At 71.8% G+C, this 49,914-nt stretch carries 46 protein-coding genes and 1 pseudogene (1 of these 47 running past the window's edge); 30 read left to right on the top strand and 17 right to left on the bottom strand.

Features of this window, described 5'->3' with window-relative positions; translation table 11 throughout:
• The 3 genes from sucB to ACFP1Z_RS28450 form a co-directional block, all read left to right on the top strand.
• The coding region (gene sucB / locus ACFP1Z_RS28460) for a 2-oxoglutarate dehydrogenase, E2 component, dihydrolipoamide succinyltransferase (protein ID WP_390320537.1) at positions 1 to 1,086 on the top strand (1,086 nt) is incomplete at its 5' end.
• A 194-nt stretch (positions 1,087 to 1,280) separates the two neighbouring features.
• Entirely contained in the window at positions 1,281 to 1,904 is a 624-nt protein-coding gene (locus ACFP1Z_RS28455) for a GntR family transcriptional regulator (protein WP_390320536.1), read from the top strand.
• 282 nt (positions 1,905 to 2,186) lie between these two features.
• Positions 2,187 to 3,182 (top strand): helix-turn-helix transcriptional regulator, encoded by a 996-nt coding sequence (locus ACFP1Z_RS28450; RefSeq protein ID WP_390320535.1) that lies wholly within the window; start codon positions 2,187 to 2,189, stop codon positions 3,180 to 3,182.
• A gap of 70 nt (positions 3,183 to 3,252) precedes the next feature.
• On the opposite strand, the gene ACFP1Z_RS28445 is transcribed toward ACFP1Z_RS28450, so the two are convergent.
• Positions 3,253 to 4,188 (bottom strand): SDR family oxidoreductase, encoded by a 936-nt coding sequence (locus ACFP1Z_RS28445; RefSeq protein ID WP_390320534.1) that lies wholly within the window; start codon positions 4,186 to 4,188, stop codon positions 3,253 to 3,255.
• 206 nt (positions 4,189 to 4,394) lie between these two features.
• On the opposite strand from ACFP1Z_RS28445, the gene ACFP1Z_RS28440 reads away from it, so the two are divergent.
• The 3 genes from ACFP1Z_RS28440 to ACFP1Z_RS28430 all read left to right on the top strand — a co-directional run bounded on the left by ACFP1Z_RS28440 (position 4,395) and on the right by ACFP1Z_RS28430 (position 7,357).
• Positions 4,395 to 4,913, top strand: a complete 519-nt coding sequence (locus ACFP1Z_RS28440; RefSeq protein WP_390320533.1) for a DUF4240 domain-containing protein — start codon at positions 4,395 to 4,397, stop codon at positions 4,911 to 4,913.
• 43 nt (positions 4,914 to 4,956) lie between these two features.
• A complete protein-coding gene (locus tag ACFP1Z_RS28435; protein WP_390320532.1) occupies positions 4,957 to 5,856 on the top strand; it encodes a TIGR01777 family oxidoreductase in 900 nt (299 codons plus the stop codon).
• A gap of 175 nt (positions 5,857 to 6,031) precedes the next feature.
• A complete protein-coding gene (locus tag ACFP1Z_RS28430; protein WP_390320531.1) occupies positions 6,032 to 7,357 on the top strand; it encodes an NAD(P)/FAD-dependent oxidoreductase in 1,326 nt (441 codons plus the stop codon).
• A 112-nt stretch (positions 7,358 to 7,469) separates the two neighbouring features.
• Here the strand turns inward: ACFP1Z_RS28430 and ACFP1Z_RS28425 are convergent, their stop codons facing one another.
• Positions 7,470 to 8,912 carry a regulator gene (locus ACFP1Z_RS28425; protein WP_390320530.1) on the bottom strand — a complete coding sequence of 481 codons (1,443 nt, stop codon included), beginning with the start codon at positions 8,910 to 8,912 and terminating at the stop codon, positions 7,470 to 7,472.
• Positions 8,913 to 9,348: 436 nt separating this feature from the next.
• Between ACFP1Z_RS28425 and lipB the strand changes: the two genes are divergently transcribed.
• From lipB to ACFP1Z_RS28405, 4 genes are all read left to right on the top strand, one after another.
• Positions 9,349 to 10,131, top strand: a complete 783-nt coding sequence (gene lipB, locus ACFP1Z_RS28420) for a lipoyl(octanoyl) transferase LipB (protein WP_390320529.1) — start codon at positions 9,349 to 9,351, stop codon at positions 10,129 to 10,131.
• 124 nt (positions 10,132 to 10,255) lie between these two features.
• Entirely contained in the window at positions 10,256 to 11,224 is a 969-nt protein-coding gene (gene lipA / locus ACFP1Z_RS28415; protein WP_390320528.1) for a lipoyl synthase, read from the top strand.
• A gap of 276 nt (positions 11,225 to 11,500) precedes the next feature.
• Positions 11,501 to 11,761: a hypothetical protein gene (locus tag ACFP1Z_RS28410; RefSeq protein WP_390320527.1), complete on the top strand. Its 261-nt coding sequence runs from the start codon at positions 11,501 to 11,503 to the stop codon at positions 11,759 to 11,761.
• Positions 11,762 to 11,771: 10 nt separating this feature from the next.
• Positions 11,772 to 12,458, top strand: coding sequence for a DUF4191 domain-containing protein (locus tag ACFP1Z_RS28405; protein WP_390320526.1), 687 nt, complete (start codon positions 11,772 to 11,774; stop codon positions 12,456 to 12,458).
• 118 nt (positions 12,459 to 12,576) lie between these two features.
• Here ACFP1Z_RS28405 and ACFP1Z_RS28400 read toward each other — a convergent pair whose 3' ends face one another.
• A complete protein-coding gene (locus ACFP1Z_RS28400) occupies positions 12,577 to 13,047 on the bottom strand; it encodes an RDD family protein (protein WP_390320525.1) in 471 nt (156 codons plus the stop codon).
• Between the two features lie 248 nt (positions 13,048 to 13,295).
• On the opposite strand from ACFP1Z_RS28400, the gene glnA (ACFP1Z_RS28395) reads away from it, so the two are divergent.
• Positions 13,296 to 14,705 carry a type I glutamate--ammonia ligase gene (glnA, locus tag ACFP1Z_RS28395; protein ID WP_390320524.1) on the top strand — a complete coding sequence of 470 codons (1,410 nt, stop codon included), beginning with the start codon at positions 13,296 to 13,298 and terminating at the stop codon, positions 14,703 to 14,705.
• A gap of 70 nt (positions 14,706 to 14,775) precedes the next feature.
• On the opposite strand, the gene ACFP1Z_RS28390 is transcribed toward glnA (ACFP1Z_RS28395), so the two are convergent.
• The 3 genes from ACFP1Z_RS28390 to ACFP1Z_RS28380 are packed head-to-tail and all read right to left on the bottom strand — an operon-like array spanning position 14,776 to position 18,317.
• Positions 14,776 to 15,627 (bottom strand): geranyl diphosphate 2-C-methyltransferase, encoded by an 852-nt coding sequence (locus ACFP1Z_RS28390; protein WP_390320523.1) that lies wholly within the window; start codon positions 15,625 to 15,627, stop codon positions 14,776 to 14,778.
• Between the two features lie 40 nt (positions 15,628 to 15,667).
• On the bottom strand, positions 15,668 to 16,855 hold the full coding sequence (locus ACFP1Z_RS28385; protein ID WP_390320522.1) for a family 2 encapsulin nanocompartment cargo protein terpene cyclase: 1,188 nt from the start codon (positions 16,853 to 16,855) through the stop codon (positions 15,668 to 15,670).
• A gap of 37 nt (positions 16,856 to 16,892) precedes the next feature.
• Positions 16,893 to 18,317, bottom strand: a complete 1,425-nt coding sequence (locus ACFP1Z_RS28380) for a family 2B encapsulin nanocompartment shell protein (RefSeq protein WP_390320520.1) — start codon at positions 18,315 to 18,317, stop codon at positions 16,893 to 16,895.
• 212 nt (positions 18,318 to 18,529) lie between these two features.
• Here ACFP1Z_RS28380 and ACFP1Z_RS28375 point away from each other — a divergent pair, with 212 nt between their 5' ends.
• On the top strand, positions 18,530 to 19,084 hold the full coding sequence (locus tag ACFP1Z_RS28375; RefSeq protein ID WP_390320519.1) for a Uma2 family endonuclease: 555 nt from the start codon (positions 18,530 to 18,532) through the stop codon (positions 19,082 to 19,084).
• 13 nt (positions 19,085 to 19,097) lie between these two features.
• Here ACFP1Z_RS28375 and ACFP1Z_RS28370 read toward each other — a convergent pair whose 3' ends face one another.
• Positions 19,098 to 19,853: an SDR family oxidoreductase gene (locus ACFP1Z_RS28370; protein ID WP_390320518.1), complete on the bottom strand. Its 756-nt coding sequence runs from the start codon at positions 19,851 to 19,853 to the stop codon at positions 19,098 to 19,100.
• Positions 19,854 to 20,017: 164 nt separating this feature from the next.
• Complete coding sequence (locus ACFP1Z_RS28365) at positions 20,018 to 20,314, bottom strand: hypothetical protein (RefSeq protein WP_390320517.1); 297 nt, start codon at positions 20,312 to 20,314, stop codon at positions 20,018 to 20,020.
• A gap of 171 nt (positions 20,315 to 20,485) precedes the next feature.
• On the opposite strand from ACFP1Z_RS28365, the gene ACFP1Z_RS28360 reads away from it, so the two are divergent.
• From ACFP1Z_RS28360 to ACFP1Z_RS28330, 7 genes are all read left to right on the top strand, one after another.
• Positions 20,486 to 20,860 carry an ArsC/Spx/MgsR family protein gene (locus ACFP1Z_RS28360; protein WP_390320516.1) on the top strand — a complete coding sequence of 125 codons (375 nt, stop codon included), beginning with the start codon at positions 20,486 to 20,488 and terminating at the stop codon, positions 20,858 to 20,860.
• Positions 20,861 to 21,429: 569 nt separating this feature from the next.
• Positions 21,430 to 21,990: a winged helix-turn-helix domain-containing protein gene (locus ACFP1Z_RS28355; RefSeq protein WP_390320515.1), complete on the top strand. Its 561-nt coding sequence runs from the start codon at positions 21,430 to 21,432 to the stop codon at positions 21,988 to 21,990.
• A 158-nt stretch (positions 21,991 to 22,148) separates the two neighbouring features.
• The gene (locus ACFP1Z_RS28350; RefSeq protein ID WP_390320514.1) at positions 22,149 to 23,426 is read left to right on the top strand and encodes a sensor histidine kinase; all 1,278 of its coding nucleotides are present in this window, start codon (positions 22,149 to 22,151) and stop codon (positions 23,424 to 23,426) included.
• An 89-nt stretch (positions 23,427 to 23,515) separates the two neighbouring features.
• Positions 23,516 to 24,163 carry a response regulator transcription factor gene (locus ACFP1Z_RS28345; RefSeq protein WP_390320513.1) on the top strand — a complete coding sequence of 216 codons (648 nt, stop codon included), beginning with the start codon at positions 23,516 to 23,518 and terminating at the stop codon, positions 24,161 to 24,163.
• A 120-nt stretch (positions 24,164 to 24,283) separates the two neighbouring features.
• Positions 24,284 to 25,081 carry a tyrosine-protein phosphatase gene (locus ACFP1Z_RS28340; RefSeq protein ID WP_390320512.1) on the top strand — a complete coding sequence of 266 codons (798 nt, stop codon included), beginning with the start codon at positions 24,284 to 24,286 and terminating at the stop codon, positions 25,079 to 25,081.
• A gap of 135 nt (positions 25,082 to 25,216) precedes the next feature.
• Positions 25,217 to 27,151: a hypothetical protein gene (locus tag ACFP1Z_RS28335; protein WP_390320511.1), complete on the top strand. Its 1,935-nt coding sequence runs from the start codon at positions 25,217 to 25,219 to the stop codon at positions 27,149 to 27,151.
• A gap of 90 nt (positions 27,152 to 27,241) precedes the next feature.
• Positions 27,242 to 27,940: a TetR/AcrR family transcriptional regulator gene (locus ACFP1Z_RS28330; protein WP_417801289.1), complete on the top strand. Its 699-nt coding sequence runs from the start codon at positions 27,242 to 27,244 to the stop codon at positions 27,938 to 27,940.
• 16 nt (positions 27,941 to 27,956) lie between these two features.
• Here ACFP1Z_RS28330 and ACFP1Z_RS28325 read toward each other — a convergent pair.
• Positions 27,957 to 29,345, bottom strand: a pseudogene (locus ACFP1Z_RS28325) (alpha-amylase); the annotation flags it as partial.
• Between the two features lie 182 nt (positions 29,346 to 29,527).
• On the opposite strand from ACFP1Z_RS28325, the gene ACFP1Z_RS28320 reads away from it, so the two are divergent.
• The 6 genes from ACFP1Z_RS28320 (at position 29,528) to ACFP1Z_RS28295 (ending at position 36,388) form a co-directional block, all read left to right on the top strand.
• Positions 29,528 to 30,832, top strand: a complete 1,305-nt coding sequence (locus ACFP1Z_RS28320) for an extracellular solute-binding protein (protein ID WP_390320509.1) — start codon at positions 29,528 to 29,530, stop codon at positions 30,830 to 30,832.
• A 6-nt stretch (positions 30,833 to 30,838) separates the two neighbouring features.
• A complete protein-coding gene (locus ACFP1Z_RS28315; protein ID WP_390320508.1) occupies positions 30,839 to 31,789 on the top strand; it encodes a carbohydrate ABC transporter permease in 951 nt (316 codons plus the stop codon).
• Complete coding sequence (locus tag ACFP1Z_RS28310; RefSeq protein WP_390320507.1) at positions 31,786 to 32,637, top strand: sugar ABC transporter permease; 852 nt, start codon at positions 31,786 to 31,788, stop codon at positions 32,635 to 32,637. Before ACFP1Z_RS28315 ends, ACFP1Z_RS28310 begins: the two co-directional genes overlap by 4 nt.
• A gap of 146 nt (positions 32,638 to 32,783) precedes the next feature.
• A complete protein-coding gene (locus ACFP1Z_RS28305; protein WP_390320506.1) occupies positions 32,784 to 34,427 on the top strand; it encodes a glycoside hydrolase family 13 protein in 1,644 nt (547 codons plus the stop codon).
• A 23-nt stretch (positions 34,428 to 34,450) separates the two neighbouring features.
• The gene (locus tag ACFP1Z_RS28300) at positions 34,451 to 35,506 is read left to right on the top strand and encodes a LacI family DNA-binding transcriptional regulator (protein WP_390320505.1); all 1,056 of its coding nucleotides are present in this window, start codon (positions 34,451 to 34,453) and stop codon (positions 35,504 to 35,506) included.
• Between the two features lie 36 nt (positions 35,507 to 35,542).
• Positions 35,543 to 36,388 carry a phosphatase PAP2 family protein gene (locus tag ACFP1Z_RS28295; RefSeq protein ID WP_390320504.1) on the top strand — a complete coding sequence of 282 codons (846 nt, stop codon included), beginning with the start codon at positions 35,543 to 35,545 and terminating at the stop codon, positions 36,386 to 36,388.
• Positions 36,389 to 36,415: 27 nt separating this feature from the next.
• Here the strand turns inward: ACFP1Z_RS28295 and ACFP1Z_RS28290 are convergent, their stop codons facing one another.
• Positions 36,416 to 39,565 carry a bifunctional [glutamine synthetase] adenylyltransferase/[glutamine synthetase]-adenylyl-L-tyrosine phosphorylase gene (locus ACFP1Z_RS28290; protein WP_390320503.1) on the bottom strand — a complete coding sequence of 1,050 codons (3,150 nt, stop codon included), beginning with the start codon at positions 39,563 to 39,565 and terminating at the stop codon, positions 36,416 to 36,418.
• Positions 39,566 to 39,918: 353 nt separating this feature from the next.
• On the opposite strand from ACFP1Z_RS28290, the gene ACFP1Z_RS28285 reads away from it, so the two are divergent.
• A complete protein-coding gene (locus ACFP1Z_RS28285) occupies positions 39,919 to 40,215 on the top strand; it encodes a hypothetical protein (RefSeq protein WP_390320502.1) in 297 nt (98 codons plus the stop codon).
• On the top strand, positions 40,212 to 40,580 hold the full coding sequence (locus ACFP1Z_RS28280; protein ID WP_390320501.1) for a fic family toxin-antitoxin system, toxin component: 369 nt from the start codon (positions 40,212 to 40,214) through the stop codon (positions 40,578 to 40,580). The genes ACFP1Z_RS28285 and ACFP1Z_RS28280 overlap by 4 nt, the downstream gene beginning before the upstream one ends.
• Before the next feature lie 45 nt (positions 40,581 to 40,625).
• Here ACFP1Z_RS28280 and ACFP1Z_RS28275 read toward each other — a convergent pair whose 3' ends face one another.
• The 6 genes from ACFP1Z_RS28275 to ACFP1Z_RS28250 all read right to left on the bottom strand — a co-directional run bounded on the left by ACFP1Z_RS28275 (position 40,626) and on the right by ACFP1Z_RS28250 (position 46,699).
• Positions 40,626 to 41,153: a pentapeptide repeat-containing protein gene (locus tag ACFP1Z_RS28275; RefSeq protein ID WP_390320500.1), complete on the bottom strand. Its 528-nt coding sequence runs from the start codon at positions 41,151 to 41,153 to the stop codon at positions 40,626 to 40,628.
• 119 nt (positions 41,154 to 41,272) lie between these two features.
• On the bottom strand, positions 41,273 to 42,652 hold the full coding sequence (locus ACFP1Z_RS28270; RefSeq protein ID WP_390320499.1) for a DUF6177 family protein: 1,380 nt from the start codon (positions 42,650 to 42,652) through the stop codon (positions 41,273 to 41,275).
• Positions 42,653 to 42,740: 88 nt separating this feature from the next.
• Complete coding sequence (locus ACFP1Z_RS28265; protein WP_390320498.1) at positions 42,741 to 43,607, bottom strand: immunity 49 family protein; 867 nt, start codon at positions 43,605 to 43,607, stop codon at positions 42,741 to 42,743.
• Positions 43,608 to 43,657: 50 nt separating this feature from the next.
• Positions 43,658 to 44,245 carry a pentapeptide repeat-containing protein gene (locus tag ACFP1Z_RS28260; RefSeq protein WP_390320496.1) on the bottom strand — a complete coding sequence of 196 codons (588 nt, stop codon included), beginning with the start codon at positions 44,243 to 44,245 and terminating at the stop codon, positions 43,658 to 43,660.
• A gap of 25 nt (positions 44,246 to 44,270) precedes the next feature.
• Positions 44,271 to 46,310, bottom strand: coding sequence for a hypothetical protein (locus ACFP1Z_RS28255; RefSeq protein ID WP_390320495.1), 2,040 nt, complete (start codon positions 46,308 to 46,310; stop codon positions 44,271 to 44,273).
• Positions 46,307 to 46,699 carry a DUF6507 family protein gene (locus ACFP1Z_RS28250; protein WP_390320494.1) on the bottom strand — a complete coding sequence of 131 codons (393 nt, stop codon included), beginning with the start codon at positions 46,697 to 46,699 and terminating at the stop codon, positions 46,307 to 46,309. The genes ACFP1Z_RS28255 and ACFP1Z_RS28250 overlap by 4 nt, the downstream gene beginning before the upstream one ends.
• 304 nt (positions 46,700 to 47,003) lie before the next feature.
• On the opposite strand from ACFP1Z_RS28250, the gene ACFP1Z_RS28245 reads away from it, so the two are divergent.
• The 3 genes from ACFP1Z_RS28245 (at position 47,004) to ACFP1Z_RS28235 (ending at position 49,679) form a co-directional block, all read left to right on the top strand.
• Entirely contained in the window at positions 47,004 to 47,873 is an 870-nt protein-coding gene (locus ACFP1Z_RS28245; RefSeq protein ID WP_390320493.1) for a helix-turn-helix domain-containing protein, read from the top strand.
• Complete coding sequence (locus ACFP1Z_RS28240) at positions 47,870 to 48,082, top strand: DUF397 domain-containing protein (protein WP_390320492.1); 213 nt, start codon at positions 47,870 to 47,872, stop codon at positions 48,080 to 48,082. The genes ACFP1Z_RS28245 and ACFP1Z_RS28240 overlap by 4 nt, the downstream gene beginning before the upstream one ends.
• 124 nt (positions 48,083 to 48,206) lie before the next feature.
• The gene (locus ACFP1Z_RS28235) at positions 48,207 to 49,679 is read left to right on the top strand and encodes a cation:proton antiporter (protein WP_390320491.1); all 1,473 of its coding nucleotides are present in this window, start codon (positions 48,207 to 48,209) and stop codon (positions 49,677 to 49,679) included.
• On the opposite strand, the gene glnA (ACFP1Z_RS28230) is transcribed toward ACFP1Z_RS28235, so the two are convergent.
• Positions 49,639 to 49,914: the end of a type I glutamate--ammonia ligase gene (gene glnA / locus ACFP1Z_RS28230; protein ID WP_390320490.1), read on the bottom strand. The gene runs 1,086 nt beyond the window's last position; 276 of the gene's 1,362 nt are visible here — the last part of the coding sequence; its start codon lies beyond the right edge, outside the window; the stop codon is at positions 49,639 to 49,641. The two genes, ACFP1Z_RS28235 and glnA (ACFP1Z_RS28230), sit on opposite strands and share 41 nt — an antisense overlap.

Below are 49,914 nucleotides of genomic sequence, written 5' to 3'. Positions count from 1 at the left end.
CCGGCTGCGGCCGCCGCTCCGGCGCCCGCCCCGGCTCCGGCTCCGGCGCCTGCCCCGGCGCCCGCCCCGGCTCCGGCTCCGGCGCCCGCCCCGGCCCCCGCTCCGGTGGCCCCGGCCGCTCCGGCCGCGCCCGTCTCCCCGGCGGCGCCCGCCACCGACGGCGCGTACGTCACGCCGCTGGTGCGCAAGCTCGCCTCCGAGCAGGGCGTGAACCTGGCGACCGTCCAGGGCACCGGCGTCGGCGGCCGTATCCGCAAGCAGGACGTCCTGGCCGCCGCCGAGGCCGCCAAGGCCGCCGCGCCGGCTCCGGCCGCCGCCCCGGCCGCCGCTGCCGCGAAGGCCCCGGCCGTCGAGGCGTCCCCGCTGCGCGGCCAGACGGTCAAGATGCCGCGCATGCGCAAGGTCATCGCCGACAACATGATGAAGGCGCTGCACGGCCAGGCGCAGCTCAGCTCCGTGGTCGAGGTGGACATCACCAAGATCATGCGGATGCGCGGCAAGGCCAAGGACGGCTTCGCCGCCCGCGAGGGCGTCAAGCTCTCCCCGATGCCGTTCTTCGTCAAGGCCGCCGTCCAGGCGCTGAAGGCCCACCCGGTCATCAACGCCCGGATCAACGAGGACGAGGGCACCATCAGCTACTTCGACTCCGAGAACGTCGGCATCGCCGTCGACTCGGAGAAGGGTCTGATGACCCCGGTCATCAAGGGCGCGGGCGACCTCAACATCGCCGGTATCGCCAAGAAGACCGCGGAGCTGGCCGGCAAGGTCCGCAGCGGCAAGATCAGCCCGGACGAGATGTCCGGCGCGACCTTCACGATCAGCAACACCGGCTCGCGCGGTGCGCTGTTCGACACGGTCATCGTGCCGCCGAACCAGGTCGCCATCCTCGGCATCGGCGCCACCGTCAAGCGCCCGGTGGTCATCAACCACCCGGAGCTCGGCGAGACCATCGCGGTGCGCGACATGACCTACCTGACGCTGTCCTACGACCACCGTCTGGTGGACGGCGCCGACGCCGCCCGCTACCTGACCACGGTCAAGCAGCTGCTGGAGGCCGCCGAGTTCGAGGCCGAGATCGGTCTGTGAGCCCGGCCCTGCCGTGAGCGGGGGCGCGGCCCCGGTTTTCGTGAAACGCCTGCGAAAGGCGCGTACGGGAACCGGGGCCGCGCCCTTTTCCGTTCCCCGCCCCGGGAAGGGGAAGAAATACTGTGTCACTCCGGGAACCTCCCCCGGACATCCGTGCCCGGCCGCCCGCCGGCCGAGGCCCACAAGGAGCACCCATGGCCACACCCGTCGTGCACTCGCTGCGCGAGCAGATCCGCGAGCACATCCTCGAAGGGATCATCGGCGGGCGCTGGCAGCCGGGCGAGCGCATCGTCGAGCGGCGCATCGCCGCCGAACTCGCGGTCAGCCAGACGCCGGTCCGCGAGGCGCTGCGCGAGCTGGAGTCGCTGCGGCTGATCGAGTCCTCGCCCAACAAGGGCGTGCGGGTCCGGGCGCTGACCGCCACGGACCTCAAGGAGAGCTATCCCGTACGGGCCGGCCTGGAGCAGGTGGCGGCCGAACTCGCCGCGCCCGTACTGGCCGAGGACACCTCGGCGCTGGAGCCGGAGCTGACCGCGCTGTACGCGGCGGACCGGGCCGGCGACGGGGAGGCCCAGGTGCGGCACACGGTCGCCTTCCACCGCGAGATCGTCAAGGCGGCGGGCAACTCGGTGCTGCTGCACACCTGGGAGTCGCTGGGTATCGAGGTGTGGACGACGCTCTCGATCCGCTGGCTGAGCCCGAAGCCCCGGGCGCACGCGGAGGACCACGCGGAGATCGTCGCGGCGTTCCGGCGGCGCGACCCGCGCATCGGGGAGCTGCTGCGGACGCACGTGCTGAGCTGCGCGCCGCAGATCTGAGCCGGCCCGGCGCGGGGTTCCCGGAATTTTCCCCCGGGGATTTCCCGGAACGGATTGATCGATCATCGATCAGGGGCGTATCGTCTCCGCAGGGGGCGAAAGCGCCCCACCCTTTCCGGTTCTGCCGGTGAGCGGCCCGCCGTGCCGCCCTGTCCTGTGTCACGGCGAGCCGCAGGCCGAGGTCAGGACCCTGTGCGTCCGCCATTGCCCTGACCGGTCGCACGGGGTCCTGCTCGTGCTGCCCGGACCGCGTTGTCACTCCCCTTCTGCATCATGGAGGGCATGCGCGCGGCCCGGCTGATCACTTTGGTGCTGCTGCTCCAGTCCCGCCCGTCGATGACGGGTGCCGAGCTGGCGCGGCGGCTGGAGGTCTCGGAGCGCACCGTCGCCCGGGACGTCCTCGCCCTGTCCGAGGCGGGCATCCCCGTCGTCGCCGACCGGGGCCGCTCCGGCGGCTACCGGCTGCTCGGCGGCTACCGCACCCGGCTGACCGGGCTGGGGCGCACGGAGGCCGAGGCGCTGTTCCTGTCCGGGGTGCCGTCCGCGCTGCGGGAGATGGGGCTGGCCGACGCGGCCTCCGCGGCCCGGCTGAAGATCTCCGCGGCGCTCCTGCCCGAGCTGAGCGACGCCCCCACGAGCGCGGCCCAGCGCTTCCACCTGGACGCGCCCGGCTGGTGGCAGGAGGCGCAGCCGCCCCCGCTGCTGCCCTCCGTCGCGGAGGCGGTGTGGGACGACCGCAGGCTGACCGTCCGCTACCGGCGGCGCGGCAGCGACGAGGTCGAGCGGCGGCTGGAGCCGTACGGGCTCGTCCTCAAGGGCGGCATCTGGTATCTGGCGGCGCGCGCCGAGGGGGACTTCCGGGTCTACCGGGTGGACCGGTTCACTGCGGTCGCGCTCGACGGGGAGCGCTTCGAGCGGGACGCCGGCTTCGACCTGCCGTCGTTCTGGGAGGAACGGGCCGCGCAGTTCGCGCGCTCCCTCCTGCGCGAGCGCGTCGAACTGCGGCTGACGGCCGAGGGGGTGGCGTGGCTGCCGCGGGTGACGGACCGTACGGCCGCCGCCGAGGCCCTCGCGGCGGCCTCGCCTCCCGACGCGGCCGGCCGCGTCACCCTGACCCTGGCCGTCGAGTCCCAGGAGGTCGCGTACGCGCAGCTGCTGGGGCTGGGACCGGAGGCGGAGGTGCTGGGCCCGCCGGAACTGCGCGAGCGCTTCGCGGAGACGGCGGCGCGGTGGGGGGAGCTGTACGGGACTGCTGCCCCTCCCGGCCCCCTCCCGTAACCGGGGCTCCGCCCCGGACCCCGTATCGCGGCTGCGCCGCTCGTCCTCAATCGCCGGACAGGCTTGATTTCTACCGGTACTCCTCCGCCGTACCGTCCTTCCCCCCGAACACCACCTCCTCGAAGTACGCGTCGCAGTCCGGCCGTGACCCGTCCACATCCGTGAAGCCGTACACCTTCGCGAGCTCACCGCTGCTGAGCGAACGGCCCGTGAACCGCCCCCGCTCCGGGTCGGCCGCCAGATGTGCCACCCCCCGCCCGAGGAACGCCGGCGACTCCGCGATCGCGAAGTGCGGCTCCTTGGCCACCGCGTCCCGCCAGTTGGCCTCCGTGACCCCGAAGTGGTCGAGCATCTCCTCCGAGCGCAGGAAACCGGGTGTCAGGGCCACGGCCGTGCCCCCGTACTCCTTGAGCTCCTCGGAGAGCCCGAACGCCATCCGGATGGGAGCGTTCTTCGCGAGGTCGAAGAAGAGGTTCTCGCGGTAGCGGCGGTTGGAGGCGGCCGTCCCGTCGGTCACCTCGACGACCAGTCCCCCGGGCCGCCGGATCAGCAGCGGCAGCAGGCAGTGGCTCGTGACGGCGTGCGACTCGATGCCGAGCCGCAGCATGCGCAGCCCCTTGGCCAGATCCGTCTGCCACGTCTTCTTGCCGAACTCGATGAGACGGTCGCCGCCCCAGCAGCTGTTGACGAGCACGTCGAGCCGTCCCCGCTCCCTCTCGACGCGCTCGGCCAGCGCGCGCACCTGCTCGGGCACGAGATGGTCGGTGGGCACCGCGATCCCGGTGCCGCCGGCCGCGGTCACCAGTTCCGCGGTCTCCTCGACGGTCTCGGCGCGGCCCACTTCGCTGCGGTGCCCCCGCGTCGTACGGCCGGTGACGTAGACGACGGCCCCGGCCTCGCCGAGCGCCACGGCGATGGCGCGGCTCGCGCCCCGGGTCGCCCCCGCGACGAGGGCCACCCTGTCCTTGAGCGCCCCGGCGGTTCCGTCCGTCGGCCGAATCCCCATGACTGCCACACCCTTTCCCGCGGTCCGTGCCGGTGGTCGCCGGCACGGCTGTCGTCCCTGCGGAGCGCGACTCTGCCACCCAATCCAGACATCTTCCGTCCTGTATCGCGGGTCACCTCCCGACGCGCGCGGCGCCGCGATAACGAGACGGCCGCATCCGCTCCGCTCCACGTGCGTGGCGGGGGCGGCTGCCCGATGCTGGTGGCGTGGACGAGACGGAGTTCTGGGAACTGATCGACACCACGCGCGAGTCGGCCGACGGCGACGCCGAGGAGCAGGCCGACCTTCTGGTCGAGAGGCTCACGCAGCTCGACCCCGAGCGCGTGGTGGACTTCGCCCGGCACTTCGAGGCGCGCTACAACCGGGCGTATCTGTGGGATCTGTGGGGGGCGGCCGCCGTGCTGCTCGACGGGGCCAGCGACGACGTCTTCGACTGTTTCCGCTGCTGGCTGATCGGCCAGGGCCGGCACGTCTTCGAGGGCGCGGTGCACGAGGCGGACCGGCTCGCCGAGCTGCTGGAGGACTTCGACGACGAGGTGGACGGCGACGGCGAGGACCTGGGGTACGCGGCCGACGAGGCGTACGAGCGGCTGACGGGCGCCGAGCTGCCGGACCTCGGGCTGCCGAGCCCGCCGCCCGAGCCGGTGGGCACCCCGTTCGACCTGGAGGACGAGGGCGTTCTGGCGGAACGGTTCCCCGCCCTGTGGGACCGGTTCCGGCAGTGAGACCGCGGCACCGGGCGGCAGCGGCGAGGCGAGGAACGGTCCCATGCGCGTAGCGATCACCGGCTCGACCGGGCTCATCGGCACGGCGCTCACCGCGTCCCTGACGGCGGACGGGCACGAGGTGGTGCGCCTGGTACGCCGCGCGCCCCGGGCACGCGACGAGATCCGCTGGGATCCCGGGGCGGGCCGGGTGGACGCCGGAGGGCTCGCCGGCTGCGGGGCCGTGGTGCACCTGGCCGGGGCGCCGATCGGAGCGCGGCGCTGGACGGCGGCGTACAAGAAGGAGCTGCGCGACAGCCGGGTGCTGGGCACGGGGGCGCTCGCGCGCACTGTGGCTGCCCTGGACCCGCCGCCGCGCGTGCTGGTCAGCGGCAGCGGGGTGGGCTACTACGGCGACACCGGGGACCGGCCGGCCGACGAGGGCTCGCCCGCCGGGCAGGGCTTCCTGCCCGGCCTGTGCCAGGAGTGGGAGGCCGCCGCGGAGCCCGCCGCGCGGGCGGGCGTACGGACCGTACTGGCGCGCACGGGGCTCGTGGTGGCGCACCACGGGGGCGCGTTCGGCAGACTGCTCACGCTGTTCTCGCTGGGCCTGGGCGGGCGGCTCGGGGACGGCGGCCAGTACTGGAGCTTCATCGGGCTGCGGGACATGGTGGCCGCGCTGCGCTGGGCCGTCGACGCCGAGCGGCTGTCGGGGCCGGTGAACTTCACCGCCCCGCACCCGCTGACCAACCGTGAGGCCACGAAGGTGCTGGGGCAGGTGCTGAAACGGCCGACACCGCTGCCCGTGCCCGCGCCCGTACTGCGGCTGGTGCTGGGCGAGATGGCCACCAGCGTGCTCACCAGTCAGCGGGTGCTGCCCCGGCAACTCCTCGACTCGGGGTTCGAGTTCACGTGCCCGTACTTCGACAGCGCCGTACGCGCGGCGCTGTCGGACACACGCTGACCACGGACCGAGCTTCAACTGCCCGTCCCGTGCGACCGTCGTGCGACCGTGCTCTGTCCGTGCGCGACTGTTATTGACCGAAATTCTCTCTACGGTCGAGGCAAATCGCGCTTTGCCGAAGCCGGTTGAGGGCATCAGGCCCCCGAGCGAGCGGACCGACCCCCAGGGAGGGCACGTGCTCAGCAGCGCACGCCACAGCGCACACGAGGCCGACGTCGTCATCGTGGGAGCCGGCCTCGCCGGGCTCTCGGCGGCGCACCGGCTCACTGCCGCCGGGGTGCGGGTCGCCGTCCTGGAGACCGCGCCCCGGCCCGGCGGCCGGATGGCGACCGACCGGATCGACGGCTTCCGGCTCGACCGCACGGCCCAGCTGCTCAACACCGCCTTCCCCGAGCTGCTGCGCACCCCCGGCCTGGACACCCTCGCGCTGCGCCCGTTCACCCCCGGCGTCCTCGTCCACGCGGAGGGGCGCACCCAGCGCACCGGCGAACCCCGGGGCGGCAAGCGGGCGTTCACCACCGCCCGGGCCCTGGCCACGGCCGCCCGCGCGCCACGCACCGGCGGCCTCGACCAGGCCCGGCTCACCGGCGCCCTGACCCGGCTGGCGGCGCTGCCCGCGCACCGGGTGCTCTCCCGGCCCGACCGGCCCACCGCCGCCACCCTCATGGGGCGCGGCCTGCCGGCCCGTACGGTCGAGGGGTTCCTGCGCCCGCTGCTCCAGTCGCTGCTGTGCGACCCGGAGCTGACCACCTCCAGCCGCTGCGCCGACCTGGTGCTGCGGGGCTACGCGCGCGGCCGGCTGTGCCTGCCGGCCGGGGGCGCGGACACGGTTCCGGCGCTGCTCGCCGGGGCGCTGCCGCCCGGCACGGTCCGTACGGGGGTGCGCGTCCACGCGGCCTGCACCACGTCCGTGAGCACCGTCGAGCACGGCGAGATCCGCTGCCGCTCGGTCGTCGTGGCCACCGGCGCCCGCGCCGCCGCCGAGCTGATCCCCGGGCTGCGGCTGCCGGACTTCCACCCCGTGACCGTGCTGCACCACACCGCCCCCGAGGCGCCCTTGCGCGAGGCCTCCCTCATCCTCGCCGCCGGCCGCCGCGGGCCCGTCGCGCACACCACCGTCGCCAGCGAGGTCGACCCGTCCCGGGCCCCCGAGGGCCGCCCCCTGATCACCTCCACGGTCCTCGGCGCCGCGGCCGGCCTGCCGACCGCCGAGCTCGACCGGGCCGCCCGGGCCCAACTCGCCCGGATCTACGGCACGTCCACGGCCGGCTGGGAGCTGCTGTCCGCCCACCACGACCCGGACGCGGTGCCCGCCATGCCGGCCCCGCACGACGTACGCCGCCCGGTGCGGCTGCTGTCGGGGCTGTATGTGTGCGGCGACCACCGCGACACGAGCACGGTGGAGGGCGCCCTCTTCTCCGGCCGGCGCGCGGCACTGGCGGTCCTGCGCGACCTGGGCATCCGCGCCCCGGAGACGGCGGAGACCCTGCGGGCGGCGTAACGGGCGTACGGACGCGACCCGTTGGCGGACACGGCTGAACGGCCCCTCGGCGAAGGGCCGTCAGGACAACCCCGGTGGGGGGAAGCGGAACGCCGCCACCCCCCATCGGGGTTCACAGCATCGCGGTCTTCTCCCGGTATCCGCGCACGGCGGCCGCGTCCCGGTAGGGCTCCAGCCGGCGCTCGAAGTCCCGGACGTACTCCAGGGCCCGCACCGAGCGCATCTCGGCGGCCGCCTGCGCCGCCTCCGCGCCCAGCGCGCACGCCTGCTCCAGCTCGCCGAGCCCCAGCCGCGCCGTGGCCAGCACGACCCGGCAGAACAGCCGGCTGCGCGCGTACGCCGGGCTGCGCAGCTGGAGCGAGCGCTCCGCGTGCTGCGCGGCCGCCCGGTACTGCTGGAGATCGCGGTGGCAGTGCCCGAACTCGTCGGCCAGCTGCGCCTCGTCGAAGAACCGCGCCCAGTACGGCACATCGTCCCCCGACCGCGCGCTCTCCAGCGCCCGCTCCGCCCGCGCCAGCGAGGCCGAGCAGGCCCGCACCTCGCCGAGCACCCCGTGCCCGCGCGCCTCGACCGCGTGCAGCAGCGACTGCACCACGGGCGGGGCGCCCGAGCCGACGCCCTGCTGGGCCACCCGGGCCAGCTGCACCGCCTCCCGGCCGTGCCCGAGATACACCGCCTGTCGGCTCATGGTCACCAGCACATAGCTGCCGTAGGAGCGGTCACCGGCGGCCTGGGCCAGCCGCAGCGCCTGCACGAAGTAGCGCTGGGCGAGCCCGTGGGCGGCGATGTCGTACGACGTCCACCCGGCGAGCCGGGTCAGGTCCGCGACGGCCGCGAACAGCCGCCGCCCCGTCGCCTCCCCGTAGGTGCCGCGCAGCATCGGCTCGGCCTCGTGCTCCAGATAGCGCACCAGGGCCTGCCGGGCGTGCCCGCCGCCGTACGCGTGGTCCAGCGTGCGGAACAGCTCGCCCACCGAGCGCAGCGCCGCGATGTCGCCCATCGAGACCCGGCCGCCCGGGCCCCGCTCGACGCCGCGCTGCCGGGGCGCGCCGCCGCGCCCCTGGGCGGGCACCCGGGTGCCGCCCTCGCCCGCGGGAGCGCCGCGCGCCACCCGCTCGTCCGCCCGCCCGATCAGCCAGTCGCGGCTCGGCACCACGAGCCCGGCCGGGGTGAAGGCGATCTTGCGGAGTTCGGTGTGGCTGCCGGAGTCCTTGCGCCACAGCCCGCTGACGATGTCAATGGCCTCCTCGGGGGACGCGGCGAATTCCAGCCCGGCGTAGACCGGGGCGCACGCGTCCAGACCGAGGTCCTGCGCGGACAGCCGCCGCCCGAGCCGCCGGGTGAAGACCTCGGCGATCAGCGCGGGCGTGGTGCCCCGCGGCTGCTGGCCGCGCAGCCAGCGGGTGACGGAGGTCTTGTCGTAGCGCAGGTCGAGGCCGTGCTCCAGCCCTAACTGATCGACTCGCCGCGCCAGCCCTGCGTTGGAGAAGCCCGCCTCGGCAATCAGCGCGGCGAGCTGACGGTTGGGAATGCGCTGCGGGGGTCGTTCCGTCATCTGGCTGCCGGTCTCCCTGATCGCGTTCTCGAAACGGCGTGAATGTAGCGGCCGCAGACGCCCCGATCGCTCCCTTCGCCCCGCATTCATCCGATCGTGTGAGGACAGATCAAATAGGCCCGGAGCGCCGCCGGAACTGCCTCCGGCCGGGGCGAGCGCCCTGGTGAGCGGGCGGCGGACCGCGCGGCCGGCTCCGGCCGGCCGCCGCGGAAGCTCTCCGTCCGCCGGGATCGCGCCCGGAACGTCCCCGAAAGCAGCGCTTCGCACCGCCCCGGAACGCTCTCATCCGGCCATCGGCGGCCCGCCCGGCGGCCGCCTGCCGGGCGTCGGGCGCACGGCCGTACAGTGGCAAGGGCGTGTGAAGACGCGCGGAGCGTTCTCCGGAGCGCGCGAGAAGCACCCACACAAGCAAGCAAAGTTCGAAAAAGGGGCTGCCGTGAGTGAGCTGCGCTTCGTCCGCCTGGGCCTCGGGCCGGACGCCGTCGACTACCAGGAGGCCTGGCAGGAGCAGCGCCGGGTGCACGCGGCCCGTTTCGCGGACGAGATCCCGGACACCTGCCTGCTGCTGGAGCACCCGCCCGTCTACACCGCCGGACGGCGCACCGCGGACAGCGAGCGCCCCCTGGACGGCACCCCCGTCGTCGACGTGGACCGCGGCGGCAAGATCACCTGGCATGGTCCGGGCCAGCTCGTCGGCTACCCGATCCTGAAGCTGCCGCGCCCGGTGGACGTCATCGCGCACGTCCGCCGCCTGGAGGAGGCCCTGATCCGGGCGTGCGCCGAGTTCGGCGTGGAGACCACCCGCGTCGAGGGGCGCAGCGGGGTGTGGGTCCTCGGGGACCCCGTCGAGCAGCGGCCGGCGCTCGGCGGCCTGGACCTGGACTTCGACCCCCGGCTCACCGACGAGGAGTTCGACCCGCGCCTGAACGGCCCGGAGTACGCGCCCTCCAACGCCGGCCAGCGCCGCGAGGACCGCAAGCTCGCCGCGATCGGCATCCGTATCGCCAAGGGCGTCACGATGCACGGCTTCGCCCTCAACTGTGACCCGGACAACACCTGGTTCGACCGCATCGTGCCCTGCGGCATCCGCGACGCCGGGGTGACCTCGCTCTCCAACGAGCTGGGCCGGCGGGTGGGCGTGGCCGAGGTCCTGCCCGTGGTGGAGAAGCACCTGCGGGAGGTCCTGGAGTCCGCGGTGCCGCTGCCGCGCGCGGTGTGAAGCGGCGCGGTCGCCGTACGGGGAATGCGCCCAGGACCTCCTGGGGTTCTACGGGCGGAAGAACACACGAACGAACGGGCGTACCCTGGTGTGCGCCGAAGAATCGAAGCCTAGGGAGCCGGACGTGTCCGCTGTAGCACCCGACGGACGCAAGTTGCTGCGCTTGGAGGTCCGGAACGCCCAGACCCCCATCGAGCGCAAGCCCGAGTGGATCAAGACCCGGGCGAAGATGGGTCCCGAGTACACCGAGCTGCAGGGCCTGGTGAAGCGGGAGGGACTGCACACCGTCTGCCAGGAGGCGGGCTGTCCCAACATCTACGAGTGCTGGGAGGACCGCGAGGCGACGTTCCTCATCGGCGGCGACCAGTGCACCCGGCGCTGCGACTTCTGCCAGATCGACACCGGCAAGCCCCAGGCGCTGGACCGTGACGAGCCGCGCCGCGTGGGCGAGTCCGTGGTCACCATGGACCTGAACTACGCGACCATCACCGGCGTCGCCCGCGACGACCTGCCCGACGGCGGCGCCTGGCTGTACGCGGAGACCGTGCGCCAGATCCACGAGCAGACCGCCGGCCGCGAGGGCGGCCGTACCAAGGTCGAGCTGCTGGCCCCCGACTTCAACGCGGTGCCCGAGCAGCTCGCCGAGGTCTTCGCCTCCCGCCCCGAGGTCTTCGCGCACAACGTCGAGACCGTGCCGCGGATCTTCCGCCGCATCCGCCCCGGCTTCCGCTACGAGCGCTCGCTGGAGGTCATCACCAAGGCCCGCGAGTTCGGCCTGGTGACGAAGTCCAACCTGATCCTGGGCATGGGCGAGACCCGCGAGGAGATCAGCGAGGCGCTGGCGCAGCTGCACGCGGCGGGCTGCGAGCTGGTCACCATCACCCAGTACCTGCGCCCGTCCGTCCGGCACCACCCGGTGGAGCGCTGGGTCAAGCCGCAGGAGTTCGTGGAGCTCAAGCAGGAGGCCGAGGAGATCGGCTTCGCCGGGGTCATGTCCGGTCCGCTGGTGCGCTCCTCGTACCGGGCCGGCCGCCTCTACCAGCAGGCGATCGAGAAGCGCGGCGAGGCGGTCGTCTCGCGCCAGGCGGTCTGACGCACCCGCGTGCGGTACCGCGACGACGCGGCCCGCATCGCCCCAACGACTCGGGACTGAGCCCGAGTTGCCCTTGGGGACGATGCGGGCCGCGTCAACGTTTCATAGGTGTTTGACCGCCTGGTCATCCATTGGTAACACCGTTGAGTGACCATAGGAGCACGCACAGCAGTACGACGTTCGGTTGTACGAAGCCTACGGATACGAACCCTACGGAACCGTCCGACCAACCCCCCGCCGCCCCGTCACACACTCCGCTCCCGAGGGGAAACCGACATGCAGGCCGCGTCCGCCTCCGCAGCAACGGCGCCCGCCATCCGTGCCGCCTCCGCACTGCCCGCGACCCTCTCCGTACGGCCGCCGTCCCTGCGGGACGCCCTGCGCGCCCTGGAGATGGTGCTGCTGCGCACCGGCCATCGCACCGCCCGGCGCAACGCCTGGATCGCCGTCCTGGAGGACCGGCGCCGGGCCAAGGACCGCCGCGAGGCCCAGCACCTGCTGGAGGCCGTGGCCGCCCCGGGTCCGCAGGCCACGTAAACTTCGCCATATGGCGAGGAAGGAAACATCCGAGAACAACCCCGGGCGGCTGAAGCAGATCGCCCTGACCTACAAGATGACCAAGAAGGTCGATCCGAAGGTCGGTCTCGTCGTCGCGGCTGTGGGGATCGTCACCTTCGGCGTCCTCCTCGCGATCGGCTTCTGGATCGACCACCCGGTCTACCTGGGCATCCTGGGCTTCCTGCTGGCCTTCCTCGCGATGGCGATCGTCTTCGGCCGCCGCGCCGAGCACGCCGCCTTCGGGCAGCTGGAGGGTCAGCCGGGCGCCGCCGCCGCGGTGCTGGAGAACGTCGGCCGCGGCTGGACCACGACCCCCGCGGTCGCGATGAACCGCAGCCAGGACGTCGTGCACCGGGCCGTCGGCAAGGCCGGCATCGTGCTCGTCGCGGAGGGCAACCCCAACCGCGTCAAGAGCCTGCTGGCCGCCGAGAAGAAGCGCATGGCCCGCATCGTCGCGGACGTCCCCGTGCACGACATCGTCGTCGGCGACGGCGAGGGCCAGGTGCCGATCAAGAAGCTGCGCACCACGCTGCTCAAGCTGCCCCGGGTGCTGCCGGGCGCGCAGGTCACGACGGTCAACGACCGGCTGCGCGCGCTGGGCGACCTCATGAGCAACATGCCCGTCCCGAAGGGGCCGCTGCCCGGCAAGGGCATGCGGATGCCGAAGGGGCGCTGAGCGGGCGGATCACCACCGCACAACGGGCGAGGGCGGGGCGGAACCACTTCGGTTCCGCCCCGCCCTCGCCCGTTCCCGGACCTTCGGACCTCTCGGTCCCCCGGACTCCTCGGAGCTCTCAGATCCGCACCTGCACGGCCCCGGAGAGCCGGTCGTGCAGGCCCCGGCCGTCGCGGTCCCAGACGACCGCCGGGATGACGACCGCGAGCAGCACGCTGCGCAGCACCACGCGCGGCAGCGAGAGCCGGCCGCCGCCGTCCACGGCGACGACCCGCAGCCCGAGCAGCCGCTTGCCGGGCGTGAAGCCGACGGTGCCGACCGTGAGCACACTGAGCACGACAAAGATCAACAGGGCCCAGTTGCCCGCCCGTTGAGGTTCACCCCGCGCCAGGAAGGCGTAGGCGATGAGCATGCACAGCGCCCAGTCGACGAAGACCGCCACGATCCGGCGGCCGACCGGTGCCACCGAACCGGGGCCGCTCCCGGGCAGCCCGAGGCGCTGTCCCCGGTACCCGAAGTCGATGCCCATCTCCTCGGCGGCCGCGCGCGGGCCGGAGAGCCACGATCCGATTGCTTGCCTGTTGTCCACCCGTCAACGGTACTGCGACGGGAGACGATCACCACGGGCCGGGTGGCGGCGCGTACGGGCCGTACGCACGCGTTTCTCCCCCGGCACGCTGTCGTCGCGGGCGCCACCCGGTTAACCTCGGCGAAACGAATGGGTCATGCTGGAGAAACCCCTTCTCTCTAGGGTCGGCGACAGCGCGCCGCCCCGCTCCATGGATCGCGCCACCGAAACAACCCCGACCGCGCGGCGTTCGGGCTAGGAGGAGTTGGATGTTCCAGAACGGCGACGACGCCAAGAAGTTCATCGCGGACGAGGACGTCAAGTTCGTCGACGTCCGCTTCTGCGACCTGCCTGGCGTGATGCAGCACTTCACGATCCCGGCGGCGGCGTTCGACCCGGGCGAGGAGCTCGCCTTCGACGGTTCGTCGATCCGTGGCTTCCAGGCCATCCACGAGTCCGACATGGCGCTGCGCGCGGACCTGTCGACGGCCCGCCTCGACCCGTTCCGCCGCGACAAGACGCTGAACATCAACTTCTTCATCCACGACCCGATCACGGGCGAGCAGTACAGCCGCGACCCGCGCAACATCGCCAAGAAGGCCGAGGCGTACCTCGCCTCCACCGGCATCGCCGACACCGCCTTCTTCGGCCCCGAGGCCGAGTTCTACGTCTTCGACAACGTGCGCTTCGAGACCACCGCCAACCGCTCGGTCTACGAGATCGACTCCGAGGCCGGCGCGTGGAACACCGGCGCCGTCGAGGACAACCGCGGTTACAAGGTCCGTTACAAGGGCGGCTACTTCCCGGCCCCGCCGGTCGACCACTTCGCCGACCTGCGCGCGGAGATCTCCCTGGAGCTGGAGAAGTCCGGCCTGGAGGTCGAGCGCCAGCACCACGAGGTCGGCACCGCCGGCCAGGCCGAGATCAACTACAAGTTCAACACCCTGCTCGCCGCCGCCGACGACCTGATGCTCTTCAAGTACATCGTGAAGAACGTCGCCTGGCGCAACGGCAAGACCGCCACGTTCATGCCGAAGCCGATCTTCGGTGACAACGGCTCCGGCATGCACGTCCACCAGTCGCTGTGGAACGGGGGCGAGCCCCTCTTCTACGACGAGCAGGGCTACGCGGGCCTGTCCGACACCGCCCGCTACTACATCGGCGGCATCCTCAAGCACGCCCCGTCGCTGCTGGCCTTCACCAACCCGACGGTGAACTCCTACCACCGCCTGGTCCCCGGCTTCGAGGCCCCGGTCAACCTGGTCTACTCGCAGCGCAACCGCTCCGCCGCCATGCGCATCCCGATCACCGGTGCCAACCCCAAGGCCAAGCGCGTGGAGTTCCGCGCCCCGGACCCGTCCTCCAACCCCTACCTGGCCTTCTCGGCCCTCCTCCTGGCCGGCCTCGACGGCATCAAGAACAAGATCGAGCCCGCCGAGCCGATCGACAAGGACCTCTACGAACTCGCCCCCGACGAGCACGCGAACGTCCCCCAGGTCCCCACGTCCCTCCCGGCCGTCCTCGACGCCCTTGAGGCCGACAACGAGTACCTCCAGGCGGGCGGCGTCTTCACCGCCGACCTGATCGAGACCTGGATCGACTACAAGCGCACGAACGAGATCGCGCCGATGCAGCTGCGGCCGCACCCGCACGAGTTCGAGCTGTACTTCGACATCTAGAACCGGTGGTCCGGTGAGTGCTGAGCCCCCGCCGCTGTCCGTTGGACAGCGGCGGGGGCTCAGCGCGCGTTCAGATGCGGTCGGCGGCGATGAGGAGGTAGTGGAAGCTGCCTTCCTTGTAGGCGGTGAGGAAGGGGTCCTCGACGCCGGTGGCGAGGGAGGACTGTGCGCGCAGTTCCCAGTAGGGGATGGCGGCGGGGGTGAGGTCGACGACGTTCATGGGGACGAGGCCGTTGGCGGCCATGGCCTTGAAGTAGTGGCTGCGGGGGTGGATGTTGCAGGTGTAGTGCTCGTCGATGCGGCTGACGGCCTTGGAGCGGCCGCCGGTGACGTCGTTGGAGCAGCCGGTGATGACGGTGTAGCGGCCGCCGAAGGCGAGCTGGCGGGCGTGTTCGGCGAACAGCTCGTGGAGGTCGACGTACATGGTGGACTCGTTGTTCCAGACCGCCTGGAAGGCTGCGGTGGGCAGGCCGGTGTCGAGCATGTTGCGGAAGTGGTAGCGGACCCGGTCGTCGACGCCGCGTTTGCGGGCCTGGCCGTTGGCGAAGTCGACCTGGGCGCGGGAGATGGAGACGCCGTCCACCTGGCAGCCGAAGCGGGCGTTGGCCATGATGCTGGTGCCGCCGCGGCCGCAGCCGGCGTCGAGGAGCCGGTGCTCGGGGCTGACGGGGCCGAGGTGGTCGAGGAGGACGTCGGCCTGGGCGGACTCCAGGCGGTGGAGTTCGGCGATGACGCGGGCGTCGCGGGTGGCGGCGGGGCCTTCGAGGACGGCGGGGTCGTAGTCGCCGAGTCCGTAGTGGTGGTGGTAGAGGCCGTCGACGTCGCCCAGCCGCAGGTTGACCGGGTCCTTCTCGTTGTTCCAGTACTCCGCGACCGACTTCTGGTACGCGGTACGCAGGACGGGGGCAGGGGCGGTCGTCATGGGGGGAGCTCCTTGCAACTTACAGGGGGAAAGGGAAGGTTCAGCCGTTGTAGCGGGGGCTGCCCGCGTGCCACGCGCGGTTGCCGCCGAGCCAGGCCCACACCCCCGCGAGGAAGCGGCGCAGCTGCGGCGAACCGGTGAGGGAGAGGGCCGCCGCCTCCGTCTCGAAGGCGCGCACCAGCTCGTCGTGGATCTCCACGCTCCGCTCGACGGCCTCGCGCGGCGAGCAGCGTTCCTCCGCGGCGACCACACCGGGCAGGTTGAACTCCACGCCGGAGGAGTGGTGTTCCTTGGCCATCGAGTACAGGTCGTTGACGAGCGTGGCGGCCGTGGAGGCCATCGTCACGGCACGGCGCACCCGCGGATCGCCGTACTCGGCGGCGGGCAGCGCGTAGCCGCCCACGACGTCGGTCATCGCGACGCACGGGAGGAAGCTGTTGATCTGGCGGTGCGCCAGGTACTCCCAGACCTCGGGGGTACGGCCCTGGGAGCGCCAGGAGCCCTCCTGGCCGTAGCCCACGAACAGGACGGCCACCTCGTGGTGCAGCCGGGCCAGTTGATCCGGTTCCGCGTAGCGGGCCAGGTGCGTGAAGCCGGAGCGCAGCGCCACCCGTACCGGGTCCTCGCGCATCGCCCGCTCCACCGCTCGGGCGTGGCGGAGCGGGGGATGCGTGGGGTCGACGGCCGCGTAGGCGAGGCCGAGGTGCGCGCCGAGCAGGGCGGGCGCGGATCCCATCGTCTCGTCGTCGCAGTAGTAGTCGTCCGTGGCCCACTCCGCGAGCGCGCACTTGCCCGCCGCGAGCAGCCGGTCGGGGTCGTCGGTGTCGGGGTGGGCCAGCATCATCAGGCGCCCGAAATCGGCCGCGCGGACGCGGTCGAGCCGCCCCGCGTACAGGCCGATGCCCTCGGCCCACGCCACCAGGCGGGCGTTGACCTCCTCGCCGAGGGCGCGGTCGTCGCGGAGGGCGGGCGGGCAGTACAGCTCCGGGACACCGGCGGCGCCTCCGCCCGCGACGGCCGTCCCCCGCCTGCCGATACGGGCGGCGGAGGTGCCCAGCCCCGTCGGGCCCGCCGGAAGGGCCGGGCCTTTGGAGCGGGCGGCGGTCGTGGGCAGTTCCGCCGGCGCGGCGGTGCGGACGGCGCCCTGGTGCGGGGAGAGCAGCGTGGCCACGAGCCGCGCCACGTCGTGCCGGGCGGCGGGCGCGGTCATCCGGGACAGCAACGACACCGGTTCTTCTCCTTGTGTTCTCGGGGTGCCGTGCCCGTCAGGACGGCGTGCCGAAGACCTCGACGTTCTCCAGGACACCGAGCGCGTCCGGCACGAGGACGGCCGCCGAGTGGTAGGTGCTCACCAGATAGGAGATGACGGCCTGCTCGTTGATGCCCATGAACCGTACGTTCAGGCCCGGTTCGTACTCGTCCGGGATCCCTGTCTGCCGCAGGCCGACCACCCCCTGCGCGTCCTCGCCCAGCCGCATCGCGAGGATCGAGGACGTGCCCTGCTCCGAGACGGGGATCTTGCCGCAGGGGAGGATGGGCACACCACGCCAGGCGGGCACGGCGTGGCCGTCGACGTCGGCGCTGTCGAGGGCCAGCCCCCGCTTGTTGCACTCGCGGCCGAGGGCGGCGACCGCCTTGGGGTGCGCGAAGAACGCCTTCGTCCCGCGCCGCATGCTCAGCAGCTCGTCCAGGTCGTCCGGGGTGGGCGGGCCGGAGTGCGTGGAGATGCGCTGGCTGTAGTCGGCGTTGTGCAGCAGCCCGAACTCGGGGTTGTTGACCAGCTCGTGCTCCTGGCGCTCGCGCAGCGCCTCGACGGTCAGCCGCAGCTGCTGCTCGACCTGGTCCATCGGGTCGTTGTAGAGGTCGGCGACCCGGCTGTGCACCCGCAGGATCGTCTGCGCCACGCTCAACTCGTACTCGCGCGGTGCGAGTTCGTAGTCGACGAAGGTGCCGGGCAGTACGGGCTCGCCGGTGTGGCCGGCGGCGAGCGCGATGTCGGCCTCGCCCTTCTTGTTGCGCGGCCGGGCCAGGTCGGCCTGCCGCCGGCGTATGTGGGCCCGCAGCTCCCCGTGCCGCGCGGCCACGTGCTCGTACGCGGCGCGGGGCAGCGTCAGTACGGTGCAGGCGGTCAGGGCGCGGGCCGTGAACTCCCACGTGCCCGGCTCCTCGGCGAGCGCCTGCCCGCCGAGGAAGGCGCCGTCGGTCAGCATGCCGCGCCGGTCCGACCCGCCGTACGCGCCGTCCCGGAGCTTCTCCACCTTGCCGTGCGCGAGCAGGACGACACGGTCCACGGGCTGCCCGGCCTGCGCGATGACCTCGCCCGGCCCGTACTCCTGCTGCTCGCAGCGCCCGGCCAGCGCCCGCAGCGCGTCGACGCCGTCGAAGCCGCGCAGCAGCGGCAGTTCGCCCAGCTCCGCCGGGACGACCCGGACCCCGGCACCCTCCTGCACGAAGGTCACCCGGCCGTCCCCGACCTCGTACACCAGCCGCCGGTTGACCCGGTACGTACCGCCCTTGACCTCCACCCACGGCAGCGTCCGCAGCAGCCACCGCGAGCTGATGCCCTGCATCTGCGGCACGCTCTTGGTGGTCGTCGCCAGGTTCCGCGCGGCGGCGATCCCCAGGCTGAGCTGCGCCCGGCCCGCGCTGTACTGGGGCCGCTCCGGCTGCTGGGGCACTGCGGTCGACATCCGGGTCCTCTCGTCCAGTGATCGTCCAGTGACGTGCGTCATGGGGGAGCCCGGCAGGGGCCTGATCGACCCGGCCGGGAGCTCCGCCGCGCAAGTGAAGCAGCGTCAGATGATCTTGGTCAAAACGACGGACCCCACCACCTGCGGAAGCGGTGACGGGGTCCGGTGCCGACGAGTGGATACGCTGGCCGGGCCATCCCTTGGAGGACACCGTGCCCCTTGACCCCCAGCGCCTCGCGCTGCTCACAGAGGCTCAGCGGATCGCGCCCAAGGGCGTGAAGGTCGAGTACACCGACGGCGTCATCATCATGCAGACAGCGCCGGCAGGGATCCACCAACGCAATCTGTTCCACGTTCGTCGGCAGTTCGACGCGCACCGCCCGGACGGCTGCATGCCGACCGAGAACACGGACCTGAAATCCCCCGACGCGGCCAAGCTCCGCAATCCGGACCTCACTTATCTGCCCGAAGAGGTCATGGAGAGCGAGGGCAACACGGCACCGGCCGACCTCGCCCTCATCGCCGTGGAGATCGTCTCGCCCTCCAACCCGGAGAACGACTGGGTGGGCAAGCTCCGGGACTACGCCGTGATGCGCATCCCGCTCTACCTCGTCGTGGATGCCCGCGATTCCACGGTGACGCTGTTCTCCGAGCCGAACCACGACCGCTACCACACCCGCACCGACCGGAAGTTCGGGGAGAGCATCCACATCCCCGAGCCCTTCGGGTTCGGCCTGGACCTCTCCCGGCTGCACCCGTACACCTGAACGCTGCCGCCGTTCAGCGGGTGGTGTAACCGCCGTTGATGAACAACGTCTGCCCGTTGAGCCACCAGCCGTCCGTGAGCAGGAACTTCACATACGGCACGATGTCCTCGATCTTCGTCAACTCCCCGTTCATCGAGGAGGACTTGTGGTACGCGACGGAGTCGTCGGTCTCGGCCGGGTAGAAGAAGGAGGTGTCCATCGGGCCGGGGGCGATGTTGTTGACCGAGATGTCGCGGCCGAACAGTTCCTTGGACAGGGCGCGGGTGAAGTGCTCGACGGGTGCCTTGCTGCCGGCGTAGACGGAGTACAGGCCGGTGTAGGCGGCGAGCAGTGAGGTCACGATCGTGATGATCTTGCCGCCGTCCTCCAGGCGCTTGGCGGCCTCGCGCATCATGAAGTACGCCGCCTTCGTATTGACGGCGAACATCTTGTCGAACTCTTCCTCGGTCGTCTCGGTCATCGGCTTCTTGATGACCATGCCGGCGGTGTTGACCATGCAGTCGACCTTGCCGAACGCCGCGACGGCGGCGTCGAAGAGGGCCTCCACCTCGGCGACCTTGCTGAGGTCGCCCTGGTGCGTGATGGCGTCGCCGCCGAGCTTCTTCACCTCGGCGGCGGTCCGCTCGGCCTTGTCGCGTGAGGAGTCGCTGTTGTAGTGCACGACGACCTTGGCGCCGTCCTCGGCGCACTGCTTGGCGATGAGGCTGCCGAGGTTCTTCGAGGCGCCCCCGATCACGACGACCTTGTCCTTGAGCGTGCGAGTGGGCATGTCCCTCTCCTCAGGCATGCGGCAGTGCGACGTACCGATTGCGTCATTGCTCACGGTATGAGGAGAGACGGCGCTCCGCATGTGGAGGGCGGTGCTCCACGCGCACGGACGGGACGGGACCGGGGTGCCGCCCCCCGTACGGGCGGGACGGCACCCGGCGGCCGTCAGCCCTCGGCGTCGCGGATGAGGACACGCACCATGCGGCAGGTGGCGTCGGAGGGCGGGCGCACGCCGATCTGCTCGGCCACGGCCCGGATCCGGCGGTTGGTCGCCTGCCGGGGGCGGTACGCGCCGGAGTGCAGGAGCGCGATCGCCAGGCGCATGGCCTTCAGCCGGCGGTTGTGCGCCTCGTACCACGCGCGGGGGCGCCCGGCGGGCAGGCGCCGCTTGGGCAGGGTGAGGAAACTGGGGAGGCCGGGAAAAGCGGATATATCCGGTACGGGTGTCGCGGCCACTGCCATCGGCGTCCTCCTGGGAATACGGGTCTGCGGCATGCGGGTCTGCCCGGGTCGCGCACCCGGGCCGCAAGGGGGCTGCGAACCCCTTGCCGATACCTTCGATTTTACCGCCGGGCACTGACAATCGCCCCTGGTCATCCGGCACTTGGCGGCGCTCCGGTACGGTGGTCGGCCATGGAGATCTGGATCAATCCCGCCTGTTCGAAGTGCCGCAGCGCCCTGACCCTGCTCGACGCCGCGGAGGCCGACTACACCGTCCGCCGCTACCTGGAGGACGTGCCCACGCAGGAGGAGATCCGCGCCGTGCTCGGCCGGCTCGGGCTGGAGCCGTGGGAGATCACGCGCACCCAGGAGGCGGCCGCCGCGGAGCTCGGCCTGAAGGACTGGCCGCGCGAGGAGGGCGCGCGCGACCGCTGGATCACCGCGCTCGCGCAGCACCCGAAGCTCATCCAGCGGCCGATCATCACGGCCGACGACGGCACGGCACTGGTGGCCCGCACGGAGGACGCGGTACGGGAGGCGCTGTCGCGCCCGGTGCGGGGTGCCTGAGACGGCAGGCGGTTTCCGGCGCCGGGGCCGACCGGCGAAGCCGGATGCCTGAGCGCGGCGGGCAGTTGCGCCAGGGGCGCCGAAAGCCGGGCCGGGCCGGGGCCACGCTCGGCGGTCACCGGGCGGCCGTCCCGCCGCCGTCATGGCCGACCGGGACGTCCTCGGCGGTCCGGCGTCGGGCGCCCCGTCGGCGCCCGGCTCGTGAACCCCGCTGCCCGGCACCGGAATTCCGGCGGGCCGGGCCGTAACGTCGCAGGCCGGGTGCGGATGTCGGGGTTCCGGATGAGGCATGCGGCCGGGCCTGCCGGCCCGTGGCAGGCCATGCTTCAATAGGGGCATGGCGAGCTTCCAGAACACCGCGACGGGTCACAGCGACCTTGAGCCTTTCTGGCCCTCCCGCCAGCACCACGACTTCGACCGGGTGTGTTGTCGCGCGCACTGACGCGCAGGCCCCCTCTCCCTGCTGATCCTCACGTCGAAGTCAGCCGCCGGACCAGGCTCCGGCCAACGGGCCGCGCACGAGTACGTCCTTTTCGACGGCCCCTCGCGCGAAAGAGCCGATCTCTGCCATGACGAACCTCCACACCCTCACCGCGCCCACGTCCGCGCCCGCATCCGCGTCCCCCACCCGCCCGGCGCCCCGCCACCGGCTGCGGGCCGTCTCCCCCGACGAGGTCCCGCCCGTCGCCGAGCTGCTGCACTCGGGCGTGGCGACCTGGCTGCCCGCACCGCAGCACTCGGTGCCCTCGCTGCCGGGCCGGCCGCCGATGGTCGGCTATCTCGTGCTGGTCCCGGCCGGGGAGCAGGCGCCGGAGCCGGCCCCGGCGGGGCGCGGGGACGCGCTCGTACGGATCGACCCCGAGCAGCGCACCGCGGCCGTCGCGGGCCGCCAACTGGACCTGACCTACCTGGAGTTCGAGCTGCTGGCGCACCTCGTCGCGCACCCGCACCGGGTGCACACGCGCGACGCGCTGGTGACCACGGTCTGGGGTTACGGGCACGTCGGCGACGGCCGCACCGTCGATGTCCACATCGCCCGGCTCCGCCGCAAGATGGGCGCCGAGCACCGCGGCTCGATCGTGACCGTGCGCCGCGTCGGCTACAAGTACACGCCGCCGGCCACGGCCTGAACCGCCCGGCACCACCCCCGCGCCCGACCGGCCGGGAGGGGGTGGTGCCAGGTACACCCCCGGCCGGGGCCCACCCCCCGTGACCAGCGCCGTCCCGAGCGGCGAGACTGGTGCCGGGCCCGAGGGACGGGTCCCGGAGAACGACGGGGGATACTCCCATGAAGGTCCGCGAGGCGCTCCTGGCCTCCGCGCGGGGGCTGTGGCTGCTGCTCTACGGCATGATCGCGTCGACGGTGATGCTCACGTTCACCGTGCTGTCGGTCGTCTACATCGTCGTGGGCATCGGCTTCCTCACCACGCCGACGGTCGTGGGCCGGCTGCGCGCGTACGCGAACCAGCGCCGCGCCTGGGCGAAGGCGTGGTCGGGGGTGGAGATCGCGGCCCCCTACGGCCCGCCGCCCGTCGTGCGCGGCGGGGTCGCGGGGCGGGTGGAGCTGACGGTCGCGCTGCTGAAGGACAAGTCCACCTGGCGTGATGTGCAGTGGCTGCTCCAGGACCTGACCGCGGGCGCGGTGCTGGCCCTGCTGCCCGCGGCGTCGATGCTGTACGCGGTGTGGGGCTGTGTGCTGGCCCTCGGCGTGTGGAGGCCGATCGTCCACTCCGGCGGCAACGAGTGGTTCGCGTTCATCCACATCACCGGTCAGACGAGCGCCAACTGGGCGGCCGCACTGGGGCTCTGCCTCGGCGTGGTGGGCCTGTTCGTCAACCACCGGCTGCTGCGCGCGCACTTCCTCGCCGCGAAGCCGCTGCTGCGGCCCACCACGGAGCAGGAGCTCGCACAGCGCGTCGACCGCCTCGCCTCCTCCCGGCACGACGCCGTCGACAGCTCCGCCGCCGAGCTGCGCCGCATCGAGCGCGATCTGCACGACGGCGCCCAGGCCCGCCTGGTGGCCATGGGCATGAGCCTCGGCACGATCGAGGCGCTCGTCGAGAAGGACCCGGACCGGGCCAGGCAGCTGCTGGCCGCCGCTCGCGCCGACTCCGCCGCGACCCTGGCCGAGCTGCGCGACCTCGTGCGCGGCATCCACCCGCCGGTCCTCGCCGAGCGCGGCCTCGGCGACGCGCTGCGCGCGCTGGCGCTGCGCATGCCGCTGCCCGTCGAGGCGGACGTGCGGCTGCCGGGCCGGGCGGAGCAACCGGTCGAGGCCGCCGCCTACTTCGCGGCGAGCGAGCTGCTCACCAACGCCGCCAAGCACGCGGGCGCGCGGCGGGTGTGGCTGGACGTCGAGCACGTACGGGGCGTGCTGCGCGTCACGGTCACCGACGACGGGTGCGGCGGCGCGGCCGTCCGGCCCGGCGGCGGGCTGGCCGGTGTCGAGCGGCGGCTCGGGGCCTTCGACGGGGTGCTCGCCGTCAGCAGCCCCGCCGGCGGACCCACCGTGGTCACGATCGAGGTGCCCTGCGCACTGCGGCACCCGGCCGGGACGGGACGCTAGCCGGGGTGGGACGATGGGCGGCGGCGGGGCCGCCGTCCGCGTCCTGCCGTTCGCCCCGCCGTTCCGTGACCGTGGAGTCGAGAGTTCCCGTGCGTGTCGTCATCGCCGAAGACCTGTTCCTGCTGCGGGACGGGCTGGTGCGGCTGCTGGAGGCGTACGGCTTCGAGATCGCGGCGGCGGTGGGGAGCGGGCCCGAACTCGCCCGCGCGCTGGAGGAGCTGCGGCCGGACGTGGCCGTGGTGGACGTCCGGCTGCCGCCGTCCTTCACCGACGAGGGCCTGCAGTGCGCGCTCGCGGCCCGGCGGGCCGTGCCCGGTCTGCCGGTGCTGGTGCTCTCGCAGCACGTGGAGCAGCTGTACGCGCGGGAGTTGCTGGCCGACGGCAGCGGCGGGGTGGGCTATCTCCTCAAGGACCGGGTCTTCGACGCGGAGCAGTTCGTCGACGCGGTGCGCGGTGTGGCGGCGGGCGGTACCGCGATGGACCCGCAGGTGATCGCGCAGCTGCTGGCGCGGCGCGAGCGGGAGAGCCCGGTCGCGGCCCTGACGCCGCGCGAGCGCGAGGTGCTGGAGCTGATGGCGCAGGGCCGTTCCAACGCGGCGGTCGCGGCGCGGCTCGCGGTGACCGAGCGGGCGGTCGCCAAGCACACCTCGAACATCTTCCACAAGCTCGGTCTGCCGCCGTCGGACGACGACAACCGGCGGGTGCTGGCGGTGCTGGCGTACCTGGACCACGGGTAGGGGGTGCGGCGCCGCGGGCCCGGTACGGGCGGGAAGCGGGCACCCCGTCCCGGCTGCGGAAGCGCCCTCGGCTACCGTTCGGCACAATAACGGTAGAAATCCGGCAAGGGAGAAGCGCGTATGCCGCAGATCGACGCCTCGACCATCGTCAACCTCCGGGACCTCGGTGGCATCGCGCTCGCCGGGAACTCGGCCGTGCGCCCCGGTCTGCTGCTGCGCTCCGGACAGCTCGACCGCCTCGATCCGCAGGCCGATCCGGCGGTGGCCGCCCTCGGCATCCACACGGTCGTGGACCTGCGCACCGCGCACGAGCGGCACGAGCACCCCGACCGGCTGCCCGAGGGCGCCCGGCCGATCGTCGCGGACGTGATGGGCGACGCGTTCACCGGCGGCGGCGACGAGAAGGTGCCGGCCCGTCTGGAGTCGGTGCTCGGCAACCCGGCGGTGGCGGAGGAGCACCTCGGCGGCGGCAAGGCGGAGAAGCTGCTGTGCGACTCCTACCGGGCGTTCGTGACCTCGGCCTCGGCGTGCGCGGCGTACGGGCGGCTGCTGTCGGCGCTGGCCGAGCCGGACTGCGGGCCGCTGCTGTTCCACTGCACGGCGGGCAAGGACCGCACGGGCTGGGCCGCGAGCGTGCTGCTGATGCTGCTCGGCGCGGACGCGGCGACGGTGCGCGAGGAGTATCTGGCCGTGATCCCGGCGGTGCGTGCCGCCTTCGCGCCCGCGATCGGCCGGTTCACGGCGGCGGGCGGCGACCCGGAGATCGCCGACGCGCTGCTGGGCGTGCGCCCGGCCTATCTCGCGGCGGCGCTGGAGCAGATGGAGCGCGTGTACGGCGGGGTGGAGGCGTACGTGCGTGACGGGCTCGGCGTCCCGGAGGCGGCGGTCGACCGTATCCGGGCCCGCTGCGTGGCCTGACCCTTCGACCAAAGATCGACCAAGGACCGTCCGGCACCGGGGAGTTGAGGGCCTGGGCAGTCAACTCCCGGGCCCCCGCGTGAGGGTCGCGTGAGGGTGAAGTGACCATCTCACCATTCACTCGTTCTACCGATCGTGGAGCAGCAAGCGACAGCCCCCCGGTCCCTCCCCGTCGATGTCGAGCAGGCCGAGGCCGCGCTCATCGAGCACTACCCGAGGCTGGTGCGGCTGAGCTATCTCGTGCTGCCCCCGATGGCCCGCAGCCGGCGCGTGCTGGCGGCGCACGCGCTCGTGCAGCGCGCGCTCCCGCGCAACCGGGTGGGTCCGCAGGAGCTGGTGGGGCCGGCCGTGCCGGTGCCGCGTGCCGGGCAGCGCACCCCGTTCGGCACGGGCTATGCGTATGTGCGGCAGCGCGTGCTGCGGTCCGCGCTCGCGGCCGGGGCGCCGCGCGGGCGCTTCAGGGTGCCGCGCCCCGAGCAGTTGCCGCCGCTGCTGCCGCAGGTGTGGGGGCTGCGGCTGTTCCCGCGCTCGGGCGGCGCCGACGAGCTCGCCCTGGACCAGGCGCTGGCGGGCCTGTCCGCGCCGGGCCGCGCCGCGTACGTGCTGCGCGCCCTGGAGCTGCCCGGTGACCGCGAGGTCCGTGAGGCGCTGGCCGCCGCCGGGGTCGCCGACCCGGACGCGGCCCTCGCGGAGGCGGCCCGGCTGCGGGCCCCGGCGGGCAGCCGGGACGCCTCGCTGCTGGAGTCGCCGGAGTTCGACCCGTGCTCCCTCCAGGCGCGGCCGACGGACATCGTGCGCCGCCGCCAGCACACGCGGGCCGCGCTCGCGGCCCTCGCCGCCGCCGTGGTGAGCGCGGCGCTCTTCGGCTGGCCCGCCGGGGACTGGGGCCCCGACGGCGCGGCCGCCCCGCCGTACGCGCGCAACGCGGCGGCCGAAGCGGCCCTGGATCCGGCGAAGTTGACCCGGGTCACGCCCGACGCGTGGAAGCGCGCCGACCGGGCCGGCTTCTCCGTCTGGCCCGCCCGGGGCGGCCGCACGGACGACACGGAGCTGCTGCGCCGGGCGCTGGCCGTGTGGGCCCGGCCGGGTTCCTCGGTGCGGGTGACGGCGACGCCCGGCACCGCGACCGGCCCGGCCGCCGGCCCCCCGCAGCTGTTGTACGCGGGCGAGGTCGGCCAGGCGGCGGTCGTCCTCTTCCACGACGGGCTGCGGCTCGTGCGCTATGCCGAGGCCAGGAGCGGCGACTCGGGAGGTGCCGCGCTGGACTTCGCGCGTACGGACGCGGCGGACGCGGACTCCGCGACGGCCGTGGTCGTCGGCCGCGCCGACACCAACGTCCGCTATCTGACGGCGCCTTGGGTCTCCTCGGCCTCCGTGCGCGACCTCCTGGTGCCCGGGGACTCCGGGCAGCCGCTGCGGCGCGACGCCGACGGTGTGACCGACCCCGTTCCGAGCCCCGCCTCCGTCTCCGGCTGCGGCACCTGGCCCGCGCTGCAGTTCGGCGGCCACCTGGTGACGGACCTGGGCGAGCTGGCCCCGGCCCGGCTCACCGCGGGCGCCCCCGACGCCCCGCACGATGTCAACAGCCCGGCGGCAAGGGCGGGTTGGGCGCATCTGGCCTGCCATCTTCAGTCGATGCGCGCGCAGGGCGTGCGCCAGGTCAACTCCTGGGCGTACGCGACGCAGTCGCTGCCCGCCGGCGGCGGGGAGGCCCAGTGGTCGTGCGCCCGAGGCGAGACCTGGCGGGGGGCGGGCAGTCGCGTGGTGGCCCTGTTCCAGGCTCCGGGGCAGCGGCCGGGGGCGCCCGGTTCGGCCGTAGCGCGCGCCGTGGACTCCCCCGCCTGCGGCGCGCACGACGCGCACGTCCTGGCGGGCGTGCTGTGGAAGGCGCCGTCCGGCGCGTGGTACGCGCTCGCGGCGGGCAGCGAGGACGTGCAGTCGATCACCGCGAGCGGCGGGGTGCGGGGCAGCGCGCCGGGCCCGCTGCTGGCCGTCCCCGCGAAGGAGGGCGCGCAGACCGAGCTGACCGCGCGCCTGGCGGACGGGCAGAAGATCGGCAGCCTGCACTGAACTCCCCTGCGGGCACCGGCCCGTGAGGCCCGCGTGAGGTCCGGGGCCCACGGGAACGAGCCTTTCGGAACAGGTGTCTAAGATGGGCCCATGACGAACGGAGTGCGCCGCAGGATGCCCGTCGAGCAGCGACGTGAGCAGCTGATCGCGGTCGCGCTCGACCTGTTCGGCAGCCGCTCCCCCGACGACGTCTCCATGGACGACGTCGCGGCCGCCGCCGGGATCTCCCGGCCGCTCGTCTACCACTACTTCCCCGGCAAGCAGAGCCTGTACGAGGCGGCCCTGCGGCGCGCGGCGCGGCAGCTCGCGGACCTCCTCGCCGAACCGCGCGAAGGCCCGCTGGGGCCACGGCTGTTGCGGGTGCTGCACCGCTTCTTCGACTTCGTCGAGCAGCACGGCCCCGGCTTCTCGGCACTCATGCGCAGCGGCCCGGCCGCCGCCGACAGCGAAGCCTGCGCCGTGGTCGGCGAGGTGCGCCGCGCCGCGTACGAGGAGGTCCTCGGCCACCTGGGGGTCGTATCGGCGCCGCCGCGGCTGGAGTTGGCGGTCCGCTCGTGGATCTCCCTGACGGAGACGACGGCCCTGCTGTGGCTCGACGACCGGCACATCCCGCGCGGCGAGCTGGAGGCGCAGCTGGTGCGCACCTTCGCGGCGATCACGGCGGTGAGCGCCTCGTACTGCCCGGAGATGACGGACGTGCTGCGGGACGTCCTCGTGGGCGAGCCGGAGGACAGCCCGTTCTTCGAACTGGCCGCCGGGCTCGGGATGCTGGTGGCGCAGCCGGGCTGAGCGGGCGGCCCTGCTTCCCGCATGCGCCGCGCGCGCCCGTGTGCAGCGCGAGTGCCGTGCCCGGCGCGACCGTCGCCGTGAAGGTGCCGTCGGCGTCCACCGTCACCGTCCGTCCGCTCTGGACGTCGCAGTACGCGCCCCCGGGCAGCCGGCCGCGGAAGGTCCGGGTCAGCGGGAACGTCTCGTGGTTGACGACGGTGTACCCCTTCCCGCCCCGGCCGAAGGCGATGGCCTGGTAGCCGTTGTCCCACCAGTCGGTCACGGGTGCGCCCCGCACCGCGTTGCGGAAGCCGACCATGGCCCGGATTTCGGGCCACTTGTGCTGGCACTTCCAGCCTTCGTGCCAACAGGCGGAGACGGCGCCGTTGTTGGGCGGTCCGGCGTCGCGGTCGGTGAACTCGTATCCGGAGTGGACGTCGGGGGCGCCGTACGGCCAGGCGAGCATGAAGACGTTGGCGAGGGTGTAGTCGGCGCCGTCCTTGTAGCTGAGGGTCGTGCCGTCGCGTTCGGTGTCCCAGTCGTCGACGAAGACGGAGACGTGGCCGTCGGGGAGGTAGGACCAGCCCTCGCCGAAGTTCCGCAGGTAGGCGAGGCGTTCGTGCCGCAGGACGCGTTTGAGGTCGCGGCCGTAGCGGAACTCCTGGACGTCGCCGGTGGGCAGGTACTCCTCGGGGCGGACGGCCTCTCCCGCGCCGCCGATGGTCTCCTGCTTCCAGTACACGTCGTGGTGCTTCATGCGTGCCTTGACGGCCGCCAGGTCGGTCTCCGCGATGTGCTTGGCCGCGTCGATGCGGAAGCCGTCGGCGCCGAGGGAGACCAGGTCGTCGAGGTAGGCGGCGATACGGCCGCGTACGTACGCCGAGCCGGTGTCGAGGTCGGCGAGGCCGACGAGTTCGCAGTTCTGCACCTCGGCCCGGTCCGTGTAGTTGGCGACCGGTCTGCGGCAGGTGTGGAAGTCCTGGTCCCGGTAGGTGCCGGGGTAGGTGTACTTGGTGTACGGGGTGCCGCCCGTGCCGGTGCCCGTCCCCGTGCCCGCGCTCATGTGGTTGACGACGGCGTCGGCGACGACCTTGACGCCCGCCGCGTGGCACGCGTCCGTCATGCGCGCGAACGCGGCGCGGTCGCCGAGCCGCCCGGCGATGCGGTAGCCCACGGGCTGGTAGGAGGTCCACCACGGGGAGCCCTGGATGTGCTCCTGGGGCGGGGAGACCTGTACGGAGCCGTAGCCGGCCGGGCCGAGGACGTCCCGGCACTCGCGGGCGACGGAGTCGAAGGACCACTGGAAGAGGACGGCGGTGACGTCCTTGTCACCGGGGACGGCGGCCCGTGCGAGGGGGGCGGCCCCGGCGAGGAGGGCGAGGCAGGCGGCGACGGACGTCACGGCTCTTCGGGCGGATCCGGGCACGGCGGACTCCTGGGGTGGGGGGCGGGAGCGGGGCGCGGCGGCGGCAACGCGCCGTGCCCGCACCACCGTTAACCCCGTTGTTCATTTCTTGCAAGACCTTTCGCAAGAGATTGCAGCCTGTTACCTTCCTCCACAGCTCGGGCCGCCCGCGACCGGTCGGCCTCCGTGAAGAGGGGATCCGTATGCGAAGAGGCATAGCGGCCGCCGCCCTCGCCGGTGCGCTGGCCCTGGCCGCCACGGCCTGCGGCGGCGCCGCCGGCGGCGGCAGGAGCGACGGCGCCCTGGCCGCGTCCGACCCGGGCAGCGTGCGCGGCACCGTCACCTGGTGGGACACCTCGGACGCGACGAACGAGGCCCCGGCGTTCCGCGGGCTCGTGCGGGACTTCGAGGCCGCGTACCCGAAGATCAAGGTCGACTACGTCAATGTGCCCTTCGACCAGGCGCAGCAGAAGTTCAAGACGGCCGCGCCGGCCGGCAGGGGCGCCCCGGACGTGCTGCGCTCGGACGTCGGCTGGACCCAGGGCTTCGCGCAGCTCGGCTATCTGAAGGACCTGAGGGGCACTCCGGCGCTCGCGGACACCGGGGACTTCCTCGACGGCCCGCTGCGGGGCACCGCGTACCGGGGCGGGACGTACGGCGTCCCGCAGGTCACCGACACCCTCGCGCTGCTGTACAACAAGGAGCTGTTCGCGAAGGCGGGCATCGAGGGGCCGCCGGCCGACTGGAAGGCCGTCAAGGACACCGCCCTGAGGATCAAGGAGCGGACGGGCGCGGACGGCATCGGGCTGAACCCGGACAGCTACTACTCGCTGCCGTTCCTCTACGGCGAGGGAAGCGACCTGGTCGACGTCGGCAGGAAGCAGATCACGATCGCGAACGCGGCCTCCCGCAAGGGCGTCGAGACGGCCGCCGGACTGGTCGCCTCGGGCGCCGCCCCCAAGCCGGCCGCGACGGACGGCTACAACGCCCTGAAGACGGACTTCAAGAACGGGCGGCTGGCGATGCTCGTCGACGGGCCCTGGGCCACCAAGGAGCTCTTCGGCGGGGACGCGTTCAAGGCCCGCGGGAACCTGGGCATCGCCCCGGTGCCGGCCGGTTCGACGGGCACGGCGGGCGCGCCGATGGGCGGCCACGACCTCGTGGTCTACGCCGGGGCGAGGAACTTCGACGCGGCCTACCTCTTCACCCGCTTCATGACGGACACGGCGCGGCAGGAGCGGATCTCGACCCGGATCGGGCTGCTGCCGACGCGCAAGTCCGCCTACAGCGAGGCCGTTCTGGCCGACCCGGTCCGCAGGGCCTTCCACGAGGCGCTGCGGACGGCCCGCCCGCGTCCGCCGCTGCGGCAGGGCGGTGATCTGTTCACCGACTGGCTGCCGCACTACACGCGGATCCTGACGCTGAAGGAGGACCCGGAGAAGGGTCTCAAGGCGACGGCGCGGGCTTGGCGGTCCGCGCTGCTCAAGGACTACGGGATCCAGGAGTAGCCGGCGATGGGCGCTCTCGTGCTGCGCGTGCGGCGGTCGTTCGACGCGTACTGGTACGCCTGGGCCATGGTGCTGCCGGTGGTCGTGGTGCTGGCGGTGCTCGTCGGCTATCCGCTGGCCCGGGGTGTCTTCCTGTCGTTCACCGACGCCGACGAGGCGAACGTCGCCCGCACCATCGGCGTCAACCACATCGCGGCGACGTACAAGTCCGTCGGTCTGGAGAACTACTGGAGGGTGCTCTCCGGTCAGGAGGGGCACTTCTGGTCGCGGCTGAGCTGGACCGTGGTGTGGACGGCGTCCTGCGTGGTCCTGCACTACACGCTCGGTCTCGGTCTGGCGCTGCTGCTCAACAGGCCGCTGCGGCTGCGGGCGTTGTACCGGGTGCTGCTGATCCTGCCGTGGGCGGTGCCCGCGTTCGTCGCCACGTTCTCCTGGCGGCTGATGTTCAACGAGAAGTACGGCGTGTTCAACGCGCTGCTGCACTCCCTGGGCGCGGGCCCGGTCGACTGGCTCGGTGACGCCACACTGCAGAAGGTGTCGGCGGTCGCGGTCAACGTGTGGCTGGGCGTGCCGTTCATGATGGTGGCGATCCTCGGCGGACTGCAGGCGATCCCACGGGAGTTGTACGAGGCGGCCGAGATGGATGGGGCGGGCCCGTGGCAGCGTTTCCGCCATGTGACGCTGCCGGGGCTGCGGACGGTGAGCGGGACGGTGATCCTGCTCGGGGTGATCTGGACGTTCAACCAGTTCCAGGTGATCTATCTGCTGCTCGGGCAGGGCGCGAGCAGCGAGAGCGAGATCCTGGTGACGTACGCCTACCGGCTGGCCTTCCAGGGAGTGCGCGACTACGCGGGCTCGGCGACGTACGGGATCCTCATCCTCTCGCTGCTGCTGGTCTTCGCCGTCTTCTACCGCCGCACCCTGGCCCGTTCGCAGAAGGAAGGGGCGGCCGCGTGACCTCTCCCGTACGCCGGCGGCCGCGCGGCACCCGCTCGCGCGCCGCCTCCGCCGCACTGCACGCGACGCTGGCCGTCGCGAGTCTGGCCGCCGTCTTCCCGGTGCTGTTCGTCGTGTTCGTCTCGCTGCGCGGACGGGACGGCTGGCAGGAGCCGACGCGGGCGACGGGCCTGTCGTTCGCCAACTACGGCCAGGTACTGGGGAAGACGGCTTTCGCGACGTGGTTCGGCAACTCGCTGCTCGTGGCGCTGGGCGCGACGCTGCTGGGCGTGTTCGTCGCGGCGAGCGCCGGCTACGCGGTCTCGCGGATGCGTTTTCCCGGGCAGCGGCCGCTCATGTGGACCTTCCTCGTCGTGCAGATGTTCCCGATGGCCGTGCTGATCGTGCCGCTGTACACGATCCTCGGCGATCTGGGGCTGCTGGACACCCGTACGGGGCTGGTGCTGACCTACTGCTCGGTCTCGGTGCCGTTCTGCGCGTGGATGCTCAAGGGCTACTTCGACTCCATACCCGTCGGCATCGACGAGGCGGGGCGGGTGGACGGGCTGAGCCCGTTCGGCACGTTCTGGCGGCTGATCGTGCCGCTGGCGCGGCCGGGCCTGGCCGTCACCGGCTTCTACTCGTTCGTCACCGCGTGGGGCGAAGTCGCCTTCGCGAGCCAGTTCATGAGCAGTGAGGAGCACTACACGCTCGCGGTGGGGCTGCAGACCTTCGTCGGCCAGCAGAAGGCCGAGTGGGGGCTGATGACGGCCGCCGCCGTACTGATCACCGTGCCGGCCGCGGTGGTCTTCTTCCTGGCCCAGCGGCATCTGGTCGCCGGGCTGACGGCGGGTGGCACCAAGGGGTGAGCCCGGCTCCCCTCCCGCGTCACCGGCCGGCGCGCGGGCACGTTGATGCGTACGTACCGCCCGTACCGCCGGACACCGCCGCGAGCGCGCCTCGCGTTCGCACCGTCCGTTCCGTTCAAGGCCCTTACGACCTTCAAGGGAAGTACATGACCCAGGACCTCGCCGCCAACGCCCCCGCCTCCGCCTCCCCGGCCGCCGGTCCGGCGGCCTCCGGCTGGTGGCGCAGTGCTGTCATCTACCAGGTGTACGTGCGCTCGTTCGCCGACAGCGACGGTGACGGCGTCGGCGATCTGCGCGGGGTGCGGGACCGGCTGCCGTATCTGGCGGGGCTGGGGGTGGACGCGCTGTGGCTGACGCCGTTCTACGCCTCCCCGCAGGCGGACGGCGGCTACGACGTCGCGGACTACCGGGCCGTGGACCCGCTGTTCGGGGACCTCTCCGACGCGGCCGACCTCGTGCGCGACGCGCACGCGCTGGGCCTGCGCGTCATCGTCGACATCGTGCCCAACCACACCTCGACGGAGCACGCGTGGTTCCGCGAGGCGCTCGCGGACGCCCCCGGCGGCCCGGCACGCGCCCGCTACCACTTCCGGCCCGGCCGCGGCACCGACGGCCAACTCCCGCCGAACGACTGGGAGTCGGTCTTCGGCGGCCCCGCCTGGACCCGCGCGGACGGCGCGGACGGCACGCCCGGCGAGTGGTATCTGCACCTGTTCGCGCCGGAGCAGCCGGACCTGAACTGGGAGAACCCCGAGGTCCGCGAGGAGTTCGCCTCGGTGCTGCGGTTCTGGCTGGACCTGGGGGTCGACGGCTTCCGCATCGACGTCGCGCACGGCATGGTCAAGGCGCCGGGGCTGCCGGACATCGGCCGCGCCGAGCAGGCCAAGCTGATCGGCGCGCAGGTGCTGCCGTTCTTCGACCAGGACGGGGTGCACGAGATCCACCGCTCCTGGCGGGCGCTGCTGGACTCCTACGACGGCGAGCGCATCGGGGTGGCCGAGGCGTGGGCGCCGTCGGCGGAGCGGCTCGCGCTGTACGTACGCCCCGACGAGCTGCACCAGGCGTTCAACTTCCAGTTCCTGACGTGCGACTGGGGCGCGGAGCCGATGCGGGAGGTCATCGACCGGTCGGTGGCGGCGACGCTGTCGGTGGGGGCGCCGACGACCTGGGTGCTCTCCAACCACGACGTGGTGCGGCACACCACCCGCTACGGCGGCGGCGATCCGCGGCTGGGGCTGCGGCGGGCGCGGGCGGCGACGCTGCTGATGCTGGCGCTGCCGGGCTCGGCGTATCTGTACCAGGGCGAGGAGCTGGGGCTGCCGGAGGTGGCGGACCTGCCGGACGAGGTGCGCCAGGACCCGGCGTTCTTCCGGGGCGACGGGCAGGACGGCACCCGCGACGGCTGCCGGGTACCGATCCCGTGGTCGGGCGAGCGGGCCCCGTACGGCTTCGGGCCCGGCGGCAGCTGGCTGCCGCAGCCCGCGCACTGGCGCGAGCTGTCGGTGGCCGCCCAGAGCGGGGACCCGCGCTCGACGCTGGAGCTGTACCGCTCGGCGCTCGCGCTGCGCAGGCGGCTGCCGGGCCTGGGCGACGGACGGATGTCCTGGCTGGACGCCCCGCCCGGGGTGCTCGCCCTCTCCCGGCCGGGCCTGGTGTGCACCCTCAACACCCTTCAGCGGGAAGCCGTGCTGCCGGTGCCGGGCCGGCCGGTCCTGGCCACGTCCGCCCTGGAGTTCACCGGCGGCACCGTGCGCATCCCCGCCGACGCGTGCGTGTGGTGGTCGGTCTGATGCGACCGGTAGGGTCGTCTCCCGTGACCGCCCGGCTCGCCGACATCGCAGCACAGGCGGGTGTCAGCGAAGCGACCGTCAGCCGCGTCCTCAACGGCAGGCCGGGGGTGGCCGCGGCCACCCGCCGGTCCGTGCTGGCCGCGCTCGACGTGCTCGGCTACGAGCGGCCTCTGCGGCTGCGGGAGCGCAGCGCCGGCCTGGTCGGGCTGATCACCCCCGAGCTGGACAACCCCATCTTCCCGGCCTTCGCCCAGGTGATAGGGCAGGCCCTGACCCGGCAGGGGTACACGCCGGTCCTCGCGACGCAGACCCCGGGCGGCTCCACCGAGGACGAGCTGACCGGGATGCTCGTCGAGCGGGGCGTCGCCGGGATCATCTTCGTCTCCGGGATGCACGCCGACACCACCGCCGACACGCAGCGCTACGAGCGGCTGCGCGCCCAGGGCGTGCCCTTCGTGCTCGTGAACGGCTTCTCGGAGCGGATACGGGCGCCCTTCGTCTCCCCCGACGACCGGGCCGCCGTCCGGCTCGCCCTCACACACCTGGTGGCGCTCGGGCACCGGCGCATCGGGCTCGCGCTGGGCCCGCGCCGGTACGTCCCGGTACAGCGGAAGATCGAGGGCTTCCTGGAGGGCATGCGCGAGCTCCTCGGCGCCGGTGCCGGAGCGGCCGAGGAGATGATCGAGCACTCGCTGTTCACACTGGAGGGCGGCCGGGCGGCGGCCGCCGCGCTCCTGGACCGGGGGGCGACCGCGGTGGTGTGCGCGAGCGACATGATGGCGCTGGGGGTGGTGCGGGCGGCCCGCGAGCGCGGGCTGCGCGTCCCGCGCGATGTGTCGGTCGTCGGCTTCGACGACTCCCCGCTGATCGCCTTCACGGACCCGCCGCTGACCACGGTCCGGCAGCCGGTGCGGTCCATGGGCCAGGCCGCGGTGCGCGCGCTGCTGGAGGAGATCGCAGGGACGCCCGCCCCGCACAGCGAGTTCGTCTTCCTCCCCGAGTTGGTGGTACGGGGTTCAACGGCTTCTGCGCCAAAGGCAAATGGGGCGCAAAGCGGCGAAGACCAGACTTGGGGATGATCTGCGCCCTCCCGCCGTCTGGCAGACTGTTCCCCTATGGGTGAAGCGACAGTCAGGACATTGGAAGGCCGTACGGCCACCACCCCGCCACCCACCGAGGAGCGAGCGGACCGGCCGGAGGACGGACGCCGCGTTCTGCGGAAGTTGCGGGCACCGCGCCGACCACGGCTGTGGTTCGAGGTGCTGCTGATCGCAGTCAGTTACTGGACGTACTCCCTCGTGCGCAATGCCGTACCGGAGCAGGAGGCGGCCGCCCTGCGCAACGCCGACTGGATCTGGCGCACCGAGCAGTCCCTGGGCATCGCCGTCGAGCACACGATCAACAAGGCCGTCAATTCGGTGACCTGGCTGATCGTGGGCATGAACTACTACTACGCCACACTGCACTTCGTGCTGACGATCGGCGTGCTGGTATGGCTGTACCGCTGGCACCCCGGCCGTTACGCGGCGGCCAGACTCACCCTCTTCGCCACCACTGCCGCGGCCCTGCTCGGTTACTACCTGTATCCGCTCGCTCCCCCTCGGTTGATGGAGGGCGTGCCCTTCATCGACACCGTCGTGGTCCACCACACCTGGGGCTCGATGGCCTCGGGCAATCTCGCGGACGTCTCCAACCAGTACGCGGCGATGCCGTCGATGCACATCGGGTGGTCGACGTGGTGCGGCGTGATGATCGCGACCCTGGCGCGCCCGGTGTGGGCGAAGGTGCTGGGCCTGCTCTACCCGGCGGCGACGCTGCTGGTGATCGTCTCCACGGCCAACCACTTCTGGCTGGACGCGGTGGGCGGCCTGCTGTGCCTGACGCTGGGCTTCGGGGTGTCGCGGGCGTGGTACGGGGCGTTCCCGTCGAGACTCGCGCGGCACGTGGCGCTGGCGGGCTGAGGACCGGACCCGTCCGTCGGCGGTCCCCTACGCCCCGTAGAACAGCTCCTCCACAACAGCCCGTGCGCGCCGCGTGATCCGCCGGTAGTCGTCCAGCATCTCGCCGATGTGACCCGGCTCATACCCGAGATAGCGGCCCACCGCCCCCAACTCCCGCGGGTCCGTGGGAAACGTGTCCCCGGGCCGCCCGCGCACCAGCATCACGGCGTTGCGGACGCTGGTCGCCAGGACCCACGCGTCGTCCAGGACGGCCGCGTCCTCCGCGGGGATCAGCCCGGCGGCGCGGGCGGCGGCCAGGGCCTCACGGGTCCGCGTCGTCCGCAGCCCCGGCTCCGCCCAGCCGTGCCGCAACTGCAACAGCTGCACGGTCCACTCGACGTCCGACAGCCCGCCGCGGCCGAGCTTGGTGTGGGTCGTGGGATCCGCGCCGCGCGGCAGCCGCTCGCTCTCCATCCGGGCCTTCAGCCGCCGGATCTCGCGCACCGCGTCCTCCCCGAGCCCCTCGGCCGGATAGCGCAGCGGGTCGATCAGCTCCACGAACCGCTGCCCGAGCCCGGCGTCCCCCGCCACGGGCCGGGCCCGCAGCAGCGCCTGGCTCTCCCACACCAGCGACCAGCGCCGGTAGTAGGCGGCGTAGGAGGCGAGACTGCGCACGATGGGCCCGGACCTGCCCTCGGGCCGCAGACCGGCGTCGACGATCAGCGGCGGGTCGGTGGTGGGCAGTTGGAGCAGCCGCCGCATCTCCCCCGCGACGGCGAACGCGGCCTTCGACGCCTCCTCGTCGGAGACCCCCTCGCGCGGCTCGTGCACGAACAGCACGTCCGCGTCGGAGCCGTAGCCCTGCTCGTGCCCGCCGAAGCGGCCCATGCCGATGACCGCGAAGCGGGTGGGCAGCGTGTCGCCCCACTCGGCGCGCACGGCCGCGCGCAGGGCGCCGGCGACGGCGGCCGCGTTCAGGTCGGAGACGGCGTCACCGACCTCGTCGACCCGCAGCCGCGGATCGTGCCCGCCGCCCGGCGCGCCCTTGCCCGTACCGCCGTTGCGGCGCCCGTACGCGCCGATGATGTCGGCGGCGGCCGTACGGAACAGCTCGCGGCGCCGCACCCCGCGCACCGCCACGATCGCGGCCTCGGCGTCCTCCGCCCGCCCCACCGCGGCCAGCGTCTCCGCCTCCAGCGTCGCGCGGCCGCGCGGCCGCAGGCCCTCCGGGTCGCCGAGGAGGGCGACGGCCTCCGGCGCGCGCAGCAGCAGGTCGGGGGCGAGCCGGCCGGCGGACAGCACCCGGGCCAGGTTCTCGGCGGCGGCCCCCTCGTCCCGCAACAGCCGCAGATACCACGGGGTCTTGCCGAGCGCGTCGGAGACCTTGTGGAAGTTCAGCAGCCCCGCGTCCGGGTCGGCGGAGTCCGCGAACCAGCCCAGCAGCACGGGCAGCAGCGTCCGCTGGATCGCCGCCTTGCGGCTCACCCCCGACGCCAGCGCCTCCAAGTGCCGCAGCGCGGCGGCCGGATCGGCGTAGCCCAGCGCGGTGAGCCGGTGCCCGGCGGCCTTGGCGCTGAGCCGGATCTCGCCCGGCTCCAGCTGCGCGACGGCGTCCAGCAGCGGCCGGTAGAACAGCTTCTCGTGCAGCCTGCGCACCTCGCGCGCGTGCCTCTTCCACTGCACGCCCAGCTCGGTGACCGGCTCCGTCCCGCCCGGCCAGTCGAAGGCACGGGCCATCGACCGCCCCAGCGTCCGCAGTTCGGCCTCGTCGTCCGGCATCAGGTGCGTACGGCGCAGCCGGTACAGCTGGATGTGGTGCTCCATCGTGCGCAGAAAACGGTAGGCGGCGTCGAGCGAGGCGGCGTCCGCCCGCCCCACGTAGCCGCCCGCGGCCAGCGCGGCGAGGGCGTCGAGCGTACCGGTGGCACGCAGCGTCGCGTCACTGCGGCCGTGCACCAACTGCAGCAGCTGCACGGCGAATTCGACGTCCCGCAGCCCGCCCGGCCCCAGCTTCAGCTCCCGCTCCGCCTGCCCGGCGGGGATCGCGGCGACGACCCGGCGGCGCATCTGCTGCACGTCCGCGACGAAGTTCTCCCGCTCGGCCGCCTGCCACACCAGCGGCGAGACCGCGTCCACGTAACTCTGCCCCAGCGCGGCGTCCCCGGCCACCGGCCGGGCCTTGAGCAGCGCCTGGAACTCCCAGGTCTTCGCCCAGCGCTGGTAGTAGGCGAGGTGACTGGAGAGCGTACGCACGAGGGGGCCGTTGCGCCCCTCCGGCCGCAGATTGGCGTCGACCGGCCAGATCGTCCCCTCGGGGGTGACGTCGGAGCAGATGCGCATCATGCCGGAGGCGAGGCGGGTGGCAGCCTGCAGGGCGACACTCTCGGAGGCCCCGCCCGCCGCCTCCGCCACAAAGATCACATCGACGTCGGAGACGTAATTCAGCTCCCTGCCCCCGCACTTGCCCATCCCGATGACCGCCAGCCGGCACATCGCGGCATCCCCCGGCCGCTCCCTGCAGGCGATCGCGAGCGCCACCCTGAGGGTCGCGGTGGCCAGATCGGCGAGCTCGGCGGCGGTACGGGCCACGTCGGTGGTCCCGCAGATGTCACGCGCCGCGATGGCGAGCAGCGCACGCTTGTACGCGGCCCGCAGCCCGTCGGCAGGCGCCAGCCCGGTCCGGCCCATGCCCTCGACCAGCTCACCCTCGAACTCGTCCGTCCCCGGCTGCGGGTCACCACTCCCCCCGTACGGCCCCTGCGGCAGCAACGCCCGCCAGTCACCCGGGTGCCGCGCCAGATGATCCCCGAGCGCGACGGAAGCACCGAGAACAGCGAGGAGACGATCCCGCAGGGGCTTGCCGTCAGGGTCGGCGGCAAGGGCCCGGAGGAACTCCTGGAGCTGTCCACGGCTCTGCAACGCCTCGGCCAGACGGACGAGCCCGTGCAGGGCGAGATCGGGGTCGGCGGTGACACCGAGGGCGTCGAGGAGGGGGTCGGAGGGGGTGGTGGGGGCGGTGGGGGGTGGCGGGGGGCCGTGGGGGGCGGATTGCAGGGCGACGGCATCACGCCCGGCGAGGGCGTCGCGCAGCGCGGCCAGCTCCGGGCTGTCGAGCCGGCGCTGGGCGGTGGCCGGGTCACCGAACCCGTATCTCAGCAGGCGCGTGAAGCCGCTGCTCCTGCGTCCGAGCCCCGTCATCCCGCCCCTCCAGGCTGCTCCATGGATCCACCGAGGTGCCGATGCTCCAGCCTATCGGCAGGGCGGGGCCGAGGATCCCGGCGGACGACGCCAGGGCTGCGTCAGGACTGCTGGTAGCGCGGCAGCTTGTCCGTGGTGATCGTCCACTCGCCGATCGCGACGTCCTCCACGTCAACGGCGGTTGATGCGACCGGCCGCCGCCCCGGCCCGGTGGGCGTTGCCGCCCGTGCACCGGCCCCGCGGATAGGACGCGGCACAACAGCCGCGCCCCGGCGCTCGCCCGGTAGTGGAACGGGGCCGCGAACTCTCCCACAAATCCCCGAGCACGGCAGCCCGCTGCTACCGTCGTGACCATGGACAGCAACGAGGGCCGCCACGTCTCGGCCGACTTCCCGCCCGAGGACTACGAGCGCCTGGTCGCCGCCGCCCACGGCACCGGGCGGACACCGGAGGACTTCGTCCACGACGCTGCGATGCGCGCCGCCGACAACCCCTTCACCCAGGCCCTGGCGGACACCATGGCCGCCATCGACGAGATGGCCCCCGCCTTCGCCCGCGCCGACCGCACCACCCACCCCCTGGCTGAGGACGGGCCGGACACTCCCCTCTCCAGCCGGAGCCTTCGCGCCCAGCACCGCCGCGCCGCATGACGCGTCACCTCACGGTCGAGGAACTGCTGGACATCGCGCAGCGCCTCCCTGAAGACCCGGCCTGCTGGGACCTCGGCGCCCTGGAGGCTGCCGTCGCCCGAACCCGCGCCCACCGCATGGAACGGGACGTCTATGGCTCGCTGACCCTGAAAGCCGCAGCCCTCCTCCAACTCCTCGCCCTCCTCGAACCCCTCGAACACCACAACGCGCTCTTCGCATGGGCCAGCGCACGCACGTTCCTCGCCGTCAACGGGGTCCCGCTACTGTGCAAGACCGACGACGCGATCGACCTGGTCCTCGCTGCGGGCCGCCGCGAACTCACCGTCAAGGACATCTCTGCCCGGTTGCGCACCTGGACCTCGTAGCAGGATGACGCTTCAGCGGTACGGGGACCTGCTGGCGCCCGTCTTTCACCGCGGCACGACGCACACGTCGGCGCCGCGCGTGCGAAGCCAGTGTTCCAGCTCGGCCCCACCGAGTTCGCGGGGTTCCGCCGCTTCACCGTGAAGGAGGACGGGGCCGAGGAGGGTGCCTGTCATGCCGTGGACCCGGGTGTTGTGGTCGACGATGACCTCGAAGGAATTGAGCTCGCCAAGGTCGGCGTCGCTGAGATCCGCGCCACGGAGATCGGTGTGCAGCAACCACGCTCCCATGAGCCTGGCATGCCGGAAAGACGCCCCGGAGGCGTCGACATCACAGAGTGACGACTTGACCATATCGGCACCGTTGAGCATGGCTCCGCGCAGCACCGCATCGTCCATCTCGACTTTCACGAGGCACGCATCCGTCAGGTCCGCTCCGGAGAAGTCGGCGTAGTTGGCGTACGTGCCGTAGAGGTCCGCGCCGACCAGCCTGGTCCCGATCGCCTTGGTTTCGACGAACAGCGACGAGCAGAAGCGGCCCCCGGACAGGTCCGCGCCGCTGATGTCGAGTTCCACGACGTCGAGTTGGTCCTTGGCTCCTTGCTCCCGCATCCACTCTTGGATCCGCTCTGCAGCCGCAGAGTCGGCCGGGAGGGTAGGCGGTGTCCAGCTGGCGGTGGAACGATCGTGGGTTGTCACAGTCCCTGCGTCCCTTGCGTGTGCGTCTCCCGGAAGGCCCCCGTAAGCCGCCGCAGCGCCACCCAGGCAGCCGGGTCCGTGCCATCGCCCAAGGGATAGTGGAGGGCAGCTCCCAGCCGAGTGGGGTGGAAGCCGGCAGGCGCGCTGCCGACGGCATCCGCGCCGAGCGTGAAGGACACCGGGATCGGGGGCTCCTCCTGGGTGGGCGGTACGGTCAGGTCCCGGCGGGCCTTGCGGAGTGATACGAGCAGCGATATCAGGCCGTGGCGGGCGGCCAGTTCTTCGGCCAAGGCCGGGACGGCGTCCAGTGAGGGGTGCTCGTCCGGGCCGTAGCCGAGAGCAAAGGTGCAGTCCTCCTCCACTCCGGCGGTGGTGCGGCTGACGCGGAGCGTGGCGAGCGCGGGGTGGTCGGGGCGGCCGACGACGGTCAGCGTTGTGGGCTGCGGTGCGCGGCTTCTCGCGAGGCTCGTCAACTGGAGTTTGGACCACGGCAGGTTGACGGGTTCGGCTGTGCTCCATCCGGCGGGGGCGGCGCCGGTGAGGTGTCGCCATGCGGTTTCGAGGGCGCCCCCGAGCATGAGTTCCTCGGTGGCGGGGTGCTTGGTGCGCAGGGAGAGGATCAGTTGGCGGTCGCCGCTGTCGGTGCCGGAGCTGATCCCTTCGACAATCCGTGGAGCGCTGCTGCTCGGTGCGAACGTTCCACCCCGCCAGTGGAGTTCGGCACCGGAGAGTCCGTCATAGCAGCGGCCCTGTTCGTCGCGGACGACCCAGCGGCTGGGGACGCCGCTGAGCGCCGCACGCATGGGCAGGGTGAGACGGGCCGCAGGCGGAGTGATGACCTGGAGGGTCCTTCCGCTGGTGGCGGCGGTACGCAGCGCGTGGGCGAGCGCGTTGCTCAGGGGGATGATCGGGCGCTCTTGGATGGCGACGACGGTTTTGTCGGTGACGACGTCGACGGCCGGCGAGCCGGTGTCGGGCGCGGTCTCCGGGACTTCTCCGAACGGCACGACATCCGTGATGACCGGACGACGCGGCCAGACGGCGCCGCCGAGCACGGTGACCAGGCGACCCGCGAAGGACCCAGCGAGCTTGGCCGCTTCGGGGACGGCGGCGGAGGCGTGGACTTGGGTCCACCAGAGGGGGCCGTCCGGGATATCGATGTCGTCGCCGAGAAGTCGCCTGGCTTCGCCCGGCACTTGCACAAAGGTAGGCACCTCTACGGACAGCAGCGGGCGCCCGCCCGGAGAGCAGAGCTGAATGACAGCTCCGTCGCTGACCGACCGTACTTCGATGTCGGGGCCGCCCGCGTACAGCCCTGCGAGGAGGGTCTTGGGGTCGGGCATCTCGGGGGTGAGGGCGATGACGGACTGAGTCATGCCGCACCTCGCGAGAGGGAATTCGGGAGAGTCACGGGTTCCTTCAGCACCGGTCGGATACCTTCATCAGGCTGTGTTGCACTGTGGCTCAGGTCTCGAACTCGCCCAGCCACTCGCGGTTCAGCAGATACTTGGGCAGGTATTCGGACTCGACCTCGATGGGGAAACCGGCGTCGTAGGCGAGGCAGGTGATACCGAGCAGCTGAAGCGGCACGAAGCCGCTCGTGTACGACGCCCGCTCCTCGTCTGCCGACCAGAACTCCCTGTGCCATTGGAGAGCTTCCGCGAGAGCCGAGTTGAACTTGGCGTGATCCTCACGGAGGAACTGGTGGAACAGCTCCATCGGAGGCCAGTGGATCTTGAGCACCTGCTCACGATTGGCGATCTGCACCACGTCAGGATCGGTGGCATCTACCGCAGCCACGAGCTTTTCCCCCAGGTCCTGCCCGTTGAGCCAGTACGTCTGCAAAGCAGCCGCCCACGCGAAGGAATGTTCATCGCAGAACACCTCGGACTGAGACTCGCGCAACAGGGACTGCGGGACACGGCACAGCTCAGTCATCCGGCCTTGCTCACGACAAATGACCGCAAGCCAAAAGGCGTTGAGCCAGTTGACAACGTGGGCACTGCCACGAAGGTCCACAGCAGGAATCGTTCGCATTTTACGTGCGATACGACACTGGATCGAACCACCCTCCGCCCTCGCAGAGGCGAACAAGGCAGACCCGACCTGCATGGCCTGAACATATGCGGCCCACGTTCCGAACTCACCCGCCATCGGATCAAGGCTGCAACGAGCCTTGGCGAGAGTCACTGCTGCGCTGAAAGCACTACCCAGCGCAGAAGGGAACTCTTGCAAGTCGTTGATCTCTTCGCGAGCGTTCTCTTCAAGAACCTCGACACCACGCGCCAGTTGCGCGGAAGGAAACTCATGGCGCGGCACATTCACAGTCATCCAGTTTTCCCCATCACCCAATGTCGAAGTACTTCATAGGGACCTTCGGCTCAATCGATCGGAGTCACGCGCACGTCCCCGCCACGCTCTCGAATCCAACTCTCCAGCGCGTCACCCCCCAAGGTCCGAGTTGCCCCTTCTCCAACGAGTTGCGCCGGCCCGAACACTGTTCCCCTCAACCCCTGAACGACCGTGTTCTCGTCCAGCGTGACCTTGAAGGAGTTGCGCTCAAGCGTCGCGCCGGAAAGATCAGCTCCGGAGAAGTTCACGTCAAGAAGAGAAGCACCCCAGAACTGCGCATCCCGGAAAGAGGCACCGGAAGCATCAACTCCGCACAACGACGCCTTCACCATGTCTGTGCGGTCCAGGATGGCACCTCGCAGTACAGCATCGTCGAAGTTGACGCGAACCAGGGAAGCTCCGGTGAGATCTGCCTGAGAGAGGTCCGCCCACTCAACATCCGAACGGTACAGCTTCGCGCCAATCAGCCGGACACCTGTCATGTTGGCCTCGGTAAACCAGGACTCCGAGAAGTCCCCTCGTGACAGGTCAGCACCTCTCAGATCCAGTCCGACCGCATCAAGGCCACCCTGAGATTGAAGCCACTCCCGCAGACGCTCCGCCGCAACCGGGTCCACCGGAAAAGCTCCGGGAGCCCATCCCTTAGGGGTACCAGATGACATTGTCTTCCCAACCATTCCTCTCAACGATGGACCTGACGTCGTCAATCGCGGCTTGATTAGCGTTTCGGATATCCAGAATCACGATGCGCTTGTGCCCGACAATCTGCTCTTTCAGCTTGTTGACCCAACGGCCGTTGTTCGCTGGATTGTACGCACCCTTGAAGGGCTGGGACTTGTCGCGCACATTGTTGAACGGCGGCCAGTCCGAGTGGACACCCTTGATGTCGTAGTACCTCCCGGTACTCGCCGAGTAGAACTCGCCGCTGTCACGCTGGGGCGGGCGTCGGATGTCAGCGGGGAGACGCCCCTGATCCCGTAGATCCAACCCAACACGTGCTTCCTCCTGCGTCTTCGGCTTAATGCCCCAGTTATCGTCCGGGTCCCGCTGAAGGTGGTCAAAGTCCTCAGGATGCCGCCCTTCGACCTCTTCGAGGTGACTCCTGTGAGCCGCTCTCTCCTCAGGGGTGAGCTCCGGCACCGGCTCGTTCGCACGCTCAGCCTCCGCACCGTTCGAGGTCGATGCGTGGTGCTCACCGCTGTGGCCAGAATGCCCGCCTGCTGATGGGGCGCTCGTATCCGGCTGACGCCCGCCATGGTTCGGCGCACCACTGGAGGATCCGCCCCCGCTGTGGTCACCAACCGGTCCACTGCCACCACGAGCCGTGGACTCATGCGTATGCGCGCCTGTCTTGGCCCGTGCCAGCTCCCTCTCCGCAGGCATGTCCCCCGAAACAGCCCTCTGATCGGCCCGCGGCTCATGGTGTGCCGCGTCCTTCACGACCTTGCCGTCAGCGTCGACCGGTATGAACTTGCCGTCCTCCAGCCGCAGTTTGGAGCCGTCCGCCAGTTCCAGCACACTGTGCACCCGGTCGGCACCGAGAGCCGCCCCCACTCGCTGCTGAATCGCCGCCGTGACGTCAGAGATCTTCGGCAGAGAGCCGAGCGCCTTGCCGCCCAGTTTCAAACTGGCCGAAAGCGGGTCGAGGTACTCTCCCGCCCTGAGCGCGGTAGCACCGACCTTGGCCGCCGTACCGGCCTTGCCGGCCTCGCCGAGCTTTCCGGCGGCTGCGGCACCGATCCCCAAGGTCAAAACGTTGAAGACGACGGTGCCCGCCGCCTGTCCCGGGTTCTTCTCCCACATGTCCCATGCCACAAAGGACTTGCCGAAGTCCCGGGCGGCCTTCTTCTGCCGTTCGACGTCCGGATCCGGCTCGTCCTCACCGAAGGCCAGGTCCAGGAGCGAGGTGAACGGGGAGACCGAGTAGTGGCCGATGCCGGCGACGGTGTCCCCCAGTTGTCCCCACGCGTCACCATCGAATGTGACGAGGGATCCCAGGCCCTTGAGGCCCTCCCAGAAGCCGTCCTTGGCGAAGCCCTCCCAGGCGAAGCTCTTGATCTGGTAGCCGAGGTCCCAGGCGTGATGGGACTGCTCGACCGGGGAACCCCATGGCATCTCGGCCTGGTTCATGGTCTCGGCGTCGTAGCCGTACATCGCCGTCGTGAGGTCGACCTGGTGGCTGCCGTCGTCCTTGACGAACCGTGTCCCGCCCACGATCGCCGTGATTCTGTCGGCGGCATTGCGCTCCGCGTCCTGGAAGGCGGAGACAGTGGCGTTGATGTCCGTACGCAGCTTCTCGTGACGGTCGACCTTCTTGCTGTCGAAGGTCCACTCGTCGTCGCCCTCGACGGTCGTCAGGAACGCGGCGGCCTCGTCCCGCAGTTGCTCCAACCGCTTCGCGAGCGGCCTGGCCACCTGGACGAAGACGTCCAGGGCGTCGGCAACGGTCTCCAGGTGGTCCGCGAAGGCGCCCGCCTTGTCCGCCACGGGCCGGGTCGTGGCCAGCAATTGCCCTATCTCCGGGGCTTGGTAGTGGCCGTCGAGCAGCTGGAAACGGCCGTGCACGGCAAGCCCGTGCATCCGGATCCCGTCCGCGTCGCCACGCAGCCCGGTGGCGGCCTTCTCCAGCTCCTCGAAGTTGCCGATGTACTGCGGGACAGTCGTCGGGTATATGAGCCTCATTGGTGACCGCCCTGCTTGCCCGCACCGCCCGGCATCTCATCGGCCGAGGGCGCCTCGGCCGCCTTGTGTAAAGTGTCGGCGGCCATGTGGAGGTCACCGGCGAGGTAGAAACCCGCTGCCGCACCTGCGCCGTTCAACGACTTGACTGCGCGTACGCCGATGAAGGCAGCGTCGGATGCCGTCCTCTCGGCGAACTGTGTCAGGGCGATGCCGATGGGGCTCGGCGGGGCGTTGCCGCAGTACGCCCCGGAGATCGTGCCGGCCGATATGGCGGCGCTCCCCACGTTCTTGCCGTAGGACGCGAGATCCTGCTTCACGCCGTCGATCGAGTACTCGACGAGCGAGAGCACAAAACGAACTCCGGAGGGATCTATATCCCACCCAGGCATGCCCACCCCTTGGTTTGTCGCTGTCCCTGCGACGGTCCCCGTACCGGTCGTTTGCACGACTCAGCAGCGTCACGATGCGCCTGCGTCACGCATCTCGCACACTCTATCGAGGGCGTCTGACAACGCGGGGTTGACGAGTGGTCCGATCCTGCCGCCCGGCACGGCCGGGCCTGGAAGGCTGGATCGCGGCGGGGCCGGTACGGGGGGCTGACCGCCTCTGACAAACACGATCTGTCCAGGCGTCCGCCGTGGCGTCCGGAGCCCGCACGGCGTTGGTGGACAGGCACACAGGAGGTGGACACGCATGACTGAGGACGACAACAGCGTGGTACACGAGGCGGACGAGACCGGCTGGGAGATCGACCCGGCGGACGAGTCAGCGCTGCTCATGGTGGCGACGGGCCGTCAGATCGAGCTGTGGCGGGAAGACAGGGGGATGACACGGGTCGACCTCGCGGAGGCGATGGGCTACACCGCCAACTTCATCTACAGGGTTGAGAAGGGGCTACGCATCCCGAGGCCGGAGTTCCTGGACAGGCTGGACGAGGAACTGGAGGCAGGCGGCAAGATCTCCGCAATGAAGCAGGATCTGGCGCAAGCCCGGTACCCGAAGAAGATCCGGAACATCGTCAGGCTGGAGCGGGATGCCGTCGAGATCTGCACGTACAACAACTGCGTCATCGACGGCCTGTTGCAGACCGAGGACTACGTGCGAGCGGTGTTGCGCACCCGTCGGCCCCCGTTCCGGGAGGAAGAGCTCGAACGCCGACTGTCTGACCGTTTGGCTCGCCAGAAACTACTTCACACTCCGACGGCGGTGCCGTTCTTCAGTTACGTGCTGTGCGAATCTACTCTGCGCCGCCCCATCGGAGGCAGAATGGTGATGCGCAAGCAGCTCGAACATCTCCTGGAGATCAGCCAGTTGCGGAATGTGGATCTGCAAGTGCTGCCCCTGAACCGAGCGGAGAACTCTGGCCTCGACGGCCCGTTCCGCCTGCTGAAGCTCAAGGACGGCAAGATGGTCGGGCTGTACGGCGTGCAGTTGACCAATCGGGTGGTCACCGACGTCAACGAGACTCAGACTCTGGACCTGCGCTACGGAGCCGTCCGAGCTCAGGCCCTCACCCCACGCGAGTCGCTGTCCTTGATCGAGAAAGCACTGGGAGACACATGAACGCCGAACCACTTGTTGGGACAGAGGTCGAGTCGGGCTGGGCAAAAAGCAGCTACAGCGGTACTGACGAGCTCCAATGCGTCGAGGTCGGGACAGGAGCCGACACAGTCCGCATACGCGACTCCAAAACCCCAGCCAGCCGACACCTCGCATTCACCCCAGCGGCCTGGACCCGCTTCGTGGACCACACAGCTGCCACAACCCCCTGACGCCTACTTGCTCCCCCGCCGGAACGGCCACTGCCCCACCCTCCACCGGACCTCAAGCGGCACCCCCCACAGTCGGATGTCCGCGCACCCCAGTCCGGCACCGTTCCAGGGGAGTTGACCGTCCTTGGCCACCACGCCCACCGGCTCGGCCCCGCCGGAACGCCACAGCCGCAGCCACGGCCGGACCCGACGGCCGTACTGGGTCGCCGTCTCCGCCACCGCGCTCCTCCCCCTGGCCGCCGTCGGCTACGTCATCGCCGCAACACCGAGAAGCAGGACAACAGCCCAGCACATCAAGCCCACCCCCCTGCTGGACACCACCGCCCACTTCCTCCTCGCCGCCTGTCTCGTCCTGGCCGTCGCCCACCTCGCCGGCCGGCTCGCCGAGCGTCTCGGTCAGCCGAAGGTGATCGGCGAGATCTGCGCCGGAATCAGCCTGGGGCCCAGCCTGCTGGGCCGGTTCGCCCCCGGTGCGGTGGGCTGGTTGTTTCCGCAGCAGACGACTGCGATGCTCAATGGGCTCGCCCAACTCGGGCTGGTGGTCTTCATGTTCGGGGTGGGGCAGGAGCTCGGGGGCATGCGGCTGCGGGGGGCCGCGCGGCAGGCGTTGCTGGTGAGTCAGGCGTCTCTGCTGCTGCCCTTCGCGGCGGGTGCGCTCCTGGCGGTCCCGCTCTCGGAGCGCTATCTCGGCACCGGCGGCAGCCCTTTGGCGTTCGTGCTCTTCCTGGGGTGTGCGCTCAGTATCACGGCCTTCCCCGTGCTCGCGCGGATCCTCGAAGACCTCGGGCTGACCCGTACCCGGCCGGGACGGCTGAGTCTGTTCGCCGCCGCCGTGGGGGACGGCGGCAGCTGGCTGCTGCTGGCCGTGGTGCTGGCGGTGACCCAACAGGCTGGCCCCGCCAGGCTGTTGATCGGCCTCGGCGGAGCACTCGCGCTCGCCGTGGTCTGTGTCGGGCCGGTACGCGCGTACCTCGCGAGGCGGCCGGACCGCGACGGGACGGCGGCGGCCTCACCGGCGCTGTCGCTCCTGCTCGTCGCGGGCATCGCCGGTACGTCCGTCCTCTCCGCGAGCGTCGGTATCCACCAGTTGATCGGCGCCCTGCTGGCGGGCCTGGCCTGGCCCGCGCACCGTCGCTGGGCGGCCGGAGCGGCGGCGCCGCTGACGGCCACGGCCCGTACCGTCCTGCTGCCCTTCTTCTTCCTCGGGTTCGGGTTGTCGGTGGACATCGGCTCGCCGTCGACGGACGGCACCACGGCCCTCGTCCTGGCGGGCCTGCTGGCCGCCGCCGTGCTCACCAAGATCGTCGGGCCGGGCCTGTGCGCCCGCCTCACGGGCCTGCCGTGGCGGGAGTCCCTCACCCTGGGCGTCCTGCTGAACGCGCGCGGCCTCACGGAACTGGTCGTGCTGCAGATCGGTCACGAGGCGCGGCTGATCGACGACCGGATGCTGAGCCTGCTCACGATCGTGGCCCTGGTCACCACGGTCCTCACCGCGCCCCTGCTGCGTCTGACGGGCGCACACCGTCTGCCCGTCACGGGCGGCGAGCCCGTACCGCCTAAAGAACCGGCAGCATCTTTCTCCGCTCGAACGCCGTGACCTCCGAGCGGTACTCCTCCCACTCCTGCTTCTTGTTGCGCAGGAAGAAGTCGAAGACGTGCTCGCCGAGCGTCTCGGCGACCAGCTCGCTCTTCTCCATGAGCTCGATGGCCTCGCCGAGGTTCTGCGGCAGCGGCTCGATGCCCATCGCGCGCCGTTCGGCGTCGGACAGCGCCCACACGTCGTCGTCGGCGCCGGCGGGGAGCTCGTAGCCCTCCTCGATGCCCTTGAGGCC

It is taken from the genome of Streptomyces gamaensis (genome assembly GCF_042656465.1).
In the GTDB taxonomy this organism is placed as follows: domain Bacteria; phylum Actinomycetota; class Actinomycetes; order Streptomycetales; family Streptomycetaceae; genus Streptomyces; species Streptomyces gamaensis.
This window is presented reverse-complemented; position numbering and strand designations above follow the sequence as displayed.

Excerpts from the sequence above, each read along its gene's own strand:
- ACFP1Z_RS28315 (WP_390320508.1), top strand. The coding sequence starts at position 30,839 with ATGGGCGCTCTCGTGCTGCGCGTGCGGCGGTCGTTCGACGCGTACTGG.
- ACFP1Z_RS28320 (WP_390320509.1), top strand. The coding sequence starts at position 29,528 with ATGCGAAGAGGCATAGCGGCCGCCGCCCTCGCCGGTGCGCTGGCCCTG.
- ACFP1Z_RS28270 (WP_390320499.1), bottom strand. The coding sequence starts at position 42,652 with ATGACTCAGTCCGTCATCGCCCTCACCCCCGAGATGCCCGACCCCAAG.
- ACFP1Z_RS28355 (WP_390320515.1), top strand. The coding sequence starts at position 21,430 with ATGACGAACCTCCACACCCTCACCGCGCCCACGTCCGCGCCCGCATCC.
- ACFP1Z_RS28445 (WP_390320534.1), bottom strand. The coding sequence starts at position 4,188 with ATGGGGATTCGGCCGACGGACGGAACCGCCGGGGCGCTCAAGGACAGG.
- ACFP1Z_RS28240 (WP_390320492.1), top strand. The coding sequence starts at position 47,870 with ATGAACGCCGAACCACTTGTTGGGACAGAGGTCGAGTCGGGCTGGGCA.
- ACFP1Z_RS28295 (WP_390320504.1), top strand. The coding sequence starts at position 35,543 with ATGGGTGAAGCGACAGTCAGGACATTGGAAGGCCGTACGGCCACCACC.
- ACFP1Z_RS28410 (WP_390320527.1), top strand. The coding sequence starts at position 11,501 with ATGCAGGCCGCGTCCGCCTCCGCAGCAACGGCGCCCGCCATCCGTGCC.
- ACFP1Z_RS28350 (WP_390320514.1), top strand. The coding sequence starts at position 22,149 with ATGAAGGTCCGCGAGGCGCTCCTGGCCTCCGCGCGGGGGCTGTGGCTG.
- ACFP1Z_RS28435 (WP_390320532.1), top strand. The coding sequence starts at position 4,957 with ATGCGCGTAGCGATCACCGGCTCGACCGGGCTCATCGGCACGGCGCTC.
- glnA (WP_390320524.1), top strand. The coding sequence starts at position 13,296 with ATGTTCCAGAACGGCGACGACGCCAAGAAGTTCATCGCGGACGAGGAC.
- ACFP1Z_RS28450 (WP_390320535.1), top strand. The coding sequence starts at position 2,187 with ATGCGCGCGGCCCGGCTGATCACTTTGGTGCTGCTGCTCCAGTCCCGC.
- ACFP1Z_RS28380 (WP_390320520.1), bottom strand. The coding sequence starts at position 18,317 with ATGTCGACCGCAGTGCCCCAGCAGCCGGAGCGGCCCCAGTACAGCGCG.
- ACFP1Z_RS28330 (WP_417801289.1), top strand. The coding sequence starts at position 27,242 with ATGACGAACGGAGTGCGCCGCAGGATGCCCGTCGAGCAGCGACGTGAG.
- ACFP1Z_RS28250 (WP_390320494.1), bottom strand. The coding sequence starts at position 46,699 with ATGCCTGGGTGGGATATAGATCCCTCCGGAGTTCGTTTTGTGCTCTCG.
- ACFP1Z_RS28455 (WP_390320536.1), top strand. The coding sequence starts at position 1,281 with ATGGCCACACCCGTCGTGCACTCGCTGCGCGAGCAGATCCGCGAGCAC.
- ACFP1Z_RS28360 (WP_390320516.1), top strand. The coding sequence starts at position 20,486 with ATGGAGATCTGGATCAATCCCGCCTGTTCGAAGTGCCGCAGCGCCCTG.
- ACFP1Z_RS28405 (WP_390320526.1), top strand. The coding sequence starts at position 11,772 with ATGGCGAGGAAGGAAACATCCGAGAACAACCCCGGGCGGCTGAAGCAG.
- ACFP1Z_RS28265 (WP_390320498.1), bottom strand. The coding sequence starts at position 43,607 with ATGACTGTGAATGTGCCGCGCCATGAGTTTCCTTCCGCGCAACTGGCG.
- ACFP1Z_RS28365 (WP_390320517.1), bottom strand. The coding sequence starts at position 20,314 with ATGGCAGTGGCCGCGACACCCGTACCGGATATATCCGCTTTTCCCGGC.
- ACFP1Z_RS28280 (WP_390320501.1), top strand. The coding sequence starts at position 40,212 with ATGACGCGTCACCTCACGGTCGAGGAACTGCTGGACATCGCGCAGCGC.
- ACFP1Z_RS28285 (WP_390320502.1), top strand. The coding sequence starts at position 39,919 with ATGGACAGCAACGAGGGCCGCCACGTCTCGGCCGACTTCCCGCCCGAG.
- ACFP1Z_RS28390 (WP_390320523.1), bottom strand. The coding sequence starts at position 15,627 with ATGACGACCGCCCCTGCCCCCGTCCTGCGTACCGCGTACCAGAAGTCG.
- ACFP1Z_RS28305 (WP_390320506.1), top strand. The coding sequence starts at position 32,784 with ATGACCCAGGACCTCGCCGCCAACGCCCCCGCCTCCGCCTCCCCGGCC.
- ACFP1Z_RS28255 (WP_390320495.1), bottom strand. The coding sequence starts at position 46,310 with ATGAGGCTCATATACCCGACGACTGTCCCGCAGTACATCGGCAACTTC.
- ACFP1Z_RS28245 (WP_390320493.1), top strand. The coding sequence starts at position 47,004 with ATGACTGAGGACGACAACAGCGTGGTACACGAGGCGGACGAGACCGGC.
- ACFP1Z_RS28370 (WP_390320518.1), bottom strand. The coding sequence starts at position 19,853 with ATGCCCACTCGCACGCTCAAGGACAAGGTCGTCGTGATCGGGGGCGCC.
- ACFP1Z_RS28340 (WP_390320512.1), top strand. The coding sequence starts at position 24,284 with ATGCCGCAGATCGACGCCTCGACCATCGTCAACCTCCGGGACCTCGGT.
- ACFP1Z_RS28290 (WP_390320503.1), bottom strand. The coding sequence starts at position 39,565 with ATGACGGGGCTCGGACGCAGGAGCAGCGGCTTCACGCGCCTGCTGAGA.
- ACFP1Z_RS28425 (WP_390320530.1), bottom strand. The coding sequence starts at position 8,912 with ATGACGGAACGACCCCCGCAGCGCATTCCCAACCGTCAGCTCGCCGCG.